Origin of the sequence: Ellagibacter sp. (assembly GCF_048412355.1) — a bacterium.
In the GTDB taxonomy this organism is placed as follows: domain Bacteria; phylum Actinomycetota; class Coriobacteriia; order Coriobacteriales; family Eggerthellaceae; genus Ellagibacter.
On sequence record NZ_DBFSAP010000014.1, the window covers coordinates 1 to 56348 of the forward strand.

Annotated in this window: 52 protein-coding genes, 1 pseudogene and 1 riboswitch (1 of these 54 running past the window's edge); of the genes and pseudogenes, 30 read left to right on the forward strand and 23 right to left on the reverse strand. The window is 59.9% G+C overall.

The features are described from left to right. A pseudogene (locus tag ACMRQN_RS01470) lies at nucleotides 1-144 on the forward strand (IS256 family transposase); the annotation flags it as partial. 58 nt (nucleotides 145-202) lie between these two features. On the opposite strand, the gene ACMRQN_RS01475 reads toward ACMRQN_RS01470, so the two are convergent. Beyond that, on the reverse strand, nucleotides 203-574 hold the full coding sequence (locus ACMRQN_RS01475; protein ID WP_418733514.1) for a hypothetical protein: 372 nt from the start codon (nucleotides 572-574) through the stop codon (nucleotides 203-205). An 82-nt stretch (nucleotides 575-656) separates the two neighbouring features. On the opposite strand from ACMRQN_RS01475, the gene ACMRQN_RS01480 reads away from it, so the two are divergent. The 6 genes from ACMRQN_RS01480 (at nucleotide 657) to ACMRQN_RS01505 (ending at nucleotide 6749) form a co-directional block, all read left to right on the forward strand. Beyond that, on the forward strand, nucleotides 657-1238 hold the full coding sequence (locus tag ACMRQN_RS01480) for a hypothetical protein (protein WP_418733515.1): 582 nt from the start codon (nucleotides 657-659) through the stop codon (nucleotides 1236-1238). Between the two features lie 21 nt (nucleotides 1239-1259). Continuing rightward, nucleotides 1260-2642, forward strand: a complete 1383-nt coding sequence (locus ACMRQN_RS01485; protein WP_418733516.1) for a hypothetical protein — start codon at nucleotides 1260-1262, stop codon at nucleotides 2640-2642. A 67-nt stretch (nucleotides 2643-2709) separates the two neighbouring features. Beyond that, nucleotides 2710-2901, forward strand: coding sequence for a hypothetical protein (locus ACMRQN_RS01490; RefSeq protein WP_418733517.1), 192 nt, complete (start codon nucleotides 2710-2712; stop codon nucleotides 2899-2901). 671 nt (nucleotides 2902-3572) lie between these two features. Then, complete coding sequence (locus tag ACMRQN_RS01495; RefSeq protein ID WP_418733518.1) at nucleotides 3573-4112, forward strand: DUF6932 family protein; 540 nt, start codon at nucleotides 3573-3575, stop codon at nucleotides 4110-4112. Further along, nucleotides 4102-5079, forward strand: a complete 978-nt coding sequence (locus tag ACMRQN_RS01500) for a hypothetical protein (RefSeq protein WP_418733519.1) — start codon at nucleotides 4102-4104, stop codon at nucleotides 5077-5079. Before ACMRQN_RS01495 ends, ACMRQN_RS01500 begins: the two co-directional genes overlap by 11 nt. 653 nt (nucleotides 5080-5732) lie before the next feature. Next, nucleotides 5733-6749, forward strand: a complete 1017-nt coding sequence (locus tag ACMRQN_RS01505) for an IS1096 element passenger TnpR family protein (protein ID WP_418733520.1) — start codon at nucleotides 5733-5735, stop codon at nucleotides 6747-6749. Nucleotides 6750-6844: 95 nt separating this feature from the next. On the opposite strand, the gene ACMRQN_RS01510 is transcribed toward ACMRQN_RS01505, so the two are convergent. Together ACMRQN_RS01510 and ACMRQN_RS01515 are read right to left on the reverse strand one after the other, a co-directional pair. Then, nucleotides 6845-7411 carry a hypothetical protein gene (locus tag ACMRQN_RS01510; RefSeq protein ID WP_418733521.1) on the reverse strand — a complete coding sequence of 189 codons (567 nt, stop codon included), beginning with the start codon at nucleotides 7409-7411 and terminating at the stop codon, nucleotides 6845-6847. 102 nt (nucleotides 7412-7513) lie between these two features. Beyond that, on the reverse strand, nucleotides 7514-7645 hold the full coding sequence (locus tag ACMRQN_RS01515) for a hypothetical protein (RefSeq protein WP_417058244.1): 132 nt from the start codon (nucleotides 7643-7645) through the stop codon (nucleotides 7514-7516). Nucleotides 7646-7813: 168 nt separating this feature from the next. Here ACMRQN_RS01515 and ACMRQN_RS01520 point away from each other — a divergent pair, with 168 nt between their 5' ends. Further along, nucleotides 7814-9592: an S-layer homology domain-containing protein gene (locus ACMRQN_RS01520; protein WP_418733522.1), complete on the forward strand. Its 1779-nt coding sequence runs from the start codon at nucleotides 7814-7816 to the stop codon at nucleotides 9590-9592. Nucleotides 9593-9601: 9 nt separating this feature from the next. Next, entirely contained in the window at nucleotides 9602-9826 is a 225-nt protein-coding gene (locus ACMRQN_RS01525) for a DUF3006 domain-containing protein (RefSeq protein WP_418733523.1), read from the forward strand. A gap of 691 nt (nucleotides 9827-10517) precedes the next feature. Here the strand turns inward: ACMRQN_RS01525 and ACMRQN_RS01530 are convergent. The 5 genes from ACMRQN_RS01530 to ACMRQN_RS01550 all read right to left on the reverse strand — a co-directional run bounded on the left by ACMRQN_RS01530 (nucleotide 10518) and on the right by ACMRQN_RS01550 (nucleotide 17110). Next, nucleotides 10518-11954 (reverse strand): APC family permease, encoded by a 1437-nt coding sequence (locus tag ACMRQN_RS01530; protein WP_418733524.1) that lies wholly within the window; start codon nucleotides 11952-11954, stop codon nucleotides 10518-10520. A gap of 37 nt (nucleotides 11955-11991) precedes the next feature. Next, on the reverse strand, nucleotides 11992-12759 hold the full coding sequence (locus ACMRQN_RS01535; RefSeq protein ID WP_418733525.1) for a GntR family transcriptional regulator: 768 nt from the start codon (nucleotides 12757-12759) through the stop codon (nucleotides 11992-11994). 12 nt (nucleotides 12760-12771) lie between these two features. Further along, the gene (locus ACMRQN_RS01540; protein WP_418733526.1) at nucleotides 12772-13848 is read right to left on the reverse strand and encodes a phosphotransferase enzyme family protein; all 1077 of its coding nucleotides are present in this window, start codon (nucleotides 13846-13848) and stop codon (nucleotides 12772-12774) included. A gap of 5 nt (nucleotides 13849-13853) precedes the next feature. Continuing rightward, nucleotides 13854-15173 (reverse strand): aspartate aminotransferase family protein, encoded by a 1320-nt coding sequence (locus ACMRQN_RS01545; RefSeq protein ID WP_418733527.1) that lies wholly within the window; start codon nucleotides 15171-15173, stop codon nucleotides 13854-13856. Between the two features lie 719 nt (nucleotides 15174-15892). Then, nucleotides 15893-17110 carry an IS110 family transposase gene (locus tag ACMRQN_RS01550; protein WP_418733528.1) on the reverse strand — a complete coding sequence of 406 codons (1218 nt, stop codon included), beginning with the start codon at nucleotides 17108-17110 and terminating at the stop codon, nucleotides 15893-15895. Between the two features lie 299 nt (nucleotides 17111-17409). Between ACMRQN_RS01550 and ACMRQN_RS01555 the strand changes: the two genes are divergently transcribed. Continuing rightward, nucleotides 17410-18042: a hypothetical protein gene (locus ACMRQN_RS01555; protein ID WP_418733529.1), complete on the forward strand. Its 633-nt coding sequence runs from the start codon at nucleotides 17410-17412 to the stop codon at nucleotides 18040-18042. A 19-nt stretch (nucleotides 18043-18061) separates the two neighbouring features. After that, nucleotides 18062-18868, forward strand: coding sequence for an FxLYD domain-containing protein (locus ACMRQN_RS01560; RefSeq protein ID WP_418733530.1), 807 nt, complete (start codon nucleotides 18062-18064; stop codon nucleotides 18866-18868). A gap of 461 nt (nucleotides 18869-19329) precedes the next feature. On the opposite strand, the gene ACMRQN_RS01565 is transcribed toward ACMRQN_RS01560, so the two are convergent. From ACMRQN_RS01565 to ACMRQN_RS01585, 5 genes are all read right to left on the reverse strand, one after another. Further along, nucleotides 19330-19710, reverse strand: coding sequence for a hypothetical protein (locus ACMRQN_RS01565; protein WP_418733531.1), 381 nt, complete (start codon nucleotides 19708-19710; stop codon nucleotides 19330-19332). Between the two features lie 280 nt (nucleotides 19711-19990). After that, on the reverse strand, nucleotides 19991-20482 hold the full coding sequence (locus tag ACMRQN_RS01570; RefSeq protein ID WP_418733532.1) for an L-2-amino-thiazoline-4-carboxylic acid hydrolase: 492 nt from the start codon (nucleotides 20480-20482) through the stop codon (nucleotides 19991-19993). Between the two features lie 237 nt (nucleotides 20483-20719). Next, nucleotides 20720-21715 carry an aldo/keto reductase gene (locus tag ACMRQN_RS01575; protein ID WP_277015317.1) on the reverse strand — a complete coding sequence of 332 codons (996 nt, stop codon included), beginning with the start codon at nucleotides 21713-21715 and terminating at the stop codon, nucleotides 20720-20722. Nucleotides 21716-21748: 33 nt separating this feature from the next. Beyond that, on the reverse strand, nucleotides 21749-22114 hold the full coding sequence (locus ACMRQN_RS01580; RefSeq protein WP_276996985.1) for a hypothetical protein: 366 nt from the start codon (nucleotides 22112-22114) through the stop codon (nucleotides 21749-21751). A 99-nt stretch (nucleotides 22115-22213) separates the two neighbouring features. After that, complete coding sequence (locus ACMRQN_RS01585; RefSeq protein ID WP_297149089.1) at nucleotides 22214-22585, reverse strand: hypothetical protein; 372 nt, start codon at nucleotides 22583-22585, stop codon at nucleotides 22214-22216. 307 nt (nucleotides 22586-22892) lie between these two features. On the opposite strand from ACMRQN_RS01585, the gene ACMRQN_RS01590 reads away from it, so the two are divergent. From ACMRQN_RS01590 to ACMRQN_RS01625, 8 genes are all read left to right on the forward strand, one after another. Beyond that, on the forward strand, nucleotides 22893-24563 hold the full coding sequence (locus ACMRQN_RS01590) for an ABC transporter substrate-binding protein (RefSeq protein WP_418733533.1): 1671 nt from the start codon (nucleotides 22893-22895) through the stop codon (nucleotides 24561-24563). A gap of 81 nt (nucleotides 24564-24644) precedes the next feature. Further along, the gene (locus tag ACMRQN_RS01595) at nucleotides 24645-25616 is read left to right on the forward strand and encodes an ABC transporter permease (RefSeq protein WP_330034120.1); all 972 of its coding nucleotides are present in this window, start codon (nucleotides 24645-24647) and stop codon (nucleotides 25614-25616) included. Next, the gene (locus ACMRQN_RS01600; protein WP_276996975.1) at nucleotides 25609-26553 is read left to right on the forward strand and encodes an ABC transporter permease; all 945 of its coding nucleotides are present in this window, start codon (nucleotides 25609-25611) and stop codon (nucleotides 26551-26553) included. Before ACMRQN_RS01595 ends, ACMRQN_RS01600 begins: the two co-directional genes overlap by 8 nt. Nucleotides 26554-26562: 9 nt before the next feature. Beyond that, entirely contained in the window at nucleotides 26563-27621 is a 1059-nt protein-coding gene (locus ACMRQN_RS01605) for an ABC transporter ATP-binding protein (protein ID WP_418733534.1), read from the forward strand. Beyond that, nucleotides 27621-28664, forward strand: a complete 1044-nt coding sequence (locus ACMRQN_RS01610) for an ABC transporter ATP-binding protein (RefSeq protein WP_418733535.1) — start codon at nucleotides 27621-27623, stop codon at nucleotides 28662-28664. Before ACMRQN_RS01605 ends, ACMRQN_RS01610 begins: the two co-directional genes overlap by 1 nt. Nucleotides 28665-28732: 68 nt before the next feature. Then, nucleotides 28733-29971: a peptidase T gene (gene pepT, locus ACMRQN_RS01615; RefSeq protein WP_418733536.1), complete on the forward strand. Its 1239-nt coding sequence runs from the start codon at nucleotides 28733-28735 to the stop codon at nucleotides 29969-29971. A 65-nt stretch (nucleotides 29972-30036) separates the two neighbouring features. Next, nucleotides 30037-31260, forward strand: a complete 1224-nt coding sequence (locus tag ACMRQN_RS01620) for a M20/M25/M40 family metallo-hydrolase (RefSeq protein WP_418733537.1) — start codon at nucleotides 30037-30039, stop codon at nucleotides 31258-31260. Continuing rightward, on the forward strand, nucleotides 31257-33065 hold the full coding sequence (locus ACMRQN_RS01625) for a M3 family oligoendopeptidase (RefSeq protein WP_418733538.1): 1809 nt from the start codon (nucleotides 31257-31259) through the stop codon (nucleotides 33063-33065). The genes ACMRQN_RS01620 and ACMRQN_RS01625 overlap by 4 nt, the downstream gene beginning before the upstream one ends. 165 nt (nucleotides 33066-33230) lie before the next feature. Here the strand turns inward: ACMRQN_RS01625 and ACMRQN_RS01630 are convergent, their stop codons facing one another. Both ACMRQN_RS01630 and ACMRQN_RS01635 read right to left on the reverse strand, forming a co-directional pair. Beyond that, entirely contained in the window at nucleotides 33231-34511 is a 1281-nt protein-coding gene (locus ACMRQN_RS01630) for a serine dehydratase subunit alpha family protein (RefSeq protein WP_418733539.1), read from the reverse strand. Between the two features lie 62 nt (nucleotides 34512-34573). Further along, complete coding sequence (locus ACMRQN_RS01635; RefSeq protein WP_418733540.1) at nucleotides 34574-35605, reverse strand: uroporphyrinogen decarboxylase family protein; 1032 nt, start codon at nucleotides 35603-35605, stop codon at nucleotides 34574-34576. Between the two features lie 375 nt (nucleotides 35606-35980). On the opposite strand from ACMRQN_RS01635, the gene ACMRQN_RS01640 reads away from it, so the two are divergent. Further along, on the forward strand, nucleotides 35981-36892 hold the full coding sequence (locus ACMRQN_RS01640) for a DMT family transporter (protein ID WP_418733541.1): 912 nt from the start codon (nucleotides 35981-35983) through the stop codon (nucleotides 36890-36892). Between the two features lie 15 nt (nucleotides 36893-36907). Here ACMRQN_RS01640 and ACMRQN_RS01645 read toward each other — a convergent pair whose 3' ends face one another. Further along, on the reverse strand, nucleotides 36908-37210 hold the full coding sequence (locus ACMRQN_RS01645; RefSeq protein WP_418733542.1) for a hypothetical protein: 303 nt from the start codon (nucleotides 37208-37210) through the stop codon (nucleotides 36908-36910). A gap of 335 nt (nucleotides 37211-37545) precedes the next feature. On the opposite strand from ACMRQN_RS01645, the gene ACMRQN_RS01650 reads away from it, so the two are divergent. Continuing rightward, entirely contained in the window at nucleotides 37546-38757 is a 1212-nt protein-coding gene (locus ACMRQN_RS01650; protein ID WP_418733543.1) for an ATP-binding protein, read from the forward strand. Between the two features lie 162 nt (nucleotides 38758-38919). On the opposite strand, the gene ACMRQN_RS01655 is transcribed toward ACMRQN_RS01650, so the two are convergent. The 4 genes from ACMRQN_RS01655 to thiM form a co-directional block, all read right to left on the reverse strand. Then, complete coding sequence (locus ACMRQN_RS01655; protein ID WP_276998692.1) at nucleotides 38920-39192, reverse strand: hypothetical protein; 273 nt, start codon at nucleotides 39190-39192, stop codon at nucleotides 38920-38922. 102 nt (nucleotides 39193-39294) lie between these two features. Further along, nucleotides 39295-39999 carry a thiamine phosphate synthase gene (locus tag ACMRQN_RS01660; RefSeq protein WP_418733544.1) on the reverse strand — a complete coding sequence of 235 codons (705 nt, stop codon included), beginning with the start codon at nucleotides 39997-39999 and terminating at the stop codon, nucleotides 39295-39297. Next, nucleotides 39996-40433 (reverse strand): thiamine-binding protein, encoded by a 438-nt coding sequence (locus ACMRQN_RS01665; protein WP_418733545.1) that lies wholly within the window; start codon nucleotides 40431-40433, stop codon nucleotides 39996-39998. Before ACMRQN_RS01665 ends, ACMRQN_RS01660 begins: the two co-directional genes overlap by 4 nt. A 1-nt stretch (nucleotide 40434) precedes the next feature. Continuing rightward, nucleotides 40435-41274: a hydroxyethylthiazole kinase gene (gene thiM / locus ACMRQN_RS01670; RefSeq protein WP_418733546.1), complete on the reverse strand. Its 840-nt coding sequence runs from the start codon at nucleotides 41272-41274 to the stop codon at nucleotides 40435-40437. Between the two features lie 77 nt (nucleotides 41275-41351). Further along, a riboswitch (TPP riboswitch) is annotated at nucleotides 41352-41467 on the reverse strand. A gap of 511 nt (nucleotides 41468-41978) precedes the next feature. Between thiM and ACMRQN_RS01675 the strand changes: the two genes are divergently transcribed. After that, nucleotides 41979-42998 (forward strand): EamA family transporter, encoded by a 1020-nt coding sequence (locus ACMRQN_RS01675; RefSeq protein ID WP_418733547.1) that lies wholly within the window; start codon nucleotides 41979-41981, stop codon nucleotides 42996-42998. Nucleotides 42999-43306: 308 nt separating this feature from the next. Here the strand turns inward: ACMRQN_RS01675 and rbr are convergent, their stop codons facing one another. Beyond that, nucleotides 43307-43843: a rubrerythrin gene (rbr, locus tag ACMRQN_RS01680; RefSeq protein ID WP_417303164.1), complete on the reverse strand. Its 537-nt coding sequence runs from the start codon at nucleotides 43841-43843 to the stop codon at nucleotides 43307-43309. 552 nt (nucleotides 43844-44395) lie between these two features. On the opposite strand from rbr, the gene ACMRQN_RS01685 reads away from it, so the two are divergent. Beyond that, complete coding sequence (locus ACMRQN_RS01685; protein WP_418733548.1) at nucleotides 44396-45064, forward strand: GNAT family N-acetyltransferase; 669 nt, start codon at nucleotides 44396-44398, stop codon at nucleotides 45062-45064. A gap of 220 nt (nucleotides 45065-45284) precedes the next feature. On the opposite strand, the gene ACMRQN_RS01690 is transcribed toward ACMRQN_RS01685, so the two are convergent. Both ACMRQN_RS01690 and ACMRQN_RS01695 read right to left on the reverse strand, forming a co-directional pair. After that, entirely contained in the window at nucleotides 45285-46616 is a 1332-nt protein-coding gene (locus ACMRQN_RS01690; RefSeq protein WP_418733549.1) for an SPFH domain-containing protein, read from the reverse strand. Nucleotides 46617-46697: 81 nt separating this feature from the next. Further along, entirely contained in the window at nucleotides 46698-48140 is a 1443-nt protein-coding gene (locus tag ACMRQN_RS01695; RefSeq protein ID WP_418733550.1) for a hypothetical protein, read from the reverse strand. A gap of 208 nt (nucleotides 48141-48348) precedes the next feature. Between ACMRQN_RS01695 and ACMRQN_RS01700 the strand changes: the two genes are divergently transcribed. The 7 genes from ACMRQN_RS01700 to ACMRQN_RS01730 all read left to right on the forward strand — a co-directional run. Continuing rightward, on the forward strand, nucleotides 48349-50106 hold the full coding sequence (locus ACMRQN_RS01700) for a histidine kinase N-terminal 7TM domain-containing protein (RefSeq protein ID WP_418733551.1): 1758 nt from the start codon (nucleotides 48349-48351) through the stop codon (nucleotides 50104-50106). Nucleotides 50107-50110: 4 nt separating this feature from the next. After that, nucleotides 50111-51574: a hypothetical protein gene (locus tag ACMRQN_RS01705; protein WP_418733552.1), complete on the forward strand. Its 1464-nt coding sequence runs from the start codon at nucleotides 50111-50113 to the stop codon at nucleotides 51572-51574. Further along, a complete protein-coding gene (locus ACMRQN_RS01710; RefSeq protein WP_418733553.1) occupies nucleotides 51571-52206 on the forward strand; it encodes a response regulator in 636 nt (211 codons plus the stop codon). Before ACMRQN_RS01705 ends, ACMRQN_RS01710 begins: the two co-directional genes overlap by 4 nt. A 147-nt stretch (nucleotides 52207-52353) precedes the next feature. After that, nucleotides 52354-53088 carry a DUF4428 domain-containing protein gene (locus ACMRQN_RS01715; RefSeq protein ID WP_418733554.1) on the forward strand — a complete coding sequence of 245 codons (735 nt, stop codon included), beginning with the start codon at nucleotides 52354-52356 and terminating at the stop codon, nucleotides 53086-53088. A 90-nt stretch (nucleotides 53089-53178) separates the two neighbouring features. Further along, nucleotides 53179-53997 (forward strand): hypothetical protein, encoded by an 819-nt coding sequence (locus ACMRQN_RS01720; protein ID WP_418733555.1) that lies wholly within the window; start codon nucleotides 53179-53181, stop codon nucleotides 53995-53997. A 195-nt stretch (nucleotides 53998-54192) separates the two neighbouring features. Further along, nucleotides 54193-55323 (forward strand): ABC transporter substrate-binding protein, encoded by a 1131-nt coding sequence (locus ACMRQN_RS01725; protein ID WP_418733556.1) that lies wholly within the window; start codon nucleotides 54193-54195, stop codon nucleotides 55321-55323. Nucleotides 55324-55334: 11 nt separating this feature from the next. Next, nucleotides 55335-56348 carry the 5' portion of a FecCD family ABC transporter permease gene (locus ACMRQN_RS01730; protein ID WP_418733557.1) on the forward strand. 84 nt of this gene lie beyond the right edge of the window, so only the first 1014 of its 1098 coding nucleotides appear in the window; the start codon lies at nucleotides 55335-55337; its stop codon lies off the right edge, out of view.

Below are 56348 nucleotides of genomic sequence, written 5' to 3' on the forward strand. Positions count from 1 at the left end.
TGGCGCTCGCTGCTCTCGCGCATCGCCCCGCCCGACATGGTGGTCACCGACGGCGGCAGCGGCTTCGCCTCGGCGGTCGCGGCCGAATGGCCGAGGACGAGGGTCCAGAGATGCGTGTTCCACGCGTTCTGCCAGGTCAAGCAGATCAAGTCCCGCGAGCGAGTTGCAGACCACGGCGAGGTCTTCACCAACGAGCGTGAGGTCAACGTGCGACCCGGCTCGCCCCATCGTCTGCTTCGGCTCGTTCCAGGACTACCTCGGCCTCGACTCGAACGGCAACATCAAGGCCCGCCACGAGTGGGTCCGCCTCACAGACTGGGACCTCGTCATCTTCGACGAGTACCACTTCGGCGCGTGGCGCGACTCCGCCCGCAAGCTCTTCGCCTCGATCGACGAGGACGACGAGAAGGCCATCCACGAGAACGTCAAGGTCACCGGCAACGAGCAGGACGAGACCTGGCTGCCGATCGTCACCAAGTACTTCCTGTTCCTCTCGGGCGCGCCGTTCCGCGCCCTCAACTCGGGCGAGTTCATCGAGGAGCAGATATTCAACTGGACCTACTCGGACGAGCAAGCGGCCAAGGCCTCCTGGAGGCCGTCCCAGGGGCCCAACCCCTACGCGTCTCTGCCGCGCATGGTCATGCTCACCTACCCAGATGCCCGAGGACATCAAGCGCATCGCCCTCAACTCCGACACCAACCAGTTCGACCTCAACATCTTCTTCTCAACCGAGGGCGAGGGCGAGGACGCTCAGTTCAAGTTCAAGGACTACGTGCAGATGTGGCTCGACCTCATGCGCGGGCAGCACATGCCTACTACGGTCGACGAGCTCAAGCTCGGGGAGAAGCCGGCCATGCCATTTTCCGACGTGCGCCTGCTTTCCGTGCTCGGCCACACGCTGTGGTTCCTGCCAAATGTCGCCGCCTGCTTTGCCATGAGAAACCTGCTCGCCGAGCGTCAGAACACTTTCTTCCACGATTACAACGTCAACGTCTGCGCCGGCTCGGGCGCCGGCATCGGCCTTGCCGCCTTGCCGCCCGTGCAGAAGTCGATGCGCGACCCGCTCGAGTCCAAGTCCATCACGCTCAGCTGCGGCAAGCTCACCACGGGCGTCACGGTGAAGCCCTGGACGGGCGTGTTCATGCTCTCCAACGTAAAGAGCGCCGAGACCTACTTCCAGACGGCGTTTCGCGTGCAGTCGCCATGGACGGTCAAGGACGACGACGGGAACATGTAAATCGTCAAGAACGAGTGCTACGTGTTCGACTTTGCCCTCGACCGTGCTCTCACCATGGTGTCCGACTACTCCACGCAGCTCTCCACCGAGAAAAAGGGACCCGAGCAGAAGGTCGGCGACTTCATCAAGTTCCTGCCCGTGCTCGCCTACGACGGCAGCCGTATGAAGGAGATCGACGCATCCGAGATCCTCGACATCGCGATGGCGGGGACGTCCGCCACGCTGCTCGCCAAGCGCTGGGAGTCCGCGCTGCTCGTCAACGTCGACAGCGACACGCTGCGCCGTCTGCTCGCCAACGACGAGGCCATCAACGCGCTCATGAGCATCGAGGGCTTCCGCAGCCTCAACGACGACATCAAGACCATCATCAACAAGTCCGAGGCGGTCAAGAAGGTCAAGAAGGAGAAGGGCGACGATCTCACTCCCAAGGAGAAGAAGCAACTCACCGAGGAGGAGAAGGAGTTCAAGTCCAAGCGCAAGGAGATTCAGGAGAAGCTGATCAAGTTCGCCACGCGCATCCCGATCTTCATGTACCTCACCGACTACCGCGAGGAGACGCTCTACGACGTCATCACCCAGCTGGAGCCGGGCCTGTTCAAGAAGGTTACCGGCCTCGACGTCGCCGACTTCAACCTGCTCGTCTCGCTCGGCGTGTTCAACTCCGCCCTCATGAACGATGCGGTCTACAAGTTCCGCCGCTACGAGGACGCTAGCCTCGTCTACACAGGCGTCGACAGGCACGAGGGGGAGAAGGTGGGTCTCTACGATACGTTGCTGTCCAACTACGACTACCTCTATGCAAAGCAGCAGGAGTCCATGGTGGCGCCCGACGGCTCGGCAATCGGCAACGCCATGAAGGCAGGGACAGGCGTCCCCGTTGCGGCGACGCCTCGCGCGACGAAGCCGCCATCGCTCGCGGCAAAGCCGGCGCCTGGCACGGCGAAGCCCCAGGCGGAGGCTCCCGCCAAGAAAGACAGGGTCGTCGGCGTGCTCGAGTCGCAGAACGTCCAGGTCATCGACCGTCGCCCCAAGGGTGGGAGCCTGTGGGCCATCGGCGGCGGCGAGCTCGATGCCCTCATGTCCGACCTCGACGAGCACGGCGCCTCGTTCACCTACAAGATGGACGGCGGCAAGGCAACGGGCTTCAAGGCCGGCTGGTGGTTGTCGGGCTACCCCTCGAAGACCGAGCCCGTTGAAGCAAAGGAAGAGGAGCCCGTCATCACTGAAGATGCCCTCACTGGCATCGAGGAGGGCACGCAGGTCTTCCACAAGAGCTTCGGCTACGGCGAAGTCATGGCGATTGACGAGAGCAGCATCACGGTGCGGTTCGACAACGACCCTAAGAAGCGCGATCGCACGTTCATGTTCCCGTCCACCTTCTATCAGGGGATGCTGCAATTGTAGTATTTGCGAAAGGTCGGATAGAGGTGTTAATGCATCCTAGATGCACGTGCGTGTAAGGAGCGCCGTTATGGCAAGAAAAGGATTATCCGGCACCAGCATGGGCGCATACGAGACGAGTGCGGCTTGGAACAAACGACAGCGGAAAAAGGCCAAGCGCTTCGACGCGCGGTGCAAGCGCCTCTCGGGAAGCGTTAGGACGAGGATGATGACCCCCGAAGAATGGGAAGCTGGCCGCCGAGCGGACGATTCCGATTCTTGAGCGTGGTCTGCGTCGTCAAGACAAAAGGGCGAAACTGGCGATACGCAAGCGGCAAAACGTCGGTATTGGAAGGCGATACGCAAGCTGCGAAACGGGTGCTACTTATAGCGCGAAATACTCAGTCGAGGCTGGCCCGCCGAAATAAACTGGTAGAAGGCAAGTGAATATAGGTAAGACTTATCTTTACTTGGGCGTTTGACGAAGCGATGGGCTTCAATGCGATAGGAAGACAATAATTTATGTTCGAAATGGGTAACTTGTTGGATCACGGAATAGCCCCTGAGGATGTTACTATCGAAATGAGGAAAACGTATGCATCGGCAAGGCGTTGGGCGGAAAGAGAGTCGAAGCCAAGTAATTGCCTTCTATGCGGTGGATCACTATTCTTGTGAAAAGGCGTTTTCGTTGCCCAGCCTACTCTCTTGGGAAAATGCGGTTTAGGAAATCGAAAAGCTATCGGATGGGTCAGACTCTCTGTGTGAGCGTTGCTATCGTGAGCAGCATGATTCTGGAGCGACCGACTCTATTTTTATAGTTGCAATCGGAATAGCTGCTCGGTCGATTGACAAGGATTTGTTGTCCGCTTAGGGAATCGGTTTTCTGTCATACTAGCTAATTTAATATACTTGTAGTCTCGTCTGATGGTGAGATTATTGGTGTTAGGGGTGGCCATGATACCGAGTTTTGTTGATATCGGTGCTAGTCGCAACGTTCTTCCCTATGGTAGGTATCTTGCGAGCATGGACGAAGTTAAGTCTCGTTTTGCTCCAGAAACGGATGCGAATCGCCTGGCGATTTGGGAGGAGTTTTGTAAGCACGCCGCCCTTGCTCGATCCGCATTCGGAAAAGTTGCTGGCGTATGGATTGGTGGAAGTTTTATTACGTCAGAGGAAGTTCCTCACGATATTGATGTTGTTTATTTTGTAACCGAAGAAGCCTATAAGAATGCTGTGAACACCCAACAAGGTCGTTTCGTTATCTCTCTATTGCTGCAAAAACAGGTTCTTCCAGACGGAATGAAGCCAAAAGTCGATGCGTATCTTGTGACTGTTCCTCCGACGCAATATGTCAACGATCGTTCTGACTATATGAGCAATCGCGGGTATTGGGATCAGTTTTGGTCAAAGACTCGCTTTGAAAACGGAAATGAGCGCTGGCTTTATCCGGCTGCGGGATATTTGCAGGTGGTGATTGACGGTTATGACGATTAATTTGACTGATTACCTAGAATCGTTGGGTTATGATGCTAGTGCCAATTATGTGGTGCCGGAAGACCCCGCTCAGGCTTCTCTTGACAGCATAAATGCTTTCGTCGAGGCTTCTTCTGGTCGTGCGGCTCGCTCTGAGTCTGTAGGTATCTTCCATATTACGGGACCTTCTGTTTCAGGCTGCGCTGCGCCATTGAAGACTGTTGGCAAGATTATGACCTCAATTCAGGATAGTATTGATGCACTTGGAGCCTCGATTGGCGGATTCACCTCAATAAGTGGTCAAATTCCCCTGAGGATATCCGGTAGAACAGAGATGTCGCTGACTGCCTCTCCGATGCCAGGGTCAATCATTCTTCAAGTTGCCCCGAGTATGAGTAGGCAAGATGATCTCTGTCCGAACGGTCCGTCCTTATTTGATCCTGAAGAGAAATTGGGCATTTCACCTTTGGCGGATCAGGCCTTTTCTGAGTTTTCGGCTCTTCTTCAAGAGCTTTCCGAGGAAGGTCCTGATAAGACTGCTTTTGTTGATCATTTGACTGAACTAGGTCCTCGTGCCGCAAATAAGATGAAGGATCTTTGCAAGACCATAGACTCTACTGCGGTAGATGTTGACTTCAAATGGTCTGAGCCTGGAAAAGATAGGGTCGTTTCTGCCATCAATCACTTATCCGCAAAACATGCGGTTGCGATAATTGAAAATGCGCATATCGAGAATGAAGCTGTGAACGTGGTGGGAACGATAGTAACTATTACTGAGTCAGCGAAGGATAAGCTGAGAATTCGAACAGACGAAGGAGGCGAAATCACCTTAGCTCTGGGGTCCATTTCCCCTGCAGATCTTCTTTCCGTACGTGTTGGTGATAGAGTTGAGGTTCAGGCGGAACAAACCGTAAGCAGCCGTACTGGTGGCCGAACCAGCAAGAGACTCGAAGGTGTGTCGATTAGCAAGATCCGTGCACTCCAGTAATTGCTGAGCAACTGAATATAGCTACGGCTAATTGTAGTCTGACCTGCAAACGGGGGGTACGGACAAAAAGTTGCAACAATTCTCGCAACTAACAAGTACGGAAAATGTCCGTAGCCCCCTATCGCCGCATATTTGCAGAAGCGGCGATAGGGCAATATTCTTCCAGAACGGATTGATAGGAGCCTAACAAATCTTTCATATCTTCCGAACGTTTCGCATATTCGGAATATGCAGACATCTTACTGAGGCCATTGCCTCAACGCAAGATTGTTTCCCCAAACAATCACTTTTGCCCTAAGCCAAACAGGGCTGCACGTTGCATCGAGATCTGCTTTCACGGGCGGTTGTCCATCTGAGTTCCTTGTACGAGCCTATGTCTGACGATTCCGACGATTTGCGCAGGATCGTATCGAATGGGCAATCACCCGCGAAAGAAAAGATAATTCGCTCACAGTCGCCCTCGGCGACACGCGCTCACCCGTCCGAACGGCGGAAACCAATTCCGAAGGAAATAGTCGGGCAAGACGGCTAGGCAATAAGATGTCCCTCGTGGTATCGTTCGCCCTAGATCCGACCCGAATGGGCCGATGCGGCGTGGGGCGCGGCTGGATGCCCGTCCACAGATTGCGCGCCGTCGAGGAAAAGAGGCACGTATGACCACGTACCATCTGAAGGTGACCATCGACGAAACCGAACCGCCCGTCTGGCGCAAGATCGCGGTTCCCGACCATATCACCTTCCATCAACTCCACCTCGTCATCCAGGAATGCTTCCAATGGCAGGACTACCATCTCTACAAGTTCGAATTGCCCGACGTGGAAAGCCCGATCACGAGGCTGTTCGGCGACCCGCTCATCGACGAGGGGAACGATGCCGACGCCCGCGAGAGGCTCATCGACCCGTACATCGCCAAAGGCGGCAGGTTCCGGTACATCTACGATTTCGGCGATTGGTGGGAGCACATCATCGACGTAATCGACGTCGACCCGCTCGACGACGCTCGCGCCCCGCGCGTGACGGCATCTCAGGGCGATAGCATGATCGAGGACGCGGGGGGCGTGGGTGGATACTACCGCATCATGGACATCCTGCACGATGCGCGAAACCCCAGGCACGGGGAGATGGAGAAATGGGTCGAGTGGCAGGCTCCCAGGCCCTTCTCCGCCGACACCGCCAACGCGCACATGGACGAGCTGCTCTACTTCCCGAAGGCGGCCTACAGCAGCAGCGCCGCCCCCGATGCGGGAATCTGCCCGGCGCACCGCGTCAGACTCCGGGACGTCGTCGATGCCCTCGAGTACCAGTCGGACACCCTCGCCGCCTACATCGACCTCGACGCCGCCGAGGTGAGGACGCTCTTCCTCGAGGACTTCGTCGGGCAGGAAGAATACGAGCGCTCGCTTAGGGAATTCGAAAGCTGCAACTCCCTCATGCTCCCGAGGCCGGAAGAGCTCGACGACTACGGAGTCATGCGCAGCTTCGCCCTCATGCAGGAAGGCGCCGCGGGCGATCGCCTAAAGCGGGCGGTCGAGGGCAGGGGAGCCTTCAAGCGCTTCAAGGGCGAGGTTACCAAGCTCGGGATCGGGGAGGATTGGCTCGCCTTCCGCGATGAATCGAGGGCGGAAACGGCGCGAGACTTCCTAGAGGCCAACGGTGTGCGCTGGGCGTAGGCGCTGTTGCTGGGGCTCAGCTTGGGAGCCCATCCGGCAAAGGGCGCAATCTTATACGAGCGCGCGGGCCGACGGCGCATGCCTCCGACCCGCATTCATCTCTCCAGCCCCGGCGACTTCCTGCCCCCTTTCGCGATTGCGCGGCAGTCGTGGATGCATTGGGCAAGCGGCTCATGCTGGTGGACGGCGAAGAAGGCGTGGGCGAGGTGTCCTCCACGGGTGGACATCCCCTCGTCTATTTTCTCCTGGTACAGCACGGAGATTGCCCTTCTGACCAGGTGGCGCTCGATCAGCTCTTCGACGATGCCGTCTCCGTGCTCCGGGGAGCGGTAGCCTTGTCCATATGCGACCATCATCATGGAGCGCGCATTAGCGATACGCTTGGCGCTGAACCCGACGTCCATCCCGTTCTTGGCGTCGCACCCCTCGACCAGCGCCGAGAGCCCGCCGCCGTCGACGAGCTCGAATCGCGGGGAACGGCTTTTGTGCGTGTCGTCCAGGAACGTGTGCTGCACCGCCCACATGCAGCCCTTCCGCTCGGCGAATCCCTCCATGGCGGACACCAGCCTCGCGTTCTCCTCGCAATGTGCATCCCATTCCCTATCGCAAAACCCTTGAAGATAGTCGCGCTCGAGGGTGAGCTGGCCGATCTTGCGCAGCATCTCGCCCCTCTCGCGGGCGACTTCTTCCTCCTTCCGCCTCTCGGCGCGCTCTAGCGCCTGCTCCCCGAACGTGCGGGTGGCGTTCTCGAGGAACCCCTTCCTTCATTTGGGCATCAGGCTCGGTGAGACGTCGCGCTTCGCCATGAGCGTCGCCACTGTGTCTTGCTCGCGCAAGGCCTCGATGACCAAGCTGGGCTTGAATTGAGGCGAGAAGCTTCTCTTCTCCTTAGCCATGGCTCTCCTTCCCTCATGTCGAAAATCGTACGCCATGAAGCTCGGGTGTTGCTGTGAAATAGAAGGATCTTGTCAAAATTCGTTCAGCCAGATTATCAACTTTACGCCGACCCCTGCGTTTATTTCAATAGTAAAATTAGGGTAAGACTGCAAGGGGAAAGGGATGACATGAGCTCTGGGGAATCTGTTGGAAAGAGGCGCTGTCCGCGCTTCGTTGTTGCGATAATCGCCGTCCTCCTTGGGATGGCGCTCGGCCTCTCCGCGCAGGCGGTGCCGGGCGTGCAGCCTGCCTTCGCGGCGCCTGCCTCGCAAGCGGCGCCCAACACGCAGACTGCCTTCGCTACGACAGAGGGCGCCTCGCAAGAAACTCTCCAGCAGGGTGGCATCGAGCTTCAGGCCGACATGAGCAGGACCGTCTGGTGCTCTCGATCTGGCAGCAAGTACCATTACAGTTCGACCTGTTCGGGGATGAAGAATCCCATCGCGATGACCTTGCAGCAGGCCGTCGACTCCGGCAAGCAGCCCTGTTCCAAGTGCGTGCATGAGTCGCCCACGCCCGATCCTGCCCCCAATCCCAGCCCTGATCCCACGCCTACGCCCACGCCCGACCCGCAGCCCCAGTACCGCGGGTTCGTCGACGTCCCCGCCGATTCTTGGTATGTCGAAAGCGGCGTGTTCGACTACGCGCTCGACCATGGTCTCATGAAGGGGTACAGCGACGGCTCGAACAGGTTCGGTCCCGATGATTCAATCACCCGCGCGATGGCCGTGACCGTTCTCTGGCGGATGGCCGGCGAGCCCGCATGCGAGGCGGCTGATTTCGACGACGCCGACTACTCGGAAGACTCGTGGTACAAAGACGCCGTCCGCTGGGCGCGCGCGAGTGAGGTCGTCAAAGGTTACGAGGGGACGAACCTTTTCGGCCCGAACGATCCCGTCACGCGCGAACAGCTCGCCGTGATGGTCGCGCGGTTCGCGAGCGCCATATCCCATATCGACACCTCGAGCACGGGCGTGGCGCTCGCAGCGAAGCCGGATGCGGCCTCCGTAAGCGATTGGGCGCGCAGCGCAGTCGCCTGGTCAGTTGACCAGGGTATTCTCGGCGGTGCCTCAATCATCGATCCCCAGGGGACCGCCACCCGCTGCCAAGGGTGCAAGATGCTCTCCATCGCGCACAAGATCATCGGCAACCAAGGCGCGAGCCATGGGGAAGCCCGCGTCCACTTCATCGACGTCGGGCAGGGCGACAGCGAGTTCATCGAGCTGCCGAACGGCAAAACGATGCTCATAGACGCGGGCACGACCGAGAGCGGGGAGAAGGTCGCAAACTACATCGCCGGGCTCGGCTACTCGCGCATCGACTACATTGTCGCCACGCACCCCCACGAAGACCATATCGGCGGGATGGCGCGCGTGCTGAGAAGCTTCGACGTCGGCGAGATTTGGATGCCGCGCGCGACGTCGAACACTGCCACCTTCGAAGGGCTGCTCGACGTGATCGCCGAAAAGGGCATTCCCGTCCACGCAGCGGAAGAAGGGAAGATCATCTGCTCCGACGAGGGCTTCTCGGCGATGATCCTCTCGCCTTCCGAAACGTCGTATTCCGACCTCAATGACTGGTCGGTCATCCTCGAACTCGACGTGGGAGCGAGGTCCTTCCTCTTCACGGGCGACGCCTCGTCTGGCGTTATCGGGAAGGCGTGCAGCCACCATGTCGATGTGCTGAAGGTCGGCCACCACGGGTCGAGAACGTCGACGACGTCGCAGCTCGCAGAGGTGCTTTCCCCTGATTGGGCGGTGATTTCGGTAGGGGCGGGCAATTCGTACGGTCACCCGTCCGAAGAAGTTCTTTCCGCGCTCTCGGGGGTCGCCCACCTGCTGCGCACGGACCTCGACGGCACGGTGACGCTCAGCTGCGATGGTGAGACGATACGCCGCGCGGCGTAGGGAAGGGGAATGGACGACATGATTTACGTCATCGACCGCATTGAGGAAGGCATCGCCGTCCTTGTAAGCGATTCGGGCGAGAAGATGGAAGTCCCTCTTTCGGGCCTGCCTTCAGGTGCGCACGAGGGTTCGTGCCTGCGCTCCTGCGAGCGCGGGTTCGCCCTTGATGAGGAGGAAGAAGCCGCGCGCAAGCGCCGAATTGAGCGGAAGCTCAACGCGCTCTTCGTTGACTAGGGGCTTGCGGTTTCTTGGGGGCGGCGCGTCGATCTTTCTCATCCTCCGCTTTCCCTGCCCAACAAGCTAACAATCGCTAACTCTGCTAACGCAAGCTGAAAAAGCTAACGCGAGCTAATCGAAACGAATGGAATTGAGCCAAATTGCTTGCGACAGCAGTCCAGTAGGCAATCGGCCTTCGCGAGTGCACTATTTGGTGACACGGCAGAATAGAAGAAAGGACAAAGCTGTCAATCTGATAAAGATCCCGTCCAGACAGAGAGCTTCGAGATTCCTTCGGTCGCTTCTCCGCATGATCATTCAGGGACAGCGCCCATAATAATAGCCGCCGAACAGGGCTCGACGGCTATAGTTAAAACGGTATCTTCGCAAGCTAATTAGTTCGAAGCTGCGCGCTTGGCACGTCCCATCAGCAAATTCGTCTTGTAAGGAAAGCTCGTCGAATGCGCTTTCTTGCAAGGCCGATCCTCGCGCTTCTGATCTTCTCGAAGTGTTTCCTGATAATATGCTCGCGTGCTGCGAGAGAGAAGGCTGGCAAACATCGCGTCTCCTATCATCTGATTACCAACTTGTTTTGGAGTCGACCCCTTCGTTGGCAAAAAGATTACCACACGTCTACGCGATGTTTCCCAAGTGTTTCAAGTTCAGACCACTTACGTACCAGCTCCTCGAACCTGCTATCGAGTTCCCGTTATGCGGCGGACTGCCCGGAAACTAGAATGGCGAGATTGCTGAAATCGGACGGGCGGTTCTTCTTCATGCGCCCGGCAATCGCCATTCCAGCAAGGTAGGACAGGGGGATGAGCGACCCCATCACCAGCGCCGACATCATGTCCCCCGTCAGGTCGGCGAAGTTGGAGAGCACGACGGAGGCGACGAAAGCGAGGCAGGCTGCGGCGGCAACCGGTGCGACCAGCGTGCGCCAAATGCTGGCTCCGTGCACAACGCGGCGGAAGAACACGACCACCGACACGGAGGTGAGCATCTGCAAGATGAGCAGGCCGAGCGTTGCCGTGTTTGCAAACCATGCGTATACCGTCAGCGGGTCAAGGCCGACGATCGTCACGATGGCGAGCAGGGCGAACGACACGATGCTGATGGACATCGAGGCGTTGGACGGGGCGAAGTGCGTCTTGTGGACCTCACCCAGGCGAGCGGGGAGGACCTTCACCCTCGAGAGCGTGAAGGTGTAGCGGCTTGCAACGTTGTGAAGCGCAAGAGCGCAGGCGAACAGACTCGTCACAAGCAGGCACTGGAAGACGTCGTAGAGCCATTGGCCCACGTAGAGCGCGGCCAGCTCAAGCGCGTAGGCATCCTGCGTTTCCTGGGCGAAGGCGAGCGCGTTGTCTGCCCCGGCGCCCATGACCAGGCACCATCCGCTGAACCCGTAGAACAGTGCGATGAAGGCAACCGCGATGTAGGTTGCGCGGGGAATCGTCTTCTCGGGATTTTTCGCCTCGTTGCGGAAGACGGCGGTCGCCTCGAACCCGATAAAGCCAAAGAACGCCCACATCAGCCCCAGCCCAGGAACGCCGCTGAGGAAATTGCTCGGGGAGAAAGGAGCGAGGCTGAGCCCTTCGCTTCCACCCGTTCCGATGATGGCGACGTCCAGAATGGTGACCGACAGCACCTCGAGGACCAGAAACACGCCGAGAACTTTCGAGCTGAGGTCGATGTTGCGATAGCCGAGAAAGGCGATTGCTGCCCACCATGCAATCGCGCACACCCACCACGGCACCTCAATCGCCGGGGCGAACAGTGCTATCGTGTTGGCCGTTGCATAACCGAGGTAGGCCAGCACCGCGATGCAGATCAGCACGTAGGAGAGCAGCGCCATCGTCGCCGCGCCGAGCCCCATCGTTTTCCCGAGCCCCGCCTGGATGTAGGAGTAGAAGGCGCCCGCATTCGGCACATGCCCGCTCATCTTGGTGAAGCCGACCGAGAAAAGCAGGAGAATCGCTCCCGTCGCAAGGTAGTAGACGGGGATGCTGTTGTTCTCCGTGTAGGTCATGACCAGCGGCTGCGTGCCGGCGACTACGGTCAACGGCGCGGTCGCCGCGACAACCATCAAGACGATGGAAAAGACGCCCAGCGTCCTTTTGATTTGAGGGGAAGATTGGGTTTCCATGATGCCAACGCTCCTTTCGTAATGTGATGACAGGCTTCTATTCGAAATCGTTCTCGACGATGAATTTGATTCGGTCCGCGCGATACAGGTCGCGGGAGTGCTCAATCGGCTTGCCGCTTTCGTCGAACGCCGTCGACGCGGACTTCATGAGGGGTGCGCCGTCGATGACCCCAAGAGCTTCAGCGTCGGCCCCCGAGGCGAGCACCACCTCGAGCACCTCCGAGATCCGCGTGATCTTCACGCCGAACTCGCCTTTCATCAGCCCGTACAGCGACTGGGCAAGGTCCTTCTCCAAAATCCCCTGGAATTTCTCGCAGGGGAGGTATGCGCACTCGAGGACGATGCCTTCGCCGTCCGCTTTCCGCAAGCGGCGGAGCTGCAGAACGTCCGAGCCTTCGGGAAGCTCAAGGCATCGGGCGATGTCACCGTCCGCCCTGACGCGCCTCGCTTCAAGCACTGTGCTCTCGGTCTCGCACCCCCCGAGCGCGATGGATTCATCCACTCCTTGGGGGATGCCCATCGGATGCGGGACTGCGGGCCGCGCGGCTGCGTCCTCTGCTCGCGAATAGAGGCACCAGTAGGGGTTCGACTTGCTCACGAAGGTCCCGCTGCCGCGCCCGCTGCGCGTCTCGATTTCGCCTTCGTCTCGAAGGATTCGAAGCGCGGCGCGCACGGTCGCCCGGGAAACCTGCAAAGCGCTCGCCAAATCCCGCTCGGAGGGGAGCTGGCCTCCTTCGCGCGCTTTGCCGAGCCGCACCAAACGGCGGATTTCCTCAGCGGTTTTCCTCGTCGCCCAGCCCGGCATCAGGCACCTCCTTTAAGCCACGTTGGAAAGGGAGCTCGCGCTGCGAGCCATTTCGAGGACGCGCGGGAGGTACTCGTCATGCAGGTAAGCAAGCGCGATTTCCCTCGATTCGGCGACGTAGCGGTCTCGAATCAGCCCCGCCCAAATGGTCTCCTTGCGCTTTTCGACCCAAGCGACCAGCATGAGCCGCCGCGCGATGAGCATCGCCGGAAGGTAGGCAAGCTCGCTGTCGGAAACGACCCCTCCCGCCGACCGGTAGCCGCGCAGATAGGCGAGAACCATAGCCTCGATATCGGGAGACGACTCTTCGAAGGAGAACGAGCACGCCATGTCGAAGAGGAACCACCCCTCTCCGCAGTCGTCGAAATCGATGACTTTGACCGCGCCGTCTTCCCCTATGAGAAGGTTGGATGAGCGGAGGTCGGTATGGACGAGCCCGAAGTTGTCGGCCGTTTTCCCGTACTCCGCCATCTCGCGAAGCATCTTGGCCTCGGCGGCTTCGAGTATTCCCTTGAGCTCCGGCGTTACCTCGGGGGTGTCCCGCCAGTCTCCGAAGTCGGATTTTGAGCCCACGATGCGGTCCTCGTCCCATACGATTCGCTCGAACCATTCGGGGCGGCGCCACGAGAGGGAACTCGCGTGAAGGGAAGCTGCCACGCGGCCGATCCTTTCCATCGAGGAAGCGAGGCCGTTTTCGGAAGGTTCCTTCCCATCGAGAAACTCGAAGAGCACGGCATATTGCTCGGCGCCGTCGGGGTTGGTGAACGAGCAGAGCTTGTCGCCCTGGAAGGTCGGATATGCCCTCGCGACGCGAACCGCTCCCTCGTCGCCGAGTGCGTCTATCCAGGCGAGCTCGCTTTCAATCAACTTCTTTTCGCGGTAACCCGGCCGATGAAGCCTCAGCACGAACCGCTGGGGGTCTGCTTCTTCATTCGAGTCTGCCGAGTATTCGACTAGGTACGTTGCGTTTTCGGAAAGGGAGAGCTGCCTCACCGCGGCATTCTCCAAGCCCCAGTGGGAAAGCGCCTCTCGCGTGTAGCTCGTCCAGGACAGGTCGGGGTTTGCGTGGGTTTCGCTCAGCTGTGCCATTGCGATCACCCCGCCAGCTTCATCTCGTGAGCCCAATCGGCGCTGACGTCCTTCTCGATTTCCCCATCGAGGACGCACAGGGCGTCGTCGATGGCGTCGAGGACGAAGTTCGCCTGGTCGAAGGGGAGAAGGAGTCCCGATTTGAACTGCAGGACGGTTTTGTCGAGGGTCGAGAAGATTGCCCATACGCCGCGGTCGTACAGGAGCTTGCAGAACCTCACGGCGGGCTCGTCTTCTCCTTGGAATTTCAGTCCCGCGATGGTGCCGTCGTGGCGGACCTCGATCAGTGACGGGTGTTTCTCGAGCAGCTCGGCGAATCTCTTGGAATAGAGCGCGTCGAGCGCCTTGACGTGCTCAACCGTCTCTGCCCGGCGGGTGATCTCGATGGTTTTAAGGGCGACGGCGCATCCCAGGTCGGACCCGCCGAAGGTCGCCATGTGCGCGAACCCGTCCTCGTAGAGCCATTTCGCGGCGCGCTCGTTTAAGATGGTCGCGGAAATCGGGTAGATGCCGCCGGAGAGCCCTTTCGACGTCACCACGATGTCGGGGGTGATTCCGTGATGCTCGAAGCACCAGAAGTCAACCGTTCGCCCGAGTCCCGTCTGCACTTCGTCGGCGATGTAGAGCGCGCCGTGCTTTTCGCACAGCGCCTTGACCTGGGCGAGGTAGCCGGGCGCCGGCATGGGGAAACCGTAGGTCGCGGGTATGGTCTCCATGATGACCGCGGCCACGTCGTCGCCCGAAAGGGCGCGCTCCATGGCGTCGATGTCGTTGAAGGGGACGTGCGCGAACTCATCGGGGCGGCTGCAGTTGAACATCTTCAGGAAGCGGTCGTCGCCAGTTGCGATAGACAGGCCGGTATGCCCGTGATAGGCCTTGATGACGGAGACAATTTTCTTGCGCCCCGTGGCGAAGCGTGCGCTCTTGATGGCGACGTCGACCGCCTCGCCTCCGCAGGAGCCGAACACCACCTTGTCCATGGTGTTTCCCGGGACGGTTTCAATGAGGGCTTTGGCCAAGGCGGCGCGCCCTGAGGTTGCGAAATGGTGGTTTCCAACGTCGACTCGATCGAGGGCGTCTTTCAGCGTGTCGATGATCTCGGGGTTGCGATGCCCCAGATTGAACGTGCCGCCGTTTAGGTGCATGTCGATGAAGGTTTTTCCGTCGATGTCCTCGAACACGTATCCCTCGCGTTTTCCGATGACGAGAGGGATTCCTTCGTTGACCCAGAAATCGGTCTTGTCGGGATTCCAGTACTTCCGCGCTGCGTCGAGGACTTCCTCCTTATCCGCGAAACCGTACATCGGGTAGTCGTTGCAATTCATGCGCTTCTCCTGCCTCGCTCGTTTTCAAACCAAGGGAAGACGACGACTCCGGATTTCGCCGCTTCGATAGGTGGGAGTCTAGGCAGGCAATATTGCGAGCAAGTAAAAAGGAGGTTAACGTGCGTCCGCGCATACCATTTTCAGACCAACGGGGCAGCAGTGTGGTATGTCTTTGGTTCTACCTGGTTTTTTGGCGACCTTGCCGCGGTCCGCTTATGCGAATGGGATAACGGCTTCTCGGGTTTATCGGTGGTGCAATGGCTGCCCCTTGATTATGCCTCAGTGTCCCTCGCATAGGACATCCATAATGCCTCACCTGACCTACAATCATCCAATAAACATTGCAATCTATCTATTTGATACTGAGAAAAGGGGAGGGTTGCCATGAGGGGCGCAGTGTTTTAGAGGGCGCGGGAACCCGCCCTGAGAGAACGTGCAAGCCGTTTCGGAAGCGTCTGCATATAGTTTGTCACCTGTGATTCATTTGCGCAAACGCTCTCGATACAGCAGTTTTCGACTCGTCTCCAACGTATGTCATCGATGTTCGTATATTAGAAAGACCAGCTAAATGATGTCAAGGGCTTTCCGAGACATTTTTAGATAGAACTTTGACAATCGAATATGGGATAAAGGGCGACCATCGGAGCGGTTCAGGACATGGCTGCTTAGGCTGCATGGATCTGCAGCCGCAAAGAGATCGGGTGTCCGGACTGCGAACCTCAGCCTGCTGTCGGCTCCTTCTGCTGCGATTGGATAGACGGACGGCTCTCGTAGGGCCGCTGCTCCTTCATCACCGCCAATATCACCCCGCACAGCTTCCTCGCCACACCCGATACCGCGACGTAGTGATGCTTGCCGCGCGCTCTCAGGGAGTCATAGTAGTCCCCGAAGTACGGGTCGCGCATCCTGGCTTTGTCGGCCGCATACATAAGCGCGTGCCGCAGATACGACGAGCCGCGCTTGGACATGCGCTGCTCGGTCCCGTCGAACTTGCCGGATTGGGACTTCGAGGCGTCTATGCCCGCGTAGGCGTAGAGCTTGGAGGGCTCCTCGAAGCGGGAAGGGTCTCCGACCTCGGCCAGGATGACCGCTGCGTTCACGGGGCCGATCCCGGGGATCGTCTGCAAAAACCCGGCCATGGGGCCTTCGACAACCTCGGCTATCTTGGTGTCGATGGCGGCAATCTCCTCGTCCATGTGGTCGATGAGGGCTGTGATGTGGGCAAGCTCGAAGGCGAGCGCCTCAGAGGCCCAAGTAGAACCCACCGACGTCTTCGCCGCAGCCTTGACCTCCTCCGCCTTCTCGCGGCCGTGATGGCCCCGGCTGGCCTCCCTGATCACACGCGTGAGCGTCCTGATGTCGGTTGAGGCCACGCGCGCAGGAGTGCCGAACTCGGAGAGGATCGCCCGGCTTGCGGCGGTGTGCTTCGTCGAGAAGCATCTAGCGAGCTCGGGGAACACCCGGTCGGCCGCTGCGGTGGCTCGGTTCTTGAGGGCGGTCCTCTCGGAGACGAGGTGCGCACGGTAGCGCGTGAGCACCTTGGCACCGTCGGCGACCTCAGGCGCGATCGGCGTGGGGCCTAGGTTCTTGAACCGCGCGTACTCGGCGATGAGGAAGGCATCGATTGCATCGGTTTTGGTCTTGCGCACCGAATCTGCCTTGCGGAAGGCATCGGTCATGACGGGGTTGACCACCGCGACGGGATATCCGTGGTCGTCGAGAAACGACCAGAGAGCCAGCCAGTAGTGGCCGGTGGACTCCATAGCGACGATGCAGTCGTCCGGGCCCGCCTCGAGCTCGGCGAAGCGCTCGAGCAAGGACCTGAATCCGCGCTCGTCGTTCGCGAACTGGAATGCCTTGCCATGCGGCGCTCCGTCCGCCATGCGCGACGCGACGACATGGGTGTTCTTGGCGATGTCGATTCCGATGTACTGCAAGGCTCGCTCCCTTCGCTCGATCCGCCTGAGCGAAGGTCCTCCTTCGGCATCTGCAGCACGCAGCCTCGTTGGACATGCGACCCGAGACGGTCATCCAGCCTTATTCGCGTCACGCTGCAGGCCGGAGGCGCAATCCTTTCTAGCAGAGCCAAACTCTAGGAAACGCACTGCGCCCTCCGCCCATGATGCGTCCTTTATCCCATATTCGTTGTCGAGAGTAAAGAAACGCTGCCGCTGCGTTGGAAGCGGTGGGTGCCACACCCAAAAACAGTGGCAGAAAGAATATACGAGGGAAAGCCATGATAGCAACGAACTTGAAAAACCGCGTGGGCGCAATTGCCGCCACCGTCGCCATATCGTGCGCGCTGTGCGTCATGCTGGCGGGATGCGCCACGGAAAACTCAGGGAATGTAACCAGTGATCAGGACGAATACAGCGCAGTTGAGAAGGCGACAATCACCACGCGCACTGTGACATTCCCCGCCTCTCTCTTTAAAGACGAATCGTCCGAAGATGTGCAATCTAGTCTGCAAGAAAAAGGCTGCACTGACATCATTGCCAACGACGATGGTTCCTATACCGCGACTATGCCCATTGATGCGTACAACAGCTTCGTCGATTCGTGGCACCAGAATGTGGTGGACGCTTTTGACGGAATGCCGAACAGCGAAGATTGGCCGACAATCACAGCGATCGACTATGATGACCAGTTTTCCAACGTCACGCTGACCATCAGTAGCAGTGAAATCGGTCTCAACGAGGCGTTTGCGCCGCTTCAGGTTGGTGTTATTGCCTGCATGTATCAGCAATTCGCGGGTCAGCCGGTCAGCTGCGTTGTGAGCATCGTTGATCAAAGCGGCGCGGAGCTGGGGAGTGCCACTTACCCGGATGCGCTTGATGAAAATCAGAGCGATGCCGTCTCGGCCAATTAACCCAAAGGTGGTGTCTGCGATGAATATGTTCAGGAAGTGGTCGGCGGTTATTCTGGCGTGCGTTCTTGCTGCCGGTATGGTGTTGCTTGCGGGATGTGCAGAAAAGAGCGATCAAAGCCAATCCGAATATGCCGACGAGGCGTTTATCCAATCGCTTGCGAAAGGCTACGAGGCGCGCGATACATTGGTGGGGCAGTCCTCCAAGGCCGACAAGTCTGCCGAATACTACGAAAAGCTCGTCGATGCCGAGCTAGAGCAGGTTGAGCAATACCAAAGCGCGCAGTTTTCCGATAGCAAGCTGCAGGAGAATGCCATCGCCTACATCAATGCGCTTAAGGATCAGCGCGCGGCCGCCGAATTGTACGCAACTGATAACAGCAAGTACAAGCAGGATTGGCAGAAGGCCTACGATAAGCGCACTTCATTGCTCAAGACATTTGTGGACGACTATGGCCTTACGGTGTCTGTCGGTCACCAGGACAGTCTCGATAAGCTTGTAAGCCACGGGAAGAAGGTGGAGCGGGACAACGACCAGAAGGAGGCAGTCGAGTCGTTGGCGAGTTCGATAAATCTCGAGTTCACTGAGCAGTACTCGACCTTCATCGGCAAGACGACAGCTACGAACAATACTGGTTACGACTTCGACTATATCAATTTTGATGTGGAATTGTTCGACTCGAGTGGCGTCAAGGTGGAGACGGCAAGCTTGTACGCAAACCACTGGCTCGATGGCGAGACGATCGCGCTCGATTGCTATACGTCGATAAAGGAGCCGCCCGCAACGGTCAAGGTCATTCCTAGCAACTATAAGATCGCCGACGCATAGACATTCCATCTGATGATGACTGGAGCGCCAGTATGGAGGTGCCTCCGCATTTATACTGGCGCAGCTTTACCTGATAGGCGCGTTAATATACAGTGTATAAAAGTTTACATAATCTCGATTATCACGAATTGTAAAATGCAGAAGGGGAGGCCTGGTGGGGAGTCCTGGCCCTTGAGTGGGCCCTAACTGGAGCGTCCTGGGGTTTCCTGACGCTGCGGATTTGGCAAGTGCTGTCGCCGCTCGCGATAGTTTTTCTGCCAGGTTGTGGAGCCAAGGAGCTTAACGCGCAAAAGCGCCTCGTATCTGTCCGATTGAGCGGATGCGAGGCGCCATCGACTGATGTTCCGTTGTCTGTTTGATTCGGTTGCTATGTAATTAACCCGTGTACTTCTGTTCTAGGATGAACAACTTCTCGCTAAGGCCGAACTTGCATGATGGGTTGGCCTTGCGCCAGAGTCCCCTTATTTACTTGCGGCGGCAGCTTTCGCGTCCAGGCGCAGCACGCCGTTCACGCCGACGTTGTGGTCCTCGTGAATCTTGAAGATCGTGACGAGATTGATCGCGTCCTTGCCGAAGAACCCGTCTGTGAACTCCTTCAGGTTCGCAAGGACCTGGCGTTTCTGGTCGGTGGTCTTGTCGGGCGCGGTGTAGATGAAAATCGTGAGCTCGGGCTTGTCCTTCACGGTGGTGTGATCGGGGCTGAGCATCGTGTTGTACACGCTCTTGAGCTTCGGCGGGAGTCCGAGCCCCGTGCGGATTGCCTCGCCCAGCCCGTCGATGAGCTCGCGCTCGCTCTTGCCCTCGGGGATGGTCGCGTCGGTGATGCTTACGATGGTTGCCATGGTGTGTCCTTTCGTTTTGGCTTTGCAGGTTTTCTCGAGTTTAATCGGGCTAGAAGGTCTCAGGCCCATGGACGACGCCGTTTTTCAGACGGGGGCATCCTCTCGTCGAAGATGCCCCCGTCGTTGCGGCGCCTCAACTAAGGGCGGCGCCGCTCTATCATTACTCTTGTTTCCCGTAAGCAGGATGCGCGTTCGCGGGTTGTGCTCGCAAGCGCTCGCAGCCTGCGAGCATCCGCCCAGCACAAGCCCACATGCAGCCTGCGCGCGCTACCCTGCAGCTTTACTTCCGGGTGATGCGGATCTGGCAGACGTCGTCGCCGTTGGCGATGGTCTTCGGGAGGTCGAACTTCAGACAGCCGAGCCCCTCGATGATGCCGCGGTCGCCGTCCATCGCGATGTCGCACAGTGCGGAAATCTCGTCCTGCGGAAGGCCGAGCTTCTTCCACGCCTCAACGAGCGGGCAGTAATGGAAGTCGATCGACAGCGTGTCGTCGTCCTTCTCGATGGTCTCCATCTCGAAGACGCTCTTCGCGGGCTCCGACTGGAACACCTCGTCGAAGGCGTCCATCGAGGTGAAGGGCACGAACCTCACGTCGGCGTGATAGAGACCGCACTTGCGGATCGCCTGGTGGAGCGGGCCGTTCTCCCCGTCCTCGACAGCCTTTTCGGCAAGGTAGTGAAGCCATAGCGCGCGATGCTCGTAGGCGCCTCGCATCTGCTCGAGCGAGAAGATCGCGTCGGTGCCTGCTGCCGTCTCGTTTTCGGTTGCCATGTGATATCTCCCGTCTTAATCATTGTTCCGCGGCGCGTGGAAACGCCGAAGCTGCGCCGTCCCTCTCCCCCTGGCACTCTCCTATCGTATCGCCCGCCGACTTCCAGCAGCGAGCGATACGATCCACGACCAGGGCCGCCATAAAAGGAACCCCCTCAAGCCAAGGCCGGTTTCGGCGACCGAGCGACTTGAAGGGGCCCTCGAAGAGCAATGCGTTTCGTGAAACGCAGCCGAGCCCTATTCGAACTCGGCGTCAAGCGCGGCGAGGCGCTTGCGGATGTCAGCCACCGTCTCGCTCGAAAGCTCGACATCGGCCGCCGGCGCGTCTGCCTCGATCTGTTCGGGCTTGTGAGCGCCGCAGATGACGTTCACGAAGTCGCCCTGCGCACGCAGGAACGCGACAGCGAGCTGCACGCGCGTGCACTGGTATTCCTCGCAGATGTCGGCGAGGCCGTCAACGAACTTGACGGCGCTCGGAAGGCGGTCGGGCTTCCACCACAGCTCGCCGTCGCGGGCGTCGCCCTTCGGCACGACGCGGTCAGCGGGAACGGTGCCCGCGAGAATACCGCGCTCGAGCGGCGAGTATGCGTGGTAGGACATGCCCTTCTCGCGGCAAAGCGGCAGCACGCCCTCTTCGACGTTACGGGTGAGCATGCTGTACTTGCGCTGGATGATGTCCAGCTCGCAGCCATGGTCGAGCCAATCCTGGATGACGTCCGGCTGGGCGTTGGAGAGGCCAAGCGCGAGAACCTTGCCTTCCTTCTTCAGGTCCATGAGCGCGCGAACGGTGTCCTCGACCGGGTACACGCTCGTGTCCTTCGCGGGGTTGTGCGCGTAGTAGATGTCGATATGGTCGGTGCCCAGGCGCTTCAGGCTGTTCTCGCAGTCCTTCTTGATGCCCTCGTAGCTGTGATCGACATATACCTTGTGGCCGTCGACGTCGTTCCAATAACGGCCCACGCCGGTGTCCCAGTCGAAGGTCGCCTTCGTGGAGATGACGAACTCGTCACGGTTGCCGCTGATGGCCTTGCCGACGATTTCCTCGCTGTGGCCAAGACCGTAGATGGGCGCGGTGTCGATCGTATTGATGCCCAGCTCGAGCGCGCGGTGGATGGTCTTGATGGACAGTTCGTCCTCGGTGTTCTTCCACCAGCTTCCGCCGCCAATCGACCAAGCTCCCAGCGTGATGATGGAAGCCTTGACGTCGGAGTGTCCGATGTTCATGTACTTCATAGAGACCTGCCTACAAACGAAGGGTCGATACAACTATTTCTCTGCAGCTGCTTTCGCGTCGGCGCGCAGCACGCCATCAACGCCGCAAGCCTCGTCGTCATGGTACTTGAAGATGACGATGTTCTTCAGCTCGCCGCGGTAGCCGACGGCCTTGTTGGCGGCTTCGTCGAGCACCTTGATGAGCTTGCGACGGCGCTCGATCTCCATGTAGGGCGGCACGAACACGAAGAAGGTGATCTGGTCCTTCGCGCACTCGGAGCAGTTCTCCTTGGGGACCGGCGTGTAGTAGATGGAATAGCACTTGAACACCTCGGCGACGGCACCCTCGATGGTGTCGAGGAACTGCTTCTTCTCTTCGCCTTCGAGGTTGATGGAGGTTGCGACGAAAATGGTAGACATGAAAATTCCTTTCAGGATCATCTTTGCGATGTGGTTGTCGATTCAAAACCGCGCCGCGCGTATGGACGGCGCGAAAACCCGGCTGCCCGGCTTTTCGAGCTAGCCTTGAGCCTTGCGAGCCTTGATGTCGGCGAACAGCTCGCCGTCTTTTCCAACCCCGTCGTCATCGTGGTACTGGAAAAGGACGATGTTCTTCAGCTCGCCTTGGTATCCGGTCTCGCGGACCATCGTGTTGTGCAGAAGCTCGATGGTCTCGCGTTTCTTCTCGAGCGTGGCGTAAGGCGGCACGCATACGAAGAACGTCGTCTGGTTGATCGAATCTCCTCGGCAGCTGTCTTGGGGAATCTGAACCAGGTTGAACGAAAGCGCGTGCTTGTAAATCGTGCCCAGATCGTTGATGAGGGCATCCGCAAGCGAATCCCTCTGCTCTTCCGTCAGGTCGAGCGACGTGGCGGCAAAAATAGTTGCCATGCGTACAGCTTCCTTTCTCCTAGGTTTCTAGAACTTGTATGGTTATATCATGATAAAGTAGTCGAACGGTTACGAAATCGAAAAGATTTAGCCGAAAACCTATCAGTTTTTGTGGATATGGCGGAGTCGGATAAAATCTGTATCGGTTGAAACAGTGTCGAAATACTTCGATGTGTAAAGTGACCGTCATGCGCGAAAGGGAACGCGAGCGCTGCCGAGCCTGGAAGGGTGAAGCCCGCAAGCCAACAGGCGCGCACGACTACCTTGGCGTAAGGGCGCCTTGGGGCATGTCAAAAATGGGAAAGGCATGTTGGGAAGGAAAGGAACGAAGGTCATGGAGAAGGAAAAGAGCACTCTGAGCAGGCGACAGTTCGTCGGCGTCACTGCAACCGCTGCTGCAACCACGGCTTTGTTCGGGTTGGCCGGATGCTCGGGCAACGGCGGCGGCTCTCAGGCTTCGTCTGGAGCGAGCCAAAGCGGCTCCGGGGAAGTCGTGAAGGGCGGCGTCCTCAAAGTCGCGCTCAACCGTACGGTTTCGGCGAAGTCGCTCGACCCGCTTTACGTCGACTCCACCACCGCCGATCAGATCTGCCAGAACTACGGCGACACGCTCGTGCAGGAGAACATCGATCAGAGCGAATATCTGCCCTGCATCGCCACCAAGTGGGAAATCTCCGAAGACGGCAAAACGTACACGTTCACCATTCGCGACGATGTGTACTTCCAGCCTGGCAAGTTCCAGGACGGTCGCCTTCTCACCTCCGAGGACGTCGCTTACTCGGTGAACCGCGCGAAGGACTACTGGTGCAACTACCTGTTCTTCCTCGATTACGCCGAGGCAACCGACGACAAGACGGTCGTGTGCCACCTGAAGGACGCCAACGCGACCTTCCTGCATGAGCTCACCTCCTCTTCTGTCCTCATGGTCCCGAAAGAGGAAGTCGAAGGCTGGGGCGAGGAATTCGGCATGCATCCCGTCTCGACCGGCCCGTTCAAGGTCGACGAGCACACCCCCGACCAGACGACGAAGCTCTCGAAGTTCGACAAGTACTGGGGCGTCGAGCCGAACCTCGACAGCATCGAGTACCACATCATCACCGAGGACGCTCAGGCTGTGAACGCGCTGACCACGGGTGAAATCGACATCTCCCTCAACGTCACGGGCCAGCTCATCAAGCAGGTTTCCGCAAGCGACAAGCTCGTGCTCTCCCAGAACACCGAGCCGCGCCTTGCCTACATCGGCTTCAACCTGTCCGACCCCATCCTGTCCAACGACAAGGTGCGCGAGGCCCTCTCGACCGCAATCGACCGCAAGACCATCGTCGACGGCGTCTACGCCAACGGCGACGGTGAGCTGTCGGTTCTGCCCGTGCCGAAGGTCTCCTGGGGCTACAGTGAGGAGCAGGAATCGCTCGTTCCCGCATATGACGTCGAGAAGGCGAAGTCCCTGCTCGCCGAGGCCGGCTATCCTGACGGCTTCGACATCGTCCTCACCACGGGCACCCAGAACGCCTACGTTCAGGCCGCGACCCTCGTCCAGGAGCAGCTTAAGCAGATCGGCGTGAACGTCGAGATTCAGAGCGTCTCCTCCACCGAGGTCACCGACCGCTACCTCAACAACAAGGTGCAGATGTGGATCAACGGCCAGGGCGGCTCGGCCGACCCGGCGACGTTTGTCGGCTACTTCCTGAACTCCGAGAAGATTCACACTAACTACAACGCTTTCTGCTACAGCGATCCCGCGACCGACGCGATCATCAATGAGGCGCTGACGCTCACCGACCAGCAGGAGCGCAAGGACCTCTACGAGGAGCTCAACGAGATTGCGCTCAAGACCCCCATCGCCGCCTTCTACGCGACGACCAAGCTCTCTTGGGGCCTGCGCAAGGAAGTGCACGGCTACGTTCAGGAGAACAAGGCCGTCATGCGCGTCTGTGGACTTGAGGGCTCTGGCATCAACATCTGGAAAGAGAAGTAGGATATCAGCCTGCTAGACGAGATTTTGGGTGCGGCCCGGTTTGCCGGGTCGCACCTTTTTGAAGGGAGATGGTGACCGCTCATGGCGAAAATCATCCTGCGGCGTCTGCTTCAACTGATTCCAACGCTCTTCGTTGTCGTTGCCTTCACGTTTATCGCGACGCGCCTTATTCCTGGCGATCCTGTTGCCGCTATGGTTGGCGACCAATATGACGTAAGCAAAGTCGAAGAGATGCGTGCGTCACTTGGATTGGACGATCCAATCATCGTTCAATTTTGGAACTACCTTGTGAGCATATGCCAAGGTGATTTCGGGACTTCGTACTACTTTAATCAGCCCGCTATCGACATGATCGCGCAGCGTCTCCCGAACACTCTGCTCATCTCGGTCATCGCGCTTATCATCGCGGTGATCTTCGGCGTCGTTTTCGGTGTTGTCTCTGCGAGGAAGCAGAACAGCATCGTCGACTACGTCTTGACCGTGCTGTCCCTGTTCGGCGTTTCCGCGCCGGTGTTCTGGGTCGGCATCATGCTCGTGCTCCTTTTCTCGGTCACGCTTGGCTGGCTGCCGAGCTATGGCATGGGATCGATAGAGAAAGACGGCCTCATAGGCTTCATCAGCCACTTGGTGCTCCCCTGCTTCTGTTTGGCCATCATCCCGATGGGCACGTTCACGCGTATCACCCGATCGTCGATGATCGAGACGCTCGGAAGCGACTCCGTGCGCGCCATGCGTGCCCGCGGCGTGAGCGAGGCGTCCATTACGTGGAAGCATGCGCTCAAAAACGCGCTTCCTCCCATCATCACCGTTATCGCCATTCAGTTTGCCGGCTGCTTCGCGGGCGCTGTCCTTACCGAGAACGTCTTCGCTTGGCCTGGCATGGGCACCATGATCACGTCGGCGATCGACAACCGCGACTACTCGCTTATCCAGGCGACGGTGCTCGTCGTCGCCATCGCGTTCGTCGTCATCAACCTCATCACCGACTTGCTGTACATGGTCATCAACCCCAAGGTTGCTGCTGAGGCGAAGAAGGGGGCCAACAATGTTTAAAGAGAAATCGGCAGCTGCGGCGACTTCCGGTGCCGAGATGGAAGTCGTTGACGGCGCTATCACCGAGGCCGCCAAAGAGGCGATGATCCAGAAGGAGCGCAAGGCCAACAGCGCATGGCGCAAGTTCATCAGGAACAAGTCTGCGGTCATCGGTCTTATCATCGTTATCGTGATGCTCGCGATCGGCATCTTCGCCCCGTTCATCGCGCCGTTCGATCCGAACGCCACGTCGATCACCGAGACCTATCTCGAGCCCGGCGTGAACGGCCACATCTTTGGCACCGACGATTTGGGCCGCGACCTGTTCAGCCGCATCGTCTACGGTGCGCGCATGAGTATCGTCGTCGCCATCGGCTCGACGGTGCTCGGTGGCGTCATCGGCATCATCTTGGGCCTCGTCGCCGGCTTCATGGGCGGTATCGTCGACTCGATCATCATGCGCGTCATGGACGGCCTGTTCGCCTTCCCGTTCATCCTCCTGTCCCTGCTTCTGGTCACCATCTTGGGATCGGGTGTGTTCAACGTCATCCTCGCGATCGGCATCGGCAACGTGCCGCGGTTTGCACGCGTGGTTCGAAGCAAGGTCATCGTTGCGAAGAACGAGGAGTTCTGCAACGTCGAGCGCGTGCTCGGCGCATCGAACCTCCGTCTTATGGTGCTCCACATCCTTCCGAGCACGGTGTCCGAGGTCGTCGTCTACGCCACGCTCTGCGTCGGCGGCTCCATCATCGCCGAGGCCGGCCTGAGCTTCTTGGGCCTGGGCATCCTCATCCCGACGCCGTCCTGGGGAAACATCCTGCGAGGAGGCCAGACCTGCCTCGCAATCGCTCCGCATATCGCTACCATTTCGGGCTTGTTCATCTTCGTGGCTGTTATCGGGTTCAACCTGCTCGGTGACGGCATTCGCGACGTGCTCGATCCGAAGATGAAGAAGTAGGTGAGATTTATGGCAAACGAAGTTAACGGACAGGAAGCAAACGTCGGCTCTGCCGCCAATCCCGAGTCCGAGGTGCTTCTCGATGTGAAAAACCTCAAGACCTATTTCCATCTCGCGAGCGGCACGGCCCGCGCAGTCGATGGCGTCTCGTTCACCCTTTCACGAGGGGAAACGCTCGGCGTGGTCGGCGAGAGCGGTTCGGGCAAGTCGATGATGGCGAAAAGCCTCATCCGACTGTTCGAGGCCAACGCGCGCATCGAGGAAGGATCGATCGAGTTTGAGGGCCGCGACGTGCTCTCCTTCGGGAAGAAGGAGTTGCGCGACTACCGCGGACGCGATATCGGCATGATTTTCCAGGATCCCATGACCTCGCTCGACCCGGTGTTCAAAGTCGGGCAGCAGATGACCGAGAACCTGCGCATCCATCGCAACATGAGCAAGGCGGAAGCCCGTGAGGTCGCGATCGCCGCGCTGCGTTCGGTGAACATCCCGAACCCCGAGGCGCGCTTCAATTCCTACCCGTTCGAGCTTTCGGGCGGCATGTGCCAGCGCGTCATCATCGCCATGGCGCTGTGCTGCAACGCGAAGGTGATCTTGGCCGACGAGCCCACGACCGCTCTCGACGTTACCGTCCAGGCTCAGGTGCTCCACCTGCTTAAAGAACTGCAGCGCACGAACAACATCGGGCTTATGATCATCACGCACAACCTGGGCGTGGTGTGGGACGTGTGCGACCGAGCCATGGTCATGTACGCGGGCAAGGTGGTCGAGGCGGCCGACGTGAAGTCGCTCTACGCTAAACCCATGCACCCGTATACGTGGGGCCTGCTCGATTCCATGCCCTCGCTTTCTTCCGAGCGCAAAGCCGACCTTTCCACGATTCCCGGAACGCCGCCTGACCTGCGCCTTACGGGCAAGGCGTGCAACTTCGCCAACCGCTGCCCCTACGCGCAGGACATTTGCAGCAAGGAAGTTCCCGAACTCATCGAAGTCGAGCCGGGGCATCTCGTCGCCTGCCATAGGCAGACGCTCGATGCACATCTCGAGCGCGTGAAAGGAGGCAAGTAATGAGCATCAACGCCAATGAGGAGACGGCTGCAACCAAGCCTGTCCCAGAATCGGGCGATGCGGCAGCGCCTGCCGATCCGAATGTCATTTTGAAGATCAGCGACCTGTCGAAGGACTTCGAGATCCGCTCCGACAAGATCGGCGAGAAGTCCCAGTACCTGCATGCGCTCTCGCGCGTGAACCTCGAGGTGTACAAGGGCGAGACCCTCGGCATCATCGGCGAGTCAGGCTGCGGCAAGTCGACGCTTGGACGCTGCCTTGTCCGCCTCCATGAGCCAACGAATGGAACCGTCACGTTCGAAGGCGAGCCGCTTGACTTCAAGAAAGACCGCGCGCGCCGTCAGCGCCGCAGCGTGCAGATGATCTTCCAAGATCCCTACTCTTCGCTCAACCCGCGCAAGACCTGTGCGAAGATCATTGAAGAGCCGATGATCATCCACAAGACGGAGACCGACCCGAAAAAGCGCGAGACTCGCGTTCGCGAGCTGATGGAGCTTGTCGGTTTGGATACCCAGCACATGCATCGCTATCCGCACGAGTTCTCGGGCGGCCAGCGCCAGCGCATCAACATCGCCCGCGCGCTCTCGCTCGAACCGAAGCTGCTCGTGTGCGACGAGCCGGTTTCCGCGCTCGACGTGTCCATCCAGGCTCAGGTGCTCAACCTCTTCGGCAGGCTCCAGCGCGAGCTTGGCCTGACGTATGTCTTCATCTCGCACGACCTGAGCGTCATCAAGCACATCTCCGACCGCATCGCCATCATGTACCTCGGCCAGGTGGTCGAGCTCTGCGACGCGGAGGGCATCTACGAGGAGCCGCTACATCCCTACACGCAGGCGCTTCTCTCTGCGATTCCTCCTACGAGCCCGTTCGAGGAGAAGCACACCATCGCGCTCACGGGCGATATCCCGAGCCCCATCGGGGACATGAAGGGCTGCCCGCTCGCGTCGAGGTGCCCGCATTGCACGGAGCGTTGCAGGAAAGAGCATCCGGCTCTAGTCGAGGCGCGACCTGGGCACAAGGTGGCCTGCTTCCTGTACGAGTAATCGATCGACATGTCCGGCAGCCCTTCCTTTTGCAAGGTGAGGGCTGCCTTTTGAATGAGAGGAGACTTATGGAACCGGTTGAAGAGCGTTTTCTTCGCTATGTGAGGATCAATACCCAGTCCTGCGCTGGCCAAGAAGCCATCCCGAGCACTGCTTGCCAATGGGATCTTGCGAACCTGCTGGTCGAGGAGCTTCGTGCCCTTGGTGTGGAAGACGCGAGCGTCGATGAGCACTGCTATGTGATGGGCCACATCCCCGCCAACCTTCCCGAAGGCGCCACCGCTCCGGCTATCGGTTTCATCTCCCATATGGACACCGCCACCGAGACGAGCGGCGAGGGCGTGAACCCTCGCATCGTCGAGAACTACCAGGGCGGCCCCATCGTCATCAACGAGGAGCTCGGCATGGTGCTCGACGAGGAGCACTTCCCCACGCTTTCGAAGCATATTGGCGACGACCTTATCGTGACTGACGGCACCACGCTGCTCGGCGCCGACAACAAGGCGGGCGTGGCTGAGATCATGTCGCTCGTGGAGTATTTGCACGAGAATCCTGACACTCCCCACGGACCGCTTTCCATCGGCTTCACCCCTGATGAGGAGGTGGGTCGCGGTGCCGATCTCTTCGATGTGGAGAAGTTCGGTGCCGAACTTGCCTACACGGTCGACGGCGGCGAGCTCGGCGAGCTCGAGTACGAGAATTTCAACGCCGCGAGCGCCGTCGTGAAGATCACGGGCAAGGTGGTCCACCCCGGTTCCGCGAAGAACCGCATGCGCAACGCTGCGCTTCTGGCCTGCGAGTTCGCCGCGCTTCTTCCCGCGACCGAGATTCCCGCGACTACCGAGGGCCGCGAAGGATTCTTCCACCTGGGCTCGATCGAGGGCGATGTCGCGACGGCCACGCTCGATTACATCATCCGCGACCACGATCGCGAGCGCTTCGAGGAGCGCAAGCGCATCATGGAGCAGGCGGCGGCGCTCATGAACGCCCGCTACGGCTGCGAATGCGTCGAGCTTTTCATCACCGATCAGTACTACAACATGAAAGAGCAGATCCTGCCCCATATGGAGCTCGTCGAGCTTGCACGCGAGGCGATGGAGGACACGGGCATCGAGCCGCTCATCATCGCCGTTCGCGGCGGTACCGACGGCGCGCGCCTCTCCTACATGGGCCTTCCCTGCCCCAACTTGTGCGCAGGGTGCGAGTATGCCCATGGGCCCTTCGAGCATTGCTCTGTGCAGGCGCTCCAGAAGATTTCTGACATGCTGGTCGCCCTCGTCCAGAAGTTCGTGAAGCCTGCGGCATAGCGCCAACCCTCTTCGGTAGCGGAGACTCTTTTCGTTGAAGCGGCATTGCTGAAGGAGGCAATCGAATGATGGAATGTGACGAGCGGTCGGCGCGAGCGAGCGCTTATGCCCAGAAGCTTGCACGCATGATTCGCATGCGGACGGTTCAGGAGCCGGGTAATGCGCAGTCCTTCGAGGATTTCCACGCTCTTCTCGAAGAGCTGTTCCCCGCCGTTTTCGAACGGTGCGAGCTCAAGATGTTCGGAGACGATGGGGGAAGCCTGCTCTTCTGCTGGCGCTCTGCAAGCGCTGACGAGGTAAAACAGCCTGCCCTGCTCCTTATGAGCCACCAGGACGTCGTCGATGCCGAGGGCCCTTGGACCCATGAGCCCTTTGGCGGGGAAATCGCCGAGGGTCGTGTCTGGGGTCGTGGTGCGCTTGATATCAAGGGCAATCTCCTGTGCATCCTGCAGGCTCTTGAGGAGCTCATCGAGGCGGGCTTTTCCCCTGCCTTCGATATTTACGTCGCCTCGAGCGACTGCGAGGAAATCGGCGGCAATGACCTTGTGCCGAACTATTTGAAAGAGCAGCAGGTTGACATCGACCTGCTCGTCGACGAGGGTCCCTGCGTCGTCCGCGGCGAGGACGGCTCGCTCATCGCGCAGGTCGCCGTGGCCGAGAAAGGCCAGGCCATCTTCAAGTGCAGCGCTTTCGGGCCGGGCGGCCACGCCATGAACGTTGCTAAGAACTCGCCGCTTGTGCGTTTGGGCGCGTTCATGGCCGAAGTCGATGCCGCGAACCTGTTCGAGGGCGATGCGCGCCCCGACCTTCTCGATACGTCGGGAACCACCGTCGCGTTCACCATGGCGGGCGCATCGAGCGTGCCCAACGTCGTTCCGCGCGAGGCGTGGGCGGTGTGCGACGTGCGCTTGGCTCCTGGCCGGACGGCGGAATCGGCTCGCGTTGCCCTCGAGGCCATTGCCAAGCGTCACGATGTCGAGGTGACGGTGAGCAAGAGTACGCCGCCAAGCCCCGTCTCCGATACGAGCGGGCATGCATATGCCCAGGTGAAACGTGCTATTTCTTCGGTATATCCCGAAGCGGAGCCGCGCGCGGTCCTGCTCTCGGGCGGAACCGACACCAAACATTTCACCGAGGTCGCGCCGTGCTGCATCCGCTTCACGCCGATGCTCTTCTCGGCGGAGCAAACCGCGACCATTCATGGAATCGATGAGAACATCGATTGCGCTGCCCTGCCCTTCGGGGTCGATTTCTTCAAGACGCTTATCGAGGAGAGGATGAGCCGATGACTTCAACGAATTGCAACTCGAATGTGGACGCCGCGTGCCAGTGGAGCCTCGATGCGCTCTACAAAGGCTTCGATGACAAGGCGTATGTGAAAGACTGCGAGAAGTTTTCCCAGCTTATCGATGAGTATATCTCGGCGCTTGAACCGATTGAGCGCGGCGAGCGAACCTTTAACGTCGAGGCGCTCTGCGAATTCCTTAAGCGTGAGGAGGAGCTGTGGCTGATCGGCAAGGACCTTCATGAGTTCACCTATCTGCGCAGCGCCGTCGATGCAGGCGACAAGCAGGCCCTCTCGGCGATGGCCGCCCTGCGCAAGGGCTACGGGAAGATGGCGCGCCCGAGCCTCTTCGTTCGTCGCTGCACGGCGGGTCTTGAGCTCACTGAGGAAGATTTTGCCGCGTCTCCCCTCCTCGCTGACTATCGTTTTGTGATCGGGCAGATGAGGCTCGAGGGCGCTCACCAGGGAAGCTCCGATGCGGAGGACGTTTTCGCCCGCATGCAGGGGTGCGCGGGAGATGCGTGGATCGACCTGCGTTCGAGCCTGGTCGGTTTCGCGACCGCGCCACTCGATGGGAAGGAACTTACGCTCACCGAGCTGCGCAACCTTGCCCGTTCGACCGATGCGGAGACGCGTAGGAAAGCCTTTGATGCCGAAATCGAGTGCTCGAAAGCCATCTCGGTCGGTGTTGCCGCGTCACTTAACGGCATCAAAGAGCAGGTCATCCTACAGTCGGAGATGCGCGGGTTCTCTTCCCCGCTCGATATGGCGCTCTTCCAGTCGCGGATGAGAAACGAGACGCTCGATGTGCTGTGGGAGGTCGTGTCGGAGCATTTGCCGACGCTTCAAGCCTACCTCAAGCGCAAAGCGGAGATTCTCGGGCACGAAAACGGCCTTCCATGGTGGGATTTCTTCGCCCCGGTCGTGAGCGAGTCGTCCGATGCGCCCTCGTTTACCATCGAGTCGGCGCGCGCGTACCTGGTCAAGCACTTGGGAAGCTTCTCTTCCGAACTCGGCGAGCTTATCGGGCGAGCCTTCGACGAGCGCTGGATCGACTTCGACCCGCGTCCAGGAAAGAGCGGCGGCGCCTTCTGCCGGAACCTCTCCAACCAGCGTCAGAGCCGTGTGCTCACCAACTTCGACGGCACGCTGCGCGCGGTCGACACGATCGCACACGAGCTCGGGCACGCCTTCCATGGGCAGCAGATTGAAACGAAACGACCGCTGAACAGGTGCTATACCATGCCTGTCGCCGAGACGGCCTCGAACTTCGACGAGCTTATGCTCATGAGCGCCGCTATCGAGGAGGCGAAGACGACCGAGGAGCGCATCGCGCTTTTGGACGCGAGGCTCTCGGATGTCGCTCAGACGGTGTGCGATATCTTCTCGCGATTCCTCTTCGAGAAGTCCGTCTTCGAGCAGCGCGCCGAGAAGTACCTCGTCGCCGAGGACCTCTGCCACTTGATGGAGGATGCCCAGAAGAAGGCGTACGGGCCCGCCCTCGACCCCGACGCGCTTCACCCCTACATGTGGGTGAACAAGGTGCACTACTACATGACGACGCTCAGTTACTACAACTTCCCCTACACGTTCGGCCTGCTGCTTGCGCACGGGCTGTATGCGCGCTATCAGGAAGTGGGCCCGTCGTTCGTCGAGTGCTACAAGGCGTTCTTGAGCGCCACGACGACCGATACGGTCGAGGGGGCGACGGCTGTGGCCGGCGCCGACGTGACGACGCGCGAGTTCTGGGAGAGCAGCTTTGAGGTGATAGAGGCCCAGGTCGCCGAGTTCCTGGCGCTCACCGAGTAAAAGAGAAGCGCCCTCGGAGGGCTGTTCCCCGCGTTCGGCAGGGCTCCCTCTGAGGGCGCATTGCATTGCTGTTCCGCTTTTGTTGCAGCTGGGGCCGCCTGGGCTTGCAGGTCGCGAATCGCTTTCCGCAACCTGCGAGCCCAGCGGCCTCGAACTATTAATCGGCTATTCGGAGTCGATCATGATGCTCAAGATCTCGCGATCGGTCTCCCTCATGCCCTCGCGGGCCATGCGGCTTACGTTGCGGATGGTCTCGTCGACGCCCATGGTGACGATTCCGTCGCCTGCGTAGAACTCGTTTCCATTCTTGAACAGGCGATACCCGAACACGCCCGACTCGAGTGCCATTGCGATCTTGGCGGCACAGGAAGGCTTCGCGCCGTCGCAGACCATGCCCGACACCGTTCCGAGCGAATTGACGATCGTGTGCTCGATTTCCTCCATGCGCCCGCCGAGGAGATAGGCGATGCCGCATGCTGCGCCGGTGCCTGCGCTCACGGCGCCACAGAATGCGGACAAACATCCAATTCCCGACTTCTGGTAGATGCTGATCAGGTCGGACACGGCAAGCGCGCGAAGCATCTTCTCGCGCGGGATGTCAAGCGCGCGGGCGTAGACCACGATGGGAACCGAGGCCGTGATGCCCTGGTTGCCGCTGCCCGACACGATAACGACTGGCATGGGGCATCCGCCCATGCGCGCGTCGCTGCCGGCTGCTGCTGCGGCCTTTGCCTGCGTGAGCAGGTCGTCGGGGTAGGCGTCGGATGCGTAGAGCTTGCCGACGCGCCCACCCCAGTCGTTTTTGAGCCCCTCGCACGAGATGGCGTAGTTGTATTCCGCCTGGCGGCTGAGCATCTCTTTCACGTCGGCCAAGTCGACGGTGTCGGCGAATTCGAGGATGTCGGCAACGTTGAGGAGCTCGGTCAGCGCGTTTTCCCCATCGCTTGGGTCTTCGGTGCGCGTGTCCTGGAGAATCTCGCCGTCGCGTTCGACGAGAACCACGTTCGTGTGATTCTTCGCCATGACGACGCGCGCCGACCCGCCGTTGCCGCCGAACATGCGCACGTCGATGTAGAACGGCTCGCTCGTGTCGGCGAATTCGACCCGGATCTCGTGTTCTTCCAGGTAGCGGGCCATGTAGGCGCGCCCGTCGTCATCGAGGCTGGAGAGCACGTCGAGCCCCTTGTCGGCGTCGCCCGCGGCGATGCCGGCCGCGACCGCGGTTTTCACGCCGTGCTGTCCGCCTGTGTTCGGAACGGTGACGCTATGGACGTTCTTGATGATGTTTCCGCTGACAGAGATGGAGATGCGCTCGGGCTCGCTGCCGAGCACCTGTGCCGCCTTCGCCGACGCAAAGGCGATGGCGATAGGCTCCGTGCAGCCTGTTGCGACGATAAGCTCGTCTTCGAGAATCTGCACGTACGCTTTGTAGGTTCTTTCGTTCATGACGGCTGTTTCCTTCTTGCTGCTCGCTTGTGTGGGCTTGTCCTTGGCGCGCGAATGCGGGGTTAGCGCAGTCCAGCCTCGTGAACCACCTCGTAGATGAGGGAGAACAGCGAGCGGTCGACGTCGAGCGGGAGCGTGCAGCCAGGCCCGAAGATGAGCGCTCCGCCGTCGTTTTGCGCGAGCGTGTCCTCGAGACGGGTTGCCAGGCGGCGTTTGACCTGGTCAGGCGTGCCGTAGAAGTCGTGGTTCTGGTCGAAACCGGTGATGAGAACCTTGTCTGTCTTCCTGCGCATGTCGGCGACGCTCGTCAGGTTCGGGGCGGTGCCGCAGCATTCCCAGTTGAACGCCTGGTAGTCGAGGTCGATAAGGTCGTCCATGTAGAGGCCCTCGTCGCCGTGGACATGCAGCATGGAGAACCAGGTGCGGCCCTTGAGCTTTTTCGCCATGTGCTCAAGGTAGGGCACGACGAACTCGCGGTGCTCCTCGGGGGTGATCAGCGTCGAGCGGGAGAACTTCGTGGTCATGAAGATGCCGTCGATGCCCTTGTCGATAAGCGCATCGAGGAAGTGGTCGTTGGTCTCCTGCAGCGCCTCGAGCGCGTGCGTGAGCGCCTTCGGATCGGAGCGCATGAGGTCGAGGGTCCAGTCGGGGTTCATCGGCGTGGAAAGCTCCTGCACCCACGACAGCGGGTCGAACAGCGTCGCGAGCACCGGCTTTTCGCCCTTGTAGGTGTCGACGATGCGCCCGTCGACGGCGACCTCAGCGGCGAGCGTGTCGTTCGTCGCGTCGAGCACTCCGAGCTTGCCGGCGTCCTCGGCCGAGGTGATGGGATGCGAATGGAAGACGCCGTCCCACTTCTGCGGGTTCGTGGAGAACTCATAGTCGGCGCCATATGCGACGGGCATATAGTTTCCGCAGGTCATAATCTTGATGAGGTCCCAATGTCCAGCGGTTGCCGTGTTGACGGTTTCAGCGTAGAAATCGTCGGCGACAGGGTCTGCCAAGGGGAAATGGAACCATCCCACGATGGGGAGCTCTTCCCCGAGCTTCTTCGTCTCGACTTGCTGCTTGATCAGTTCGAATCCAGTTGGCATCAATGCCCCTTCCCCGCGATATCCTGAAAACCGATATGAATAAAGGCCACGCTTTCCATCATATTTCATTTCCGCTTATAAAGCGACGGGTTTGGGATAATTCAATTGCTGGAAACAATGGAGGTTACCTTGGGAAAGCGCCTGCCCAGCTGTCTTCGCGGCGGAGTGGCTGCGGCCGAGTGCTGCTTGGTCCTGCGCGGCGTTGGGGTTGCAGGGCTGCTCGACGAGCTGCGGAGAGGTTCTTGGCGAAGGGGGTGAAAGGAATAGTCCGACGCTACCCCGCCGACTGTCGCCGCACCGTGTTTGCGTTGCGTCTAGCTTGCTATAATGCCGCAGACGAACGATTCACGAGTGGTAAGGACCCTTTCGAAAGCTATGCAAGAAGCGATACTCTCCCTAAACGCGCGAGGCCGCGCCAAAGGCCATATCCTCGCCTTCCTCACCGTGTTCGTTTGGGGCGTCACGTTTGTGTCGACGAAGGTGCTGCTCACCGTCGTGACCCCGATTGAGATTCTCTTTTTGCGCTTCTCGCTGGGCTTTCTCGCGCTGTGCGTCATCCACCACCGCGTGACCCTCTTCATGGGCGCGCGCGTCGAGGCGCTGTTCGCGCTGGCGGGCGCGACGGGAGTGACGCTGTACTTCCTTATGGAGAACATCGCGCTCACCATGACGAGCGCCTCGAACGTCGGTGTGATCGTTGCCATTGCGCCCTTGTTCATCGCGCTCATCGCCACGTTCGTCACGCGCGAGGAGCGCGTCGGCGTGAAGTTCTTCGCGGGCTTCGTGATGGCGATATCGGGTATCGCGCTCATCAGCTTCACGGGCGCTGCCGCAGGTGACGCGGGGCTTGCGGGTTGCCTGCTCGCCGTGCTTGCGGCGCTGGCCTGGGCAGTCTATTCCACTATCGGCAAGCGCATTGCGAAGCTGGGCCTCTCGACTGTGGCTACGACGAAGCGCACGTTCGCGTGGGGCCTTGTGTTCATGCTGCCGTTTTTGCCGGTGATGGGCTTTGGCCAGGGGGCCGAGGGCGCGGGTCTTGCGGGGCTTCTCGACCCCGTCATGCTGGGCAATCTGCTGTTTTTGGGGCTGATCGCGTCTGCTACTTGCTATGTCATGTGGAACAAGGCGGCGTCAATCGTCGGCGTCGTGAACGTGAGCGCTTACCTTTACCTCACGCCCGTGGTGACGGTGGTCGCGTCCGTCATTGTGCTCGCCGAGCCTCTCACCTGGCAAATCGTGCTTGGCGTGGCGCTTACCGTGACAGGCCTCGTCTTGTCGGAGCGCTAAGGGGCCTCCTCCTCGCTATTCGAAGGGGTGCGACGTCAAGTGCCACCCGCCGCAGTATTCGCAGCGATAGATTTCAAGGCCGCGCGTCCCGCGCTCCTCGCACCATGTGCGCGCTTCTTCTGCCTCGTCCCTGGTCGCGTAACGGTTTTTCTTCTCGCACGACTTCCAGCGCATCGCCGCGTCATGGTCGGCTTCGCGTTTCTGCTCGCGCCGCTCCTCGTTCGCGAACAGATTGTCCAATCCCCCAAGGCCGTTTTCGAGCTGGGCTTTGAAATCGGCCACTTCGCGTGCCCGCGCCGATCGCTTCTTGCTTCCCATGGTTTCCTCCCGTGCTCGCTTTCCCCATCTGGCCTTCCATTATCGCATGTTGCTCAGGTCGTGCTTGCGGAGGTTGACCGATTTGATTGATCGTACTGAGGGTCATGGGCCAGTATGGAAGAGGCAGCGGCTTGCTTTGTTCGCCAATAAGCTTCAAGAACGCGAAGTCCGACAAGCTGATGGCCTCAAATCTAAGTGAAGGTGATTAACCCTCGCTTCTTGACGGCCAATCCGCAACAATAATTATCTTCATAAAGTTTTGCGGTTTTAAACCGCAAAACTAATGATTGGCGAAGAGAATTGCGGTATATTAGCTGCAAATGGAGGTGGTCGCGATGATTTACAGACCTTTATATGTAGATAAGATTATGTCTTATGTTGACTCGCCATTTGTGAAAATCCTTACAGGAGTACGCCGCTGCGGTAAGTCAACGATTCTGAAAATGATTATGGAACAGCTGAAAACGCAGCGAAATATCCCAGAGGAGCGCATTGTCAGTCGCCGCTATGACTCGATGGAATATGAGGATATGACGGCGAAGCAGATGTATGCAGAGCTGAAAGAGCACCTTTTGCCAGGGGGAAAGACATACCTGTTTCTCGACGAAGTGCAGGAAATCAAGGGCTGGGAAAGAGTCGTCAACTCGCTGGCATCGGACTTCGATGTGGACCTGTATGTGACAGGATCGAATTCCCGTATGATGTCTTCCGAGATTTCGACCTATCTGACGGGACGGTATGTGTCTTTTCGCATATTCACCTTGTCTTTTGGCGAGTACCTGATGTTTAAACGCCAATATGCCGAAGTCGGAGAGCCGAAAGCCGAGCTTGCGAACTATGTGCGTTTGGGCGGTTTCCCGGCAACACACTTGCAGGCATATTCTCAGGATGAGGTCTACACCATCGTGCGGGATATTTACAATTCCACGATTTTCTCGGACATTGTGAAACGCAATCAGGTGAGAAAGATTGACCAGCTGGAGCGTGTGGTCAAATACACCTTCAACAATGTTGGCAATACCTTTTCGGCAAAATCCATTTCGGATTATTTGAAAGCAGAGCGCCGCTCGCTGGACAACGAAACGGTTTATGGATACTTGGAGAAGCTGGAAAACGCGTACCTGCTTCACCGCTGCTCCCGCTTTGACTTACAGGGCAAGGAAATCCTGAAAACGCAGGAAAAGTTCTATCTTGCAGACACTGCCCTGCGGTACAGCGTTCTCGGTTACAACGCCGACAGCGTGGCGTCTAGCCTTGAGAATGTCGTGTACCTGGAACTTTGTCGCAGAGGGTACACCGTCAATGTCGGTAAATTTGGCAGTGGAGAGATCGACTTTGTGGCAGCTCGGCAAAATGAAAAGCTTTATGTTCAGGTGACGCAGGAGCTTCGTTCTTCGAAAACGGAAAAACGGGAATACGACCGCTTGCTGGAGGTCCGCGATAACTATCCCAAATATGTTCTCACAACGGATGAGTTCTCGGGAGGGAACTACGAAGGCATCAAGACGATGCACATAGCGGACTTCCTGCTAAGCCCTGAATATTAAACGATAAAATCGAGAAATGCTCGCTTGGCAATAAGCGAGCATTCTGCTTTTCCTGAAGGAAGCGTAGCAAAAAACAATCTGCGTGATTATTATTGCGGTTCATGTAGCGGACTTTTCGACGATCCTCGGGAGAGTCAGTGTGGTCCCGAGGACCGTCGAAAGCTATTCCCCGAGTTTGGACTTGAACTTCCAGTAGCCCAGATCCTTTGCGATTTCGGTGCCTTCTTCGTTGGCCTCGCCTAGCCACACCTGGATGGTCTCGATGCGGATGGTCTCCTTGAAGCCGGTCGGGTCGACCTCGACGCGCTCGTCGAAGAGGTTGCCGGGCGTGAGGAAGCGGGACACGCGTGCAAGAGCATCGTTGAGGTTGTCGAACGTGTAGGTGTACACCGCATCCGTGCCATGGAATTCCTTGATGCGAACCATGTAAGTCATCGCGTGCCCCTTTCGTGCGCTGCGTTGCGCATTGCTGCTGATTAGACGCCGACAACATATCGGCTTCGCCCATTATACCCTTGCGCGCGCTTTGCGGCTGACTCAGCTCGCCTTCGCTTCCCGCCACGCGCACACCAGCTCGCGCGCCGCCGCCTCCGGGTTGCTCGCGCCGCAGACGGCGGACACGACGAAGAAACCGTCGACGCCCGTTTGCGCCACGAGAGGGATGTCCGCCACCTTCACTCCCCCACCGACCACGATGGGAACGGGGCTTGCGACGGCGAGTTCGCGCAGGTCATCGATGCTTTTCGTGATGATAGTGCCGTCGGCTGCAAGTCCGCAGTCGCGCTTGGTGGGCGTTTCATGCAAAGGGCCCACGCCCAGGTAGTCCACAAGGCTCATGTCCGCGGTCTTCACGTACTCGAGCATCTCGTCCGCGCGCGCGGAAAGTCCCACGACCGCATCGGGTCCGAGGAGCTTGCGGCACGCCTCGACGGGAACGTCGGACTGCCCGACGTGCACGCCATCGACCTTCATGCCCGCTTCCCGCGCGGCGAAGGCCACGTCGAGCCTGTCGTCGATGAGCAGCGCGACCTTCTCGCTTGCGCCCGCCCGCTCGATGGCGCGGGCCGCCTCGTCGGCGCAGGCCATGAGCTCGCGCGCCGAGCACACCTTCGAGCGCACCTGCACGCAGGTGAACTCGGCTGCAAGCGCCGCCGAAACGACATCGCCCACGGGACGCCCGCACGTGTTCTCCGGCCCAATGACCAGGTAGGATGAAATATCGAGCGCATCTCTCATGCTCATGCGCGCACCTCCTTGTCTTCGCTGGCGGCAAGCTTGCCGCTTGGGTTGCCGCTGTCGTTAGGGTTGCTCCCGTCCGCTTCGCCGGCTTTGCCGTTCGGGTCGCCTTTGCCGGCAGCCTGCGAACCCTTGGTGCCCTCGCCGTCAAGAAGGGCGTTCACGCGCGCCACTTTCTCGTCCATCATATGGGAGAAGCCGGGGCGCACGTCTGCCTTCAGGATGACCTCGGTGCGAATGCCCTTTTCGGCGAGGACGAACGTCGCATCGCGCACGACGCGCATCACCTCGTCCCATTCGCCCTCGATTTCGGTGAACATGGAATAGGTCCTGTTCGGAAGGCCCGATTCGCGGATGACCTTCACGACCTCGGCGACTTCGGAGGAGAGCTCGTCTCCCACGCCGAAGGGCGCGATTGCCACGGCGATGAGTGTGTTCATGCTAAGCCTCCTCGACGCGCAGCGGGTTGTTCGCGATGTCGTCGGGCGTCGCGCGGTAGAGCTCGTCGATGAAGGCAACCTTGAAGCTCGCGGGTGCGTCCGCCGCAGTTGCCGCGCGCGTTCCCGCCACGTTGTAGTGCGCGACGGCGGCAAGCGCCGCGGTGAAGGGGTCGGCTTGCGTGGCGTAGACCGCGGCCACGCCGCCGAGGGAGCATCCGAAGCCCGTCACCTTGCCCATAAGAGCGCTTCCTCCCGTGGAATTTGCCACGGTCGACCCATCGGTGACCAGGTCGGATTCGCCCGAGACAGCCACTGCGCCGCCGGTGTAGCGCGCAAGGGCCACGGCTGCATCACGCGCAGCTTCCACCGTGTCGGTGGTGTCGACGCCGCGGGCGCGGGAAAGCTCGCTTGCGTCGCCTTCCAGATCCCAAAGGCCTGCAAGCGCGATGATCTCGGAGGCGTTGCCGCGCACGATGGCGGGCTTGGAGGGCTTGAAGCTGCGCAGAAGCTCGGTGCGCAGGCTGCCGATGCCGATGCCGACCGGGTCGAGCACCCAGGGCTTGCCCGCTGCGTGCGCCGCCGCGGCCGTGCGGGGAAGCGTCTCCTCGTACACGGGAAGCAGCGTTCCCATGTTGATGTAGACGGCGCCACCCGCGGCGACGAGGCATTCGCCCTCGTCGGGCAGGTAGACCATGGCGGCCGAGCCGCCGACAGCGAGTTGCGCGTTCGCCACGAAGTCGATGGTCACGCTGTTGGTGATCGACCCCGCCATGGGATTGTTCGCGCGCACCTTGCTCGCCGCTTCTACGATTCCGCTTTGCAACTGGTTCATCTCAATCATGCGCATTCCTTTCAAGGACCCGCTCCGTCTGCGGAGCGTGGCATAAAAATGGGACGCCAGCATAAGCGGGCGCCCCAGATAGAACCTGAGATGCTCCCTACGCCAGCACTAACTGACAGGTTCAAAGGGTTAGGCTTGCGCCCTCTCAGCCAACCGCGCGGTTTCCGCACGATGGGCACCCCTGCATCGAACTTGTTGGGGCAATGGTACACCTAAGTTGGCCGCTGTGCGCGTACATGTCGGGCGGCGGCTATCTCTCGGGCGACGTTGCGGTGGGGTTGCTTCATCTGCTTGGTACCCGGGAGATTTCCGAAAGCCGAGCGTGGCTTCCGCTTCGACTCGCTTTGTGCCCGCCGCCCGTGAGGCGTCTGATTGCTTCCCTCTCTTGCTTTCCACCTGCGAGGCCCCTGCCTTTCTCGTGGTCTCCGCTACCTGGTTTCCGCCCGCTTCTCGGCTCCCCGCCCCCGCCTGTTAGCCTCCGCTCGCATTTGCGCTCGCAACCTGGTATCATCTCTTTCGCTAAAACCTCACGTGGACTTTTTGGGCGTGCTCGGCAAGAAGGCTTCTTTCTCGAAGGAACGGCGACGGGAAGCCGTCTTCTCCTTTGCCTTGGCGGCGCGTCACTTTTCGCCACGTAGCCGAACGCTCGGTTGCGTGGTTTTTCTTCTCGCTCCTCGGGCGCCGATGTGCAAAAGGAGCTCACAGTGAAAACGAACGACATGCCTGCCGCGATTCCCCCAGCGATGCCGGTGGCGAACGCGATGGCCCCAAGCGAGGCCGCCCCACGCAAGGCGACCCCAAGCGAAGCGACCAAAGTGCGCGCGATCGCCACGCTTGAAGTGTTTCTCGGCGGTGCAAGTTATGGTTTCATGGCGACTTCCTACAAGCTTTCTTATGCTGCGGGGTTCACCTCGAATCAAGTCGTCGCAGGTCAAGGATGGTTCGGCCTCATCCTATTCGCAATAGCCTTCGCGGTGTCGATGGCGCGCGGAAAACGCTGGCAGCGCGTTGGTGCCCGTTCGGCGCTTTCGCTCATGGGGTTGGGATGCATCACCTGCTGCACCTCGATACTCTATTGCTATGCGATGAGCGTTCTGTCCGTTTCGGTGGCGCTCACGCTTTTGTTCCAGTTCACCTGGATCGGCACGGTGCTCCAGATCATCTTGACGCGCAAGCCGCCTGCGCTTTTCCAGGTCATCGCGGCCGCAGTCGTCGTTGTCGGGACCGTGTTCGCGAGCGGCGTCTACAAAACGGGCATCGCGGGCTACGATCCGCTGGGACTTGCGTGCGGCTTTGGTGCGGCCATCAGCTGCGCGTGCTTCGTGACGTTTTCCGGGAGGGTGAAGGCTCCCTGCTCGAACGAGCAGCGCGGCATGATCGTGTGCGCGGGCGTGGTCATCGCATCGCACGTGGTGTGCCCCGACTTCATCGTTTCCGGCGCGCTGCTCGACGGCTTCGCTCCGTATGCGTTTGTGTGCGGGCTGTTCGGCATGACGCTGCCAGTTCTGCTTTTCGGCTTGGGGGCACCGCACCTGACGCCTGGCATGTCGACCATCATGACGTCGGCCGAGCTGCCAGCGGGTCTGCTCCTCGCCATGCTTGTGCTTGGGGAGCCGATTTCCGCTGTTGAATGGCTCGGTGTGGCGATCATTCTCGCTGGAGTCTGCATCGCGCAGGTTCGCCTCGGGAGGCGCTCGACGACGACGCCGCTCCCGACCGATTAGCGGCGTTTGTGGGCATGGGCTTGCTGGGAGCGAGGCAAGTTCCCGACCCCCTGTCCCGCTCGGGAGTGAGACTAATCACCTAGCCCCTGCCCCCTTTACTGCCGCCTGCAAAAGATTGACGAGAGTTTGCAAAAACAGCAGGGACCTCGTAAATATTCAGCGAATTATTTCTCAAATGGAACGGTAGTGAGGTCTATCATTTTCAGCTGTGCGAATAGGTCCCGAATGGCTGGAAATCTCATCAAGAAAGCCGCCCTCGGGCGGCTTTCTTACGATGCTTGATATTGGCTTTCGAGATCGATTTCGGCTTAGAAGTTTTCAGCCGAAATTTCGAAGTATGCCTGCGGATGGTTGCAGACGGGGCACACGTCTGGAGCCTTCGTGCCTACGACGATGTGGCCGCAATTACGGCATTCCCACACCTTGACCTCGCTCTTCTCAAACACAGCGGCGGTTTCAACGTTGTGCAGCAGCGCGCGGTAACGCTCTTCGTGGTGCTTCTCGATGGCACCAACCTGGCGGAATTTTTCGGCGAGCTCGGGGAAGCCCTCTTCTTCAGCCGTCTTGGCGAACTCGTCGTACATGTCGGTCCACTCGAAGTTCTCGCCATCGGCAGCAGCGGCAAGGTTTTCCGCCGTGTTGCCAATGCCCTCGAGCTCGCGGAACCACATCTTGGCGTGATATTGCTCGTTCGCCGAAGTCTTGCGGAATATTTCGGCGATCTGCTCGTAGCCTTCATTCTTCGCAACCGACGCGAAGTACGTGTATTTATTGGTTGCTTGCGACTCGCCAGCGAACGCAGCCTGCAGGTTTTTCTCAGTTTGGGTTCCAGCGTATTTGGACATGTTGAATCCCCCTTCTTGGATTTTCAGCCGTGGGCCCTTCGCCCGTGGCGTATACCGCAAATGGTACACCGTCCCAATACGAATTGGTAGGTTTTACCATACTGTTTCCGAATGCTTGGATTTTGAACATAGCATTAAAGTGACCGCGTAGGAACGAGAAAGCTCACGGACTTTTCCCATCAGGTTTGAGAAAGGTCCGGGAGTCTTTCGGCCGATTAGCAGCGCTTGGAATCGAGACAGATCACCCAGCCCTTGTCTCGCTTGGCTCGAAGCTGTCGGTGACGCTGACTTTCGACACACGTTCCCTGCCTGTACAAGATTGACGATAGTTTGCAAAAATAGGCAGGGACCTCGTAAAAATTCAGCGAATTATTCCTCAAATAGGACGATAGTGGGGATTATCTTCGAAAGAAAAGGCTGATAATCTGTCAAGTAGACGATTTCTGCACAACTTATCGTCATTTTTGTACAGAGGTCATCCTGAACCTCGAAGCTGCTCCCCGACTTCGGGCGACGCGCCTGTTTGAATCCCCCACCGGCAAGGAGGTTCCCATGCTCGAAACCGAACGGTTCATCCTACGCCCCTGGTGCGATGCTGACGCGCCGACGCTCTTTCGTTGGGCAAGCGACCCGCGGGTGGGGCCTCCCGCCAACTGGGCGCCGTATGTGAGCGTCGAACACGCCCGCGAGGTTCTCCATGCCGTGTACTGCGCGCCCGACACGTTCGCCATCTGCGCAAGGCATCCCGAGGAATTCGACGTCGCCGCCATCGCGCGCATCGAGGGCGCGGCCGACTTCGGCGACATGACGCGCGGGTTTTCGGGCCGTGTGTTCTTGCGCGAGCGCAAGAAGGTGGCTTCAGCCCCGTTGAACCCCATCGGCAGTATCAGGTTCGTCAAGCCCGACCATGCCAACTGCGCAATCGGAGACAACGATCGGGAAATGGGAATCTGGCTGGCGGCTCCCTTTTGGGGCTTCGGAATCGCTCCCGAAGTGGCGGGCGCGATGCTGCGCTACGGATTCGTCGAGCGCGGGCTTTCCGCAATCTGGGTCTGCAACTTCGTGGAAAATGCGACATCTGCCCGCGCGAAGGACAAGCTCGGCTTCGAACTCGTGCGACTCGAGGAAGCGACCAACCCCGTCACGGGCGTGGTGCGCATGCAGCAAGTCTCGGTGCTCACGAAAAGCTCGTGGGAAAACATGCAGAAGGCAACCGAATAAATCGGCTCATTCGCAAGCAACAAGTCGTGAGCTTTGCCATGTCATCTGGGCCTTCAATTCATGCTGGGGCCAAAACAAGGCTATAGAGTAACTAGCGGGGAGCGTGCGCCTCTCAAAGCAGAAAGGGCAGCCTATCGCGTAGAAGACGATGGGCTGCCCTCCTTCGCGTTTGCCAGCGGAAAATGTCTCGTCAGCGAACGCGATCAGTCTCAGTTCCTCGTTACGGACGCTTCGACCCGCAGTTGCCGCAGAAGGCGCCCGTGTTCTGCGCGCCGCACGAGCAGGTCCACGTGTCGGCCTCGGGCTTCTTCGACCCGCAGTTGCTGCAGAACTTGCCCGTGTTCTCGGCGCCGCACGAGCAGGTCCAGCTGCCAGCGGGCGCGGGCTTGGGCGAGCCGCAGTTGCTGCAGAACTTGCCGGTATTCTGCGCGCCGCACGAGCAGGTCCAGCCGCCTTCGCCGTTGCCGCCGCCGTTGCTGGCAGCAAAGCCGCCACCTGCGGCAACGTTGTACTGGCTTTGCGGCGTGCCGCCACCGCCCTGCTGGTTGAAGAGGCTACCGGCGTTCATGCCGCCCGCCATGTTCGCCATGCCCATGCCCATGAAGCCCGCCATGGCGCCCGACTCGTTCGCGGCAGCCGTGCGCATCGCGTCGGACTGCGCGGCGGCGATGTTCGCAGCAGCCATAGCTGGGTCGCGCATGACCGCGGCCTTCTGCAGGTCCTTGATCATCCGCTCGTCCTCTTCGGACGCGGCGATCGTGTTCACGCCGAAGGAAGCCACCTCGATGCCGCGCAGGTCGGCCCACTTCTCGGAGAGCACCTCGTTGAGGGCGTCGGCGAGCTCGGTGGTGTGCGCGGGCACGGCGGAGTAGCGCACGCCCATGGCGGAAATCTTCGCGAAGGCGGGCTGCAGCGCCGTCAGAAGCTCGCTTTTCAGCTGCGAGTCGATCTTGTCGCGCGTGTAGGGCTCCTCCACGTTGCCGCACACGTTCTTGTAGAACAGCAGCGGGTCGGTGATCTTGTAGGAGTACTCGCCGTTGCAGCGCACCGAAATGTCCACGTCAAGGCCGATGTTCGCATCGACGACGCGGAAGGGAACCGGCGTTGCCGTGCCGTACTTGTTGCCGATGATCTCCTTCTTGTTGAAGAAGTACACGCGCTGGTCTTTGCCCGTGTCGCCGCCGAAGGTGAAGCGGCCGCCCACGCGCTCGAAGGCCGTCTTGATGCGGTCGGTGATCTTGTCGTCGCCGAAGAACAGGCTCGGCTCGGAAGAGTTGTCGAACACGAATTCGCCAGGCTCGCCGCATGCGTCGACGATCGCGCCCTGCTCGACGATGATCATGTACTGGCCGTCGGCCACGGCGATGATCGAGCCGTCGGAGATGATGTTGCTCTCGCCCTTGGTGTTCGAAGAGCGGCCCTTGTCGGAGGTGCGCTTCGTGCCCTTGACCACCAGCGTGTCGGCGTTAAGCGCATCGCAGTAGAAATAGTCGCGCCAAGAATCGGCAAGTACGCCGCCCAGGGCGCCCGCGCCCGCTTTCAGAAGACCCATGATCGTTTCCTTTCCGTCGTTTTGCCTGATCGTATATTCGCTCGGGGCGCACGTCCGAAGCTGCGTGCCCCGTAGTTGCCGCTAGTCGTCGTCCTTGCTGATGCGCACGCGCGTGATGTGGGTCGTCACGTACCGGTCATTGGACCCGGTGAGCGTGAGCCCTTCCATCGTGATGTAGCCCCGCGCGTCGGTCTGCTCGCGGGCCGTCTTCATCTGGTTGTAGAAGGCGATGCACACGAAGGTTGCGATGGCGAGCGGGATTCCAAAATCGACAAGCACGCTCGTGAGCTCGTCGTCGAACTGGAACACCGATACGTCGAGCCCGAGCAAGATCGCCATGCACACGAGGAAGATGCCCAAAAACCACAGCACCACCTTCAAGGGCGACACTGGCAAGTCGCCGATGAAGCGTCCCGTCTGGCCGTTCATGGCGAACAGGAAGTCTTCGTCTTTGTAGAGCGTGTGCAAAAGCCACACGGGGAAAAGCGCCTGGGAAAGGCCTGTGATCTCGCTGTTCGCGTTGATCGACTCCTGCGCGACGTCGTCATACCCGGTCACGGTGGCTTGCAGCTCGTCTTCCAAGCTGCCCTTCATGCGCCGCATGGCGCGCGGCTGGCAGGTGTCGGCCTTCTGGTCGTAGCGCTCGGCGAGGTATCCCGGCAGGTATGCCACGGAGAACGGCACGAGCTCGTCGAAGTCGAACGGCTCGATTGCGTCCATGTGCGCGTCGGGCATCTTCGCCGAGCCGTCGGCGGGAATGCGCTCGAAGTCGAGCGATCCCTCGCGGTACGCCTCGTAGACGTCGGTCTCGGTGACTTCCTCATCGCCCGAGGTGTAGACGCGGATGTTTTTGCACTCGTAGGTCGCACTTCCCTCAGCGTTCCCGTCGTAGAGCCAAAACGGCACGTAGACACCTTGCATGTGCGCGATGCGGTTGCTCTGCACGAATTCTTTGGGAAGGAACTTCTTGCCCTTGTAGTACGAGGTGAGTGCGGAAGTCGCCTCTTCTTTGCTCACCTTGAAGGGGATGATGAAATCGGGCTTCGCCTCGTTTGAGAAGGTGCCGGGCACGACGGCGGGGTTCCCGCAGTACGGGCATTCCGAGACCGCCGTGGTCGCATCGACCGTGACCGCGGCGCCGCAAGAAGAGCACGTGAAGGAGCGCATTCCCTCTCGCTCGTCCTCGTTCCATGAGGCGCGCGAAAGGTACGCCTGGATGGGGTCGCTCGCGTTTGCCGATACTTCTTTCGCGGCGGAAATCGTCTCGTTGGTAAGTACCGATGCCGCGCCTGCCGCTTCGTCGCCCATCCGTTCGAAGTCGCTTCGCTCCCCCGCTTCTGCCCGCTCGGTGTCGCTCTCGGCCTGTGCATCGGCTTTCTGCTGCTTGGCGGCATAGGCGGCCTCGACTTCGGCGGGCGTGAAGGCTCCGCCGCAGTAGTCGCAGTGCAGCTTTCCGTCGGCGCCCTCGAAGTGCAAAGGGCCCATGCATGAAGGGCACTGGTAGTTTACCGATTCAGTTGCCATTGGCTGACCTCCGACGTAGGCGGCTGCAGTTTCATCGTTCGCCCCCATGATACTTTATGCGCACCATCCCGCGCGGTTTCGTTGTCGATTTCGTTGTGCCATGCGGCCAAAAAAACGCGGCTCGGTTGGCCGCGCGGCCATCGTTTGATAGGGCGCTCAAGGTATACTTGGATAAAAGGGGATCGTGCGAGGAGGAAAGGGAGCTCGGATGGGCCGTGCAAGCGGAACAGACCCGCTCAAGGGGCGGATAGTGGCGGCTTGGGCCGTCTTCGCCCTTGTCCTTGGGGCCGTGCTCGCCATCGTCCAGCTGGCTTCCCCGGCGGAAATCCGCTTCTTCGGTCTGCCGGGAAGCGGCCCGTCGAGCACGGCGGGATTGATGATTTTGGCGGGCTCGGGCTGCGTCGCCTGGGGGTTCTCCGTGCATCTGCGCTGCTCGGACATTAAAATTCGAGGCAATTTGAAGATTGTCGCCGCGCTTCTCGCCGCTTGGCTTTTGGATGTCTTGCTGAAATACCCCGTGAAAAGCGATCTTGCCGCCTCGATCATGTGGTACCTCTATTATGTGCCGATGATGTTCATCCCCACGTTTTTCCTGGCAAGCGCCCTTCATGCCGCAGCCCTTGATCGGCATGCCGCATGGCGAAGGGTTGTCAGCATTGCTTGGGTTATCGACGCGGTGTTCTGCGTGCTCGTGCTGACGAACAACTACCACCACCTCGTGTTCGCGTTCGACTTATCCGATCCGCATTGGAGCAGGGATTACACCTATCAGGCGGGTTACTGGTGCGTGACCGCGTGGGCGCTTGTGCAGTACGTGGGCTTTTTCGCGGCGGCATTTCCCGCTGCTCGGACCCAGCTGAAAAGCGCCTTTCTGCCGATGGCCATCATCCTTGGCGTGGGTGCGGCGTACTTTGCGCTGTTCATCGCTCGCAAGGCGGGGCTTTTCTCGACGAACATCGCTCTCGTTTATAGCATTTTGGTCATAGTTGCACTCGAATTATCGCTTGACCTGGGAATCCTTCCCTCATATGCTCGGTATGACCAGTTCTTCTCAAAACTCCCCTTCGATTTGAAGATCCTCTCGCGCGAGCGAGATGTCGTGTACCAAACCACCGCTGCGACTGAGATTCCCGATGCCGTGCGAACGACGCTCGGGGAAATCGAGACCCCGCGCTACGGCATCGTGTCGTTTCGCACGTCGGCTGTCCCTTCGACGCTGTTCAAGGTGTACTCGGTGGTGGGCGGTGACGCGCTTTTGTCCGAGGACATGACGGCGCTCGATGAGCGCAGGCGCCTGCTTTCCGAGCGTCAGGCGAAGCTGCGGCGCGCGAACGCCATGCTCAAGCGCGATCGGGAGCTCGCGATGACCCTCCACCGCCAGGAGGATGCCCGCGCGCTGTTTGCCGAGATCGAGCGCGCGCTCGAAAGCAAGACGCAGCGCATAAGCGAGCTGCTCGACGACCTGCCGCAGGGAAGCCACCCTGCCTCCGCGGCCGCCCGTCGCGAGCGGCTCATGGAGGTGAAGCTGCTCGTTGCGTACTGCAAGCGCAAGGGCGGGCTTATCTTGGCGGAGAAAAGCGACCCCGACTTCAACCGCGAGCGGCTTGAGCTCGTCTTCAACGAGACGGCTGCCGATTTGCGCTCGCTCGACATTGAGTGCGCAGCCCTCGTGGAAACGTCGGGGGTGCTCCCCGCGGCAACGGTGAGCGTGCTCTACGACTGCCTCTACGATTTCGCGGCGGCGGCGTTCTCAGCGAAAAACCCCGTCCTTATGCTGTTCGTGAGCGATGGGATATCGGGCGAGGTGGCAATGCGCGCCGCGCTTGAGTCGGACGGCGCCGCGGGACCGAGGTTCCAGGAATCGCTCGATGAACTGCGAAAATCTCTGATTGCGCAACATGCGGCCTTCACGTTGGAAACGTCGAGCGACAGCGTGAGCCTCTCGGTTTCGCTCGGGGGAAGGTGATTGCATGGGCTTTCTCTTCGAGCTGGATACCCCCGTAGTCGTTGCGCTCGTGATCTCGTTCTACATCGCCGCGGGAGGCCAGCTGCTCCATGTGCTCTTCCTCTCGACGCGCCGCGGTGCGCGCCCCTTCTCGTTTATCAAGCTCTACGAGGTGCTGCTCTTCGTGCATCTGCTGCTTGCGGCGGGAACGGCGAACAGCGTCCACAGCGGCTACGGCGTGGCGCTTTTCCGCCTGAAGGCGTTCTCGTTCCCCGTCGAGTCGCTTCTGTGGATAGACGCCGTGGCGGCGCTTTTGGGGTTTGCGCTGGCGATTGCCTACCGACGCCCCATCATGACGAGCGAGATCGCCCTCATGGCGCTTATCACCCCGCCGTCCATCGACATGCTGGGTCATCTGGTGCCGTATCTCCTCATCGGCGACGCGGTGTTCTTCGTCTTCCGCGTGGGAGCTGCGCTTACCCTCGATGTGCGTGCCGGGCGGCGCTCCGTTTCGCGGCTGTCGATCATCGATTCCATTCGGGCACTGCCCGAGGGCGTCATCTGCGCCGATGACGAGGGGCGCATCCTCTTCATGAACGAGTCGATGCGCTCGTGTCTGACGGCGCTCGGTTTTGCGGGCGACCTTGCCGAGACGCGCGGGGTGTGGGATGACCTCGAAGAGATGGCGAACAAGGCGGAAGGGGGTGCGGACGCGGTTTTGCCGGAAGGTATTCGTCTTGAGATATCCCCCGATGAGACGCGGCTTTTCATGCGCGACCGGGTGCGGCTCGGCCACAAGGAGTACCGCCGGATGGTGGCCTTCGACGTGACCGAGGAGGAGTCTATCAACTCCGACATCGAGCGCATGAACCATTTTCTCGACGTGGCGAACACCGAGCTTGTTGCTGCCGTCGAGAACGCGCGCGAAGTCTCACGCAACGAGGCGATCTTGCGCATGCGCTCGCGCGTGCACGACACCGTCGGCCAGCGCCTGTCTATCCTCCACTGCTATCTGGAAGACGATGACACCGACCCCGAGAAGCTTGCGTGCGTGGTAGATCTCGCTCGCACGGTCGTGGAAGACCTCGCCGAACCCGACGACATCGACGCCGAAAGCGCCCTTCGCGCAATTGAGAGCTCGTTTTCCCTGGTGGGAATTGTCATTTCGGTGGAAGGCCCGCTTCCCTGCCGCCCCGAGGTCGCCATCGCCTTCGTCGACGTCGTCCGCGAGGCCGCGACCAATGCCGCCAAGCACGGGCAGGCGCATCGGGTCGATGTGCGCTTGGGCGAATCGTCAGGTTGCTACACGCTTTCCGTTCAAAACGACGGGGCCGCCGCGCGCGGAGAGGTGCGCGAGGGCACGGGCTTCCCCTCGATGCGCCAGACGCTCGCGCGCGTGGGCGGCACGCTTTCCATCGTATCGACTTCCCCGTTCACTATCGAGGCCCAGGCGCCGTGCGCGCCGCCGCATGAAGGAGAGGACCAATGATCAAGATCGTCATCGTAGAAGACCAGACCATGCTGCGCGATTCGCTCGTTCAGACCATCGACGCGCAGCCCGACATGGAGGTCGTGGCTTCCCTCGCTGATGCCGCCTTCGCGCTTGATGAAGTGGAGAAGACGGGCGCCACCTGCGCGCTTTTGGATGTGTGCACCGAAAACGACTCGAGCGGTATCGTTGCTGCGCGCCGCATCAAGGAATCTCATCCCGAGGTGCGCGTCGTCATCATGACGGGCATGCCCGAGATCACCTTCATCGAGCAGGCCCGCGCCGCGCACGTCGACAGCTTCGTGTACAAAAATGTCGGTACGAACGACCTCCTCGGCATCATCCGCTCCACGATGGAAGGCTATTCCACCTTCCCGCGCGCCCAGCAGAGCATCTTCTCGGACGCGGCGGCGCTGACCGACGTGGAAGTCGATATCCTGCGCCTCGTGTGCGAGACCAAGACGCGCAAGGAAATCGCGCAAGAGCTCTTCTTGTCCGAGGGCACGGTCAAGCGCCACATCTCCGAGATTCTCGCGAAGACCGGCTATGACAACATCCTGCGCCTTGCGGTCCATGCGGTCTCAAGCGGGCTCATTGTCCCGAAAATGCGCGATGAGCAGGAGCCACGCTAAATCGCACCCTTCCCTTTCCGCACGAAATGGCCACGCGGTCGCACTTTGCGCCGCGCTGCGGGCCATAGGGTCGTTGCCGCGGAGGCCCCTTTCCCTCATCATGAAGTTAACGAAAACTTCGTTGGATGCGCGGGAAGGAGTGCGGGTATGGGATTGTTTGGAAAGATCTTCGAGAAGAAGAGCTGCGATATCTGCGGAGGGGAAATCGGCTTACTCGGTAACAGGAAGCTCGAAGACGGCAACCTGTGCAAAGAGTGCGCCAAGAAGCTCTCCCCCTTCTTCAGCGAGCGCAGGCGCTCGACGGTCGAGCAGATCCGCGAGCAGCTCGCCTACCGCGAGGCGAACAAGGACCGCGTCGCGGGGTTCAACACGACGCGCACGCTCGGCGGCGACACCAAGGTGCTCCTCGACGAGGATGCGCAGTGCTTCATCGTCACCTCCTCGTCGCGGTGGCGCGATGCGAACCCGGACGTGATGGACTTCTCCCAAGTCACCGGGTGCGATTCGGAGGTTCGCGAGACCCGCACCGAAATCTATCGCGAGGACTCCGAAGGCCACCGGGAAAGCTACGACCCGCCGCGCTACGACATCGACTACGACGTGTACCTCACCATCCACGTGAACTCGCCTTACTTCGACGAGATCACGTTCAAGGTCAACGATAGCCGCATCGAGGAACGCTATTCCGTGGAATTCCGCGAGGCGGAGCGCCAGGCAAACGAGATCCGCGAGGCGCTCACGAGCCTGCGCGAGGCGGTGCGCGAGAACGTTGTGGCGGCGAAGGCTCCGAAGGCAGCAGTGACCTGCCCGTTCTGCGGTGCCACCACGATGCCGGACGCGAACGGACGCTGCGAGTTCTGCGGCGGCGCGATCGGGCTTTAACACCGCGGGCACCATCGTCGGGGCGACAAGCTCCGGCGTGCAAGATAGAGTGGTTGGAATGGGAAAGCTATTCGGGAAGGAAGTGCTACCATGAAATCGAAGTTGAAGGTATTTGGAGTTGTCGCATTCGCTATCGCGCTATGCTTCGCGCTCGTCGGCTGCGGCGGGGGTGACAAGGCCGACCCCAAGAAGGCGGTCATCGGAACGTGGGAGCTCTCCGAGCTCACGGGCGCTTCCGAAGACGATATGGCCATGATGAAGGCGTTCGGCCTCACCGTCGAGGCGACCTTCGCCGAGGACGGCACGTTCAAGCTCGGCATGTTCGGCGAGTCGCTCGACGGCACCTGGGATGCCAAGTCGGCTGATAAGGTGTCCCTGACGATCGAGGGCGATAGCGTCGACGCGACGATCAAGGACGGCGTGCTCTCCATCGAGGTCGATGGCGAGGGCATGAAGTTCAAGAAGACGAGCGACGAGGTCAAGGATCTAGGCTCGAGCTCGGTTTCCTCTGATAGCGGTACTACCAGCGGCTCGAGCGCGACAGACGACCAGGCGATTCAGGCCATCGACAAGGAGATCTACAGCGACGACAACATCTCCGTGATGGTTGTCGACAAGAAGCAGGATTGGCTTGACTCCTGCGGCTATACCCTGGTCATCACGAACAAGAGCGCTGACACGGCGATCGACTTCAGCGGCTCTTACGGCACCTGGACGGTGAACGGCAAGATGATCAGCCCCTACATCTACGAGACGATCCAGCCGAACGCTTATGCCGAGACCTTCATGACCTTCATGGACGACAGCATCAAGAGCATCGACGATCTCGTGAACGTGCAGGGCTCCTTCGAGGTCACGAACTCCAAGACCTACGACGAGATCGTGACGTTCCAGGTTACGATGCCGTAGCGGAATAGCTCGATAGCAGCTCGTTTGCACTTGGTGCAGATGGGCTGACGAAAAAGGCGCCGCGTCCCGAAAAAGGGCGCGGCGCTTTGCTCTGTTCGGGGTGCCGCTCTCGGAATAAGGATGTTACGAATTAGACAATCGTGTTACTATCTGTCGCAGCGATTCGATACGTTTCAAAGCGAAGGGAAGAAGCTCATGTTGAAGAGAATGAGAACATGTGGCGTGGTTGCCATAGCGGCCTGTCTGTGTGCGTGCCTGTTTGCGTTTGCGGGCTGCTCCGCACCTGCGGGCACGGGTTCGTCGGAGGGGGCGCAGGACGCCGCGGCGACGAAGACGGTGGTCGATGCCTATGGTCGAAGTGTCGAGGTTCCCGCTGATGTTCAAAGCGCGGCGACCGTCGGCAGCGGCGCGCGCTTCGTCGTGTATGCGGGCGGGCAGGACAAGCTCATTGCTGCAACCGAGATGGAAACCGAGCCGGCCTTAAACCGTCCGTACACGATTGCGTACAAGGATCTATTTGCCAACTTGCCGGCGACGAGCAATGGAAACCATCTGCTTGAGACGAACGTCAACGAGGAGCAGCTCATGGAGCTCGCACCCGACGTGATCATCTCGAGCCGCAGCGCTGAAGAGTGCGACTCGCTCCAGGCGGACACGGGCATCCCCGTCATCGGCATCACCTACCAAAACCAGCTGTTCACCGACAACGTCTATACCTCGATCACCTGCGTCGGCGAGGCGCTGGGCACGCAGGACCACGCGCAGGAGGTCGTCTCGAAGCTCAAGGAGTGGGACGCCGACTTGAAGGCGCGCACGGCCGACATCCCCGATGCCGACAAGCCGAGCGTCTACGTGGGCGCCGTCAATTACAAGGGTGCTAAGAGCTTCACCGGCACGTACGCGAACTACGCCCCGCTCGTCGAGCTCGGTGCGAAAAACGTCGCCGACGAGACGGGCCAGAAAGCCGCCATCGACGTCGACCTCGAGCAGATCGGCAACTGGGACCCCGACTTCATGTTCTTGAACGCGGGCAACATGGATCTCATGAAGACGGACTACGCCAACAATAAAGCCTTCTTCGATGACCTGAAGGCCTTCAAGGAGGGCCACCTCTACACGCAGCCGTTCTTCAATTTCAACGGTACCAACATCGACACGGGCATCTGCGACACGTACTTCATCGGTGCGACCATCTACCCCGACAAGTTCGCCGATGTCGATTTGGATGCGAAGTATTCCGAGATCTACACCACGCTTCTTGGCGTCGACTTCTATCAAACCATGAAGAATGCGGGCATGGGCTTCACGACGCTTTCTTTCAGCTAGAATAGCCGCTTATGGAAGAGGACAAAATCACAACTGCGAGCTTGCCTGGCGAGGGGAAAGCATCCCGTGACGCGTATGCGGGCTATATCAGGCGCAAGCGCCTCGTACTCGTTGTCCTCTTCGTCGCGGTTGTCGGCATCGCCGTGTTCTCGATGACTATGGGCTCGCTTCAGATCGCCCCTCTCGATGTGGTGCGCGCGGTCTTCGGGCAGGGCGATGTGCGTACCGTCGCCGCAGTTCAAAACATTCGTCTCCCCCGCGTCTTGACGGCTATTGTCGCCGGGGTGGCCCTCGCGCTTGCGGGGTGCGCCTACCAAAGCGTTCTGCGCAACCCGCTTGCCTCGGCGAGTACGCTCGGCATCTCGCAGGGCGCTGCGTTCGGTGCCTCGCTTGCGATCATCGTCTTCGCGGGCGGTGCGGGCGCGTCCACCGCCTACGAGGGCATCTCGACCGCTGACCCCGTAACGACGGCGCTCTTCGCGTTTGCGGGCGCAATGCTCTCGACGGTGGTGATCCTGCTTTTGTCGCGCGTGCGCGAGATGACCCCTGAAAGCATCGTGTTGCTCGGCGTTGCCTTGTCGGCACTGTTCACCGCGGGTACCACGATCGTGCAATACTTTGCAGAAGACTCCCAGGTCGCTGCCGTGGTCTTTTGGACATTCGGCGATCTGGGCCGCGTGAGCAGAAGCCAGCTCGCCGTGATGGCGGGCGTCACGGCGGCGAGCGCCGTGTTTTTCTTCGCGAACCGCTGGGCCATGAACGCGATTGAGTCGGGCGAGGGCCTCGCCCACAGCTTGGGCATCTCCGTGAACGGCGTGCGCCTGTCGAACATGCTGGTCGCAAGCGCGGCGGCCTCGACGGTGATTGCCTTTTGCGGGATTGTCAACTTCGTCGGGCTGGTTGCGCCGCATGTGATGCGCCGCCTGCTTGGCGCCGACTACCGCTTTCTCCTTCCCGCCTCCGCCCTTGCGGGTGCGGGGATGTTGCTCGTGTCCGACATCCTCTGCCACGTCGTCGTGGCGCCG

Coding starts and splice junctions, on each gene's coding strand:
- ACMRQN_RS01480 (WP_418733515.1), top strand. CDS start 657: ATGCCCGAGGACATCAAGCGCATCGCCCTCAACTCCGACACCAACCAG.
- ACMRQN_RS01490 (WP_418733517.1), top strand. CDS start 2,710: ATGGCAAGAAAAGGATTATCCGGCACCAGCATGGGCGCATACGAGACG.
- ACMRQN_RS01495 (WP_418733518.1), top strand. CDS start 3,573: ATGATACCGAGTTTTGTTGATATCGGTGCTAGTCGCAACGTTCTTCCC.
- ACMRQN_RS01500 (WP_418733519.1), top strand. CDS start 4,102: ATGACGATTAATTTGACTGATTACCTAGAATCGTTGGGTTATGATGCT.
- ACMRQN_RS01505 (WP_418733520.1), top strand. CDS start 5,733: ATGACCACGTACCATCTGAAGGTGACCATCGACGAAACCGAACCGCCC.
- ACMRQN_RS01510 (WP_418733521.1), bottom strand. CDS start 7,411: ATGCTGCGCAAGATCGGCCAGCTCACCCTCGAGCGCGACTATCTTCAA.
- ACMRQN_RS01515 (WP_417058244.1), bottom strand. CDS start 7,645: ATGGCTAAGGAGAAGAGAAGCTTCTCGCCTCAATTCAAGCCCAGCTTG.
- ACMRQN_RS01520 (WP_418733522.1), top strand. CDS start 7,814: ATGAGCTCTGGGGAATCTGTTGGAAAGAGGCGCTGTCCGCGCTTCGTT.
- ACMRQN_RS01525 (WP_418733523.1), top strand. CDS start 9,602: ATGGACGACATGATTTACGTCATCGACCGCATTGAGGAAGGCATCGCC.
- ACMRQN_RS01530 (WP_418733524.1), bottom strand. CDS start 11,954: ATGGAAACCCAATCTTCCCCTCAAATCAAAAGGACGCTGGGCGTCTTT.
- ACMRQN_RS01535 (WP_418733525.1), bottom strand. CDS start 12,759: ATGCCGGGCTGGGCGACGAGGAAAACCGCTGAGGAAATCCGCCGTTTG.
- ACMRQN_RS01540 (WP_418733526.1), bottom strand. CDS start 13,848: ATGGCACAGCTGAGCGAAACCCACGCAAACCCCGACCTGTCCTGGACG.
- ACMRQN_RS01545 (WP_418733527.1), bottom strand. CDS start 15,173: ATGAATTGCAACGACTACCCGATGTACGGTTTCGCGGATAAGGAGGAA.
- ACMRQN_RS01555 (WP_418733529.1), top strand. CDS start 17,410: ATGATAGCAACGAACTTGAAAAACCGCGTGGGCGCAATTGCCGCCACC.
- ACMRQN_RS01560 (WP_418733530.1), top strand. CDS start 18,062: ATGAATATGTTCAGGAAGTGGTCGGCGGTTATTCTGGCGTGCGTTCTT.
- ACMRQN_RS01565 (WP_418733531.1), bottom strand. CDS start 19,710: ATGGCAACCATCGTAAGCATCACCGACGCGACCATCCCCGAGGGCAAG.
- ACMRQN_RS01570 (WP_418733532.1), bottom strand. CDS start 20,482: ATGGCAACCGAAAACGAGACGGCAGCAGGCACCGACGCGATCTTCTCG.
- ACMRQN_RS01575 (WP_277015317.1), bottom strand. CDS start 21,715: ATGAAGTACATGAACATCGGACACTCCGACGTCAAGGCTTCCATCATC.
- ACMRQN_RS01580 (WP_276996985.1), bottom strand. CDS start 22,114: ATGTCTACCATTTTCGTCGCAACCTCCATCAACCTCGAAGGCGAAGAG.
- ACMRQN_RS01585 (WP_297149089.1), bottom strand. CDS start 22,585: ATGGCAACTATTTTTGCCGCCACGTCGCTCGACCTGACGGAAGAGCAG.
- ACMRQN_RS01590 (WP_418733533.1), top strand. CDS start 22,893: ATGTTGGGAAGGAAAGGAACGAAGGTCATGGAGAAGGAAAAGAGCACT.
- ACMRQN_RS01595 (WP_330034120.1), top strand. CDS start 24,645: ATGGCGAAAATCATCCTGCGGCGTCTGCTTCAACTGATTCCAACGCTC.
- ACMRQN_RS01600 (WP_276996975.1), top strand. CDS start 25,609: ATGTTTAAAGAGAAATCGGCAGCTGCGGCGACTTCCGGTGCCGAGATG.
- ACMRQN_RS01605 (WP_418733534.1), top strand. CDS start 26,563: ATGGCAAACGAAGTTAACGGACAGGAAGCAAACGTCGGCTCTGCCGCC.
- ACMRQN_RS01610 (WP_418733535.1), top strand. CDS start 27,621: ATGAGCATCAACGCCAATGAGGAGACGGCTGCAACCAAGCCTGTCCCA.
- pepT (WP_418733536.1), top strand. CDS start 28,733: ATGGAACCGGTTGAAGAGCGTTTTCTTCGCTATGTGAGGATCAATACC.
- ACMRQN_RS01620 (WP_418733537.1), top strand. CDS start 30,037: ATGATGGAATGTGACGAGCGGTCGGCGCGAGCGAGCGCTTATGCCCAG.
- ACMRQN_RS01625 (WP_418733538.1), top strand. CDS start 31,257: ATGACTTCAACGAATTGCAACTCGAATGTGGACGCCGCGTGCCAGTGG.
- ACMRQN_RS01630 (WP_418733539.1), bottom strand. CDS start 34,511: ATGAACGAAAGAACCTACAAAGCGTACGTGCAGATTCTCGAAGACGAG.
- ACMRQN_RS01635 (WP_418733540.1), bottom strand. CDS start 35,605: ATGCCAACTGGATTCGAACTGATCAAGCAGCAAGTCGAGACGAAGAAG.
- ACMRQN_RS01640 (WP_418733541.1), top strand. CDS start 35,981: ATGCAAGAAGCGATACTCTCCCTAAACGCGCGAGGCCGCGCCAAAGGC.
- ACMRQN_RS01645 (WP_418733542.1), bottom strand. CDS start 37,210: ATGGGAAGCAAGAAGCGATCGGCGCGGGCACGCGAAGTGGCCGATTTC.
- ACMRQN_RS01650 (WP_418733543.1), top strand. CDS start 37,546: ATGATTTACAGACCTTTATATGTAGATAAGATTATGTCTTATGTTGAC.
- ACMRQN_RS01655 (WP_276998692.1), bottom strand. CDS start 39,192: ATGACTTACATGGTTCGCATCAAGGAATTCCATGGCACGGATGCGGTG.
- ACMRQN_RS01660 (WP_418733544.1), bottom strand. CDS start 39,999: ATGAGCATGAGAGATGCGCTCGATATTTCATCCTACCTGGTCATTGGG.
- ACMRQN_RS01665 (WP_418733545.1), bottom strand. CDS start 40,433: ATGAACACACTCATCGCCGTGGCAATCGCGCCCTTCGGCGTGGGAGAC.
- thiM (WP_418733546.1), bottom strand. CDS start 41,274: ATGATTGAGATGAACCAGTTGCAAAGCGGAATCGTAGAAGCGGCGAGC.
- rbr (WP_417303164.1), bottom strand. CDS start 43,843: ATGTCCAAATACGCTGGAACCCAAACTGAGAAAAACCTGCAGGCTGCG.
- ACMRQN_RS01685 (WP_418733548.1), top strand. CDS start 44,396: ATGCTCGAAACCGAACGGTTCATCCTACGCCCCTGGTGCGATGCTGAC.
- ACMRQN_RS01690 (WP_418733549.1), bottom strand. CDS start 46,616: ATGGGTCTTCTGAAAGCGGGCGCGGGCGCCCTGGGCGGCGTACTTGCC.
- ACMRQN_RS01695 (WP_418733550.1), bottom strand. CDS start 48,140: ATGGCAACTGAATCGGTAAACTACCAGTGCCCTTCATGCATGGGCCCT.
- ACMRQN_RS01700 (WP_418733551.1), top strand. CDS start 48,349: ATGGGCCGTGCAAGCGGAACAGACCCGCTCAAGGGGCGGATAGTGGCG.
- ACMRQN_RS01705 (WP_418733552.1), top strand. CDS start 50,111: ATGGGCTTTCTCTTCGAGCTGGATACCCCCGTAGTCGTTGCGCTCGTG.
- ACMRQN_RS01710 (WP_418733553.1), top strand. CDS start 51,571: ATGATCAAGATCGTCATCGTAGAAGACCAGACCATGCTGCGCGATTCG.
- ACMRQN_RS01715 (WP_418733554.1), top strand. CDS start 52,354: ATGGGATTGTTTGGAAAGATCTTCGAGAAGAAGAGCTGCGATATCTGC.
- ACMRQN_RS01720 (WP_418733555.1), top strand. CDS start 53,179: ATGAAATCGAAGTTGAAGGTATTTGGAGTTGTCGCATTCGCTATCGCG.
- ACMRQN_RS01725 (WP_418733556.1), top strand. CDS start 54,193: ATGTTGAAGAGAATGAGAACATGTGGCGTGGTTGCCATAGCGGCCTGT.